At 53.7% G+C, this 56,167-nt stretch carries 56 protein-coding genes and 2 tRNA genes (2 of these 58 only partly in view); 23 read left to right on the top strand and 35 right to left on the bottom strand.

The window, feature by feature from the left end; all coding sequences use genetic code 11:
* The 4 genes from AB4K05_RS17710 to AB4K05_RS17695 form a co-directional block, all read left to right on the top strand.
* Positions 1-446, top strand: the final stretch of a protein-coding gene (locus tag AB4K05_RS17710) for a DUF2955 domain-containing protein (protein ID WP_368481251.1). It extends 616 nt beyond the left edge of the window; only the last 446 of its 1,062 coding nucleotides appear in the window; its start codon lies off the left edge, out of view; it ends in the stop codon at positions 444-446.
* Between the two features lie 79 nt (positions 447-525).
* Positions 526-2,196 carry a hypothetical protein gene (locus AB4K05_RS17705; protein ID WP_368481250.1) on the top strand — a complete coding sequence of 557 codons (1,671 nt, stop codon included), beginning with the start codon at positions 526-528 and terminating at the stop codon, positions 2,194-2,196.
* A gap of 238 nt (positions 2,197-2,434) precedes the next feature.
* Complete coding sequence (locus tag AB4K05_RS17700) at positions 2,435-4,786, top strand: hypothetical protein (protein ID WP_368481249.1); 2,352 nt, start codon at positions 2,435-2,437, stop codon at positions 4,784-4,786.
* Positions 4,783-5,862, top strand: a complete 1,080-nt coding sequence (locus tag AB4K05_RS17695; RefSeq protein WP_368481248.1) for a glycoside hydrolase family 105 protein — start codon at positions 4,783-4,785, stop codon at positions 5,860-5,862. Before AB4K05_RS17700 ends, AB4K05_RS17695 begins: the two co-directional genes overlap by 4 nt.
* A gap of 151 nt (positions 5,863-6,013) precedes the next feature.
* Here the strand turns inward: AB4K05_RS17695 and AB4K05_RS17690 are convergent, their stop codons facing one another.
* The 5 genes from AB4K05_RS17690 to AB4K05_RS17670 all read right to left on the bottom strand — a co-directional run bounded on the left by AB4K05_RS17690 (position 6,014) and on the right by AB4K05_RS17670 (position 8,967).
* The gene (locus AB4K05_RS17690) at positions 6,014-6,262 is read right to left on the bottom strand and encodes a DUF3343 domain-containing protein (RefSeq protein ID WP_368481247.1); all 249 of its coding nucleotides are present in this window, start codon (positions 6,260-6,262) and stop codon (positions 6,014-6,016) included.
* Positions 6,259-7,020, bottom strand: a complete 762-nt coding sequence (yjiL, locus tag AB4K05_RS17685; protein WP_368481246.1) for a putative 2-hydroxyacyl-CoA dehydratase activator YjiL — start codon at positions 7,018-7,020, stop codon at positions 6,259-6,261. Before yjiL ends, AB4K05_RS17690 begins: the two co-directional genes overlap by 4 nt.
* An 8-nt stretch (positions 7,021-7,028) precedes the next feature.
* On the bottom strand, positions 7,029-8,180 hold the full coding sequence (locus AB4K05_RS17680; RefSeq protein WP_368481245.1) for a double-cubane-cluster-containing anaerobic reductase: 1,152 nt from the start codon (positions 8,178-8,180) through the stop codon (positions 7,029-7,031).
* A gap of 77 nt (positions 8,181-8,257) precedes the next feature.
* Positions 8,258-8,728: a GNAT family N-acetyltransferase gene (locus AB4K05_RS17675; protein WP_368481244.1), complete on the bottom strand. Its 471-nt coding sequence runs from the start codon at positions 8,726-8,728 to the stop codon at positions 8,258-8,260.
* Complete coding sequence (locus AB4K05_RS17670) at positions 8,725-8,967, bottom strand: DUF2164 domain-containing protein (protein WP_368481243.1); 243 nt, start codon at positions 8,965-8,967, stop codon at positions 8,725-8,727. Before AB4K05_RS17670 ends, AB4K05_RS17675 begins: the two co-directional genes overlap by 4 nt.
* 204 nt (positions 8,968-9,171) lie before the next feature.
* Between AB4K05_RS17670 and AB4K05_RS17665 the strand changes: the two genes are divergently transcribed.
* Entirely contained in the window at positions 9,172-10,104 is a 933-nt protein-coding gene (locus AB4K05_RS17665) for a TauD/TfdA dioxygenase family protein (protein ID WP_368481242.1), read from the top strand.
* A 66-nt stretch (positions 10,105-10,170) separates the two neighbouring features.
* On the opposite strand, the gene AB4K05_RS17660 is transcribed toward AB4K05_RS17665, so the two are convergent.
* Positions 10,171-11,583 carry a PLP-dependent aminotransferase family protein gene (locus tag AB4K05_RS17660; RefSeq protein WP_368481241.1) on the bottom strand — a complete coding sequence of 471 codons (1,413 nt, stop codon included), beginning with the start codon at positions 11,581-11,583 and terminating at the stop codon, positions 10,171-10,173.
* A gap of 177 nt (positions 11,584-11,760) precedes the next feature.
* Here AB4K05_RS17660 and AB4K05_RS17655 point away from each other — a divergent pair, with 177 nt between their 5' ends.
* A complete protein-coding gene (locus AB4K05_RS17655) occupies positions 11,761-11,925 on the top strand; it encodes a DUF1127 domain-containing protein (RefSeq protein WP_368481268.1) in 165 nt (54 codons plus the stop codon).
* A gap of 41 nt (positions 11,926-11,966) precedes the next feature.
* Here AB4K05_RS17655 and AB4K05_RS17650 read toward each other — a convergent pair whose 3' ends face one another.
* Positions 11,967-12,608, bottom strand: coding sequence for a LysE family translocator (locus tag AB4K05_RS17650; RefSeq protein WP_368481240.1), 642 nt, complete (start codon positions 12,606-12,608; stop codon positions 11,967-11,969).
* 47 nt (positions 12,609-12,655) lie between these two features.
* Positions 12,656-13,399 carry an AraC family transcriptional regulator gene (locus AB4K05_RS17645; RefSeq protein ID WP_368481239.1) on the bottom strand — a complete coding sequence of 248 codons (744 nt, stop codon included), beginning with the start codon at positions 13,397-13,399 and terminating at the stop codon, positions 12,656-12,658.
* A gap of 223 nt (positions 13,400-13,622) precedes the next feature.
* On the opposite strand from AB4K05_RS17645, the gene AB4K05_RS17640 reads away from it, so the two are divergent.
* Together AB4K05_RS17640 and AB4K05_RS17635 are read left to right on the top strand one after the other, a co-directional pair.
* A complete protein-coding gene (locus AB4K05_RS17640; RefSeq protein WP_368481238.1) occupies positions 13,623-16,163 on the top strand; it encodes a penicillin G acylase in 2,541 nt (846 codons plus the stop codon).
* A gap of 133 nt (positions 16,164-16,296) precedes the next feature.
* Positions 16,297-17,667: an NAD-dependent succinate-semialdehyde dehydrogenase gene (locus AB4K05_RS17635; protein WP_368481237.1), complete on the top strand. Its 1,371-nt coding sequence runs from the start codon at positions 16,297-16,299 to the stop codon at positions 17,665-17,667.
* A 55-nt stretch (positions 17,668-17,722) separates the two neighbouring features.
* Here the strand turns inward: AB4K05_RS17635 and AB4K05_RS17630 are convergent, their stop codons facing one another.
* From AB4K05_RS17630 to btsT, 4 genes are all read right to left on the bottom strand, one after another.
* Entirely contained in the window at positions 17,723-18,268 is a 546-nt protein-coding gene (locus AB4K05_RS17630) for a YfaZ family outer membrane protein (protein ID WP_368481236.1), read from the bottom strand.
* A gap of 353 nt (positions 18,269-18,621) precedes the next feature.
* Positions 18,622-19,575, bottom strand: a complete 954-nt coding sequence (yjiA, locus tag AB4K05_RS17625; RefSeq protein WP_368481235.1) for a GTPase — start codon at positions 19,573-19,575, stop codon at positions 18,622-18,624.
* Positions 19,576-19,587: 12 nt separating this feature from the next.
* A complete protein-coding gene (locus tag AB4K05_RS17620) occupies positions 19,588-19,791 on the bottom strand; it encodes a YbdD/YjiX family protein (RefSeq protein WP_368481234.1) in 204 nt (67 codons plus the stop codon).
* A gap of 110 nt (positions 19,792-19,901) precedes the next feature.
* On the bottom strand, positions 19,902-22,052 hold the full coding sequence (gene btsT, locus AB4K05_RS17615; protein ID WP_368481233.1) for a pyruvate/proton symporter BtsT: 2,151 nt from the start codon (positions 22,050-22,052) through the stop codon (positions 19,902-19,904).
* 294 nt (positions 22,053-22,346) lie between these two features.
* Between btsT and AB4K05_RS17610 the strand changes: the two genes are divergently transcribed.
* Positions 22,347-23,363 (top strand): Ldh family oxidoreductase, encoded by a 1,017-nt coding sequence (locus AB4K05_RS17610; RefSeq protein WP_368481232.1) that lies wholly within the window; start codon positions 22,347-22,349, stop codon positions 23,361-23,363.
* A gap of 267 nt (positions 23,364-23,630) precedes the next feature.
* Positions 23,631-25,295, top strand: coding sequence for a methyl-accepting chemotaxis protein (gene tsr, locus AB4K05_RS17605; protein WP_368481231.1), 1,665 nt, complete (start codon positions 23,631-23,633; stop codon positions 25,293-25,295).
* Positions 25,296-25,321: 26 nt separating this feature from the next.
* Here the strand turns inward: tsr and AB4K05_RS17600 are convergent, their stop codons facing one another.
* The 15 genes from AB4K05_RS17600 to AB4K05_RS17530 all read right to left on the bottom strand — a co-directional run bounded on the left by AB4K05_RS17600 (position 25,322) and on the right by AB4K05_RS17530 (position 38,931).
* The gene (locus tag AB4K05_RS17600) at positions 25,322-25,837 is read right to left on the bottom strand and encodes a GNAT family N-acetyltransferase (RefSeq protein ID WP_368481230.1); all 516 of its coding nucleotides are present in this window, start codon (positions 25,835-25,837) and stop codon (positions 25,322-25,324) included.
* Between the two features lie 32 nt (positions 25,838-25,869).
* A complete protein-coding gene (locus AB4K05_RS17595; protein ID WP_368481229.1) occupies positions 25,870-26,346 on the bottom strand; it encodes a FidL-like protein in 477 nt (158 codons plus the stop codon).
* Between the two features lie 3 nt (positions 26,347-26,349).
* On the bottom strand, positions 26,350-27,144 hold the full coding sequence (locus tag AB4K05_RS17590) for a transcriptional regulator (protein ID WP_368481228.1): 795 nt from the start codon (positions 27,142-27,144) through the stop codon (positions 26,350-26,352).
* A 110-nt stretch (positions 27,145-27,254) separates the two neighbouring features.
* Positions 27,255-28,217, bottom strand: a complete 963-nt coding sequence (locus AB4K05_RS17585; protein ID WP_368481227.1) for a spore coat U domain-containing protein — start codon at positions 28,215-28,217, stop codon at positions 27,255-27,257.
* On the bottom strand, positions 28,208-30,424 hold the full coding sequence (locus AB4K05_RS17580; protein WP_368481226.1) for a fimbria/pilus outer membrane usher protein: 2,217 nt from the start codon (positions 30,422-30,424) through the stop codon (positions 28,208-28,210). Before AB4K05_RS17580 ends, AB4K05_RS17585 begins: the two co-directional genes overlap by 10 nt.
* Positions 30,408-31,163, bottom strand: coding sequence for a molecular chaperone (locus AB4K05_RS17575; RefSeq protein WP_368481225.1), 756 nt, complete (start codon positions 31,161-31,163; stop codon positions 30,408-30,410). Before AB4K05_RS17575 ends, AB4K05_RS17580 begins: the two co-directional genes overlap by 17 nt.
* A 1-nt stretch (position 31,164) precedes the next feature.
* Positions 31,165-31,659, bottom strand: coding sequence for a spore coat U domain-containing protein (locus tag AB4K05_RS17570; protein WP_368481224.1), 495 nt, complete (start codon positions 31,657-31,659; stop codon positions 31,165-31,167).
* A gap of 218 nt (positions 31,660-31,877) precedes the next feature.
* Positions 31,878-32,420, bottom strand: coding sequence for a helix-turn-helix transcriptional regulator (locus AB4K05_RS17565; protein ID WP_368481223.1), 543 nt, complete (start codon positions 32,418-32,420; stop codon positions 31,878-31,880).
* 2 nt (positions 32,421-32,422) lie between these two features.
* A complete protein-coding gene (locus AB4K05_RS17560) occupies positions 32,423-33,058 on the bottom strand; it encodes an EAL domain-containing protein (protein WP_368481222.1) in 636 nt (211 codons plus the stop codon).
* A 187-nt stretch (positions 33,059-33,245) separates the two neighbouring features.
* The gene (gene opgB / locus AB4K05_RS17555; protein WP_368481221.1) at positions 33,246-35,540 is read right to left on the bottom strand and encodes a phosphatidylglycerol--membrane-oligosaccharide glycerophosphotransferase; all 2,295 of its coding nucleotides are present in this window, start codon (positions 35,538-35,540) and stop codon (positions 33,246-33,248) included.
* A gap of 197 nt (positions 35,541-35,737) precedes the next feature.
* A complete protein-coding gene (locus AB4K05_RS17550; protein WP_368481220.1) occupies positions 35,738-36,226 on the bottom strand; it encodes a DUF2501 domain-containing protein in 489 nt (162 codons plus the stop codon).
* Positions 36,227-36,294: 68 nt separating this feature from the next.
* On the bottom strand, positions 36,295-37,032 hold the full coding sequence (dnaC, locus tag AB4K05_RS17545; protein ID WP_368481219.1) for a DNA replication protein DnaC: 738 nt from the start codon (positions 37,030-37,032) through the stop codon (positions 36,295-36,297).
* Between the two features lie 2 nt (positions 37,033-37,034).
* Positions 37,035-37,574, bottom strand: coding sequence for a primosomal protein DnaT (gene dnaT / locus AB4K05_RS17540; RefSeq protein ID WP_368481218.1), 540 nt, complete (start codon positions 37,572-37,574; stop codon positions 37,035-37,037).
* 116 nt (positions 37,575-37,690) lie between these two features.
* On the bottom strand, positions 37,691-38,164 hold the full coding sequence (locus AB4K05_RS17535) for a threonine/serine exporter (RefSeq protein ID WP_368481217.1): 474 nt from the start codon (positions 38,162-38,164) through the stop codon (positions 37,691-37,693).
* Positions 38,155-38,931 (bottom strand): threonine/serine exporter ThrE family protein, encoded by a 777-nt coding sequence (locus tag AB4K05_RS17530; RefSeq protein ID WP_368481216.1) that lies wholly within the window; start codon positions 38,929-38,931, stop codon positions 38,155-38,157. Before AB4K05_RS17530 ends, AB4K05_RS17535 begins: the two co-directional genes overlap by 10 nt.
* Before the next feature lie 278 nt (positions 38,932-39,209).
* Here AB4K05_RS17530 and pobA point away from each other — a divergent pair, with 278 nt between their 5' ends.
* From pobA to bglJ, 4 genes are all read left to right on the top strand, one after another.
* On the top strand, positions 39,210-40,394 hold the full coding sequence (gene pobA, locus AB4K05_RS17525) for a 4-hydroxybenzoate 3-monooxygenase (RefSeq protein ID WP_368481215.1): 1,185 nt from the start codon (positions 39,210-39,212) through the stop codon (positions 40,392-40,394).
* A 3-nt stretch (positions 40,395-40,397) separates the two neighbouring features.
* Positions 40,398-41,285 (top strand): helix-turn-helix domain-containing protein, encoded by an 888-nt coding sequence (locus tag AB4K05_RS17520; RefSeq protein ID WP_368481214.1) that lies wholly within the window; start codon positions 40,398-40,400, stop codon positions 41,283-41,285.
* Between the two features lie 274 nt (positions 41,286-41,559).
* Positions 41,560-42,279, top strand: coding sequence for a LuxR C-terminal-related transcriptional regulator (locus AB4K05_RS17515; protein WP_368481213.1), 720 nt, complete (start codon positions 41,560-41,562; stop codon positions 42,277-42,279).
* Complete coding sequence (bglJ, locus tag AB4K05_RS17510) at positions 42,243-42,923, top strand: DNA-binding transcriptional activator BglJ (protein ID WP_368481212.1); 681 nt, start codon at positions 42,243-42,245, stop codon at positions 42,921-42,923. The genes AB4K05_RS17515 and bglJ overlap by 37 nt, the downstream gene beginning before the upstream one ends.
* A gap of 10 nt (positions 42,924-42,933) precedes the next feature.
* Here the strand turns inward: bglJ and AB4K05_RS17505 are convergent, their stop codons facing one another.
* Entirely contained in the window at positions 42,934-43,392 is a 459-nt protein-coding gene (locus tag AB4K05_RS17505; RefSeq protein ID WP_368481211.1) for a YbaK/EbsC family protein, read from the bottom strand.
* 337 nt (positions 43,393-43,729) lie between these two features.
* Here AB4K05_RS17505 and AB4K05_RS17500 point away from each other — a divergent pair, with 337 nt between their 5' ends.
* Entirely contained in the window at positions 43,730-45,076 is a 1,347-nt protein-coding gene (locus AB4K05_RS17500; RefSeq protein WP_368481210.1) for a PTS sugar transporter subunit IIC, read from the top strand.
* A gap of 35 nt (positions 45,077-45,111) precedes the next feature.
* Here the strand turns inward: AB4K05_RS17500 and fhuF are convergent, their stop codons facing one another.
* Together fhuF and AB4K05_RS17490 are read right to left on the bottom strand one after the other, a co-directional pair.
* On the bottom strand, positions 45,112-45,900 hold the full coding sequence (gene fhuF / locus AB4K05_RS17495) for a siderophore-iron reductase FhuF (RefSeq protein WP_368481209.1): 789 nt from the start codon (positions 45,898-45,900) through the stop codon (positions 45,112-45,114).
* 96 nt (positions 45,901-45,996) lie between these two features.
* Positions 45,997-47,061 carry a GGDEF domain-containing protein gene (locus tag AB4K05_RS17490; protein WP_368481208.1) on the bottom strand — a complete coding sequence of 355 codons (1,065 nt, stop codon included), beginning with the start codon at positions 47,059-47,061 and terminating at the stop codon, positions 45,997-45,999.
* 228 nt (positions 47,062-47,289) lie between these two features.
* On the opposite strand from AB4K05_RS17490, the gene AB4K05_RS17485 reads away from it, so the two are divergent.
* Entirely contained in the window at positions 47,290-47,529 is a 240-nt protein-coding gene (locus AB4K05_RS17485) for a DUF1435 domain-containing protein (protein ID WP_368481207.1), read from the top strand.
* A 36-nt stretch (positions 47,530-47,565) separates the two neighbouring features.
* Here the strand turns inward: AB4K05_RS17485 and AB4K05_RS17480 are convergent.
* The 3 genes from AB4K05_RS17480 to rsmC form a co-directional block, all read right to left on the bottom strand.
* Positions 47,566-47,651: transfer RNA gene (locus AB4K05_RS17480), tRNA-Leu, on the bottom strand.
* A 27-nt stretch (positions 47,652-47,678) separates the two neighbouring features.
* Positions 47,679-47,765, bottom strand: a tRNA-Leu gene (locus tag AB4K05_RS17475).
* Positions 47,766-47,984: 219 nt separating this feature from the next.
* Positions 47,985-49,016: a 16S rRNA (guanine(1207)-N(2))-methyltransferase RsmC gene (gene rsmC / locus AB4K05_RS17470; protein WP_368481206.1), complete on the bottom strand. Its 1,032-nt coding sequence runs from the start codon at positions 49,014-49,016 to the stop codon at positions 47,985-47,987.
* A 196-nt stretch (positions 49,017-49,212) separates the two neighbouring features.
* Here rsmC and AB4K05_RS17465 point away from each other — a divergent pair, with 196 nt between their 5' ends.
* The 7 genes from AB4K05_RS17465 to AB4K05_RS17435 all read left to right on the top strand — a co-directional run bounded on the left by AB4K05_RS17465 (position 49,213) and on the right by AB4K05_RS17435 (position 55,102).
* The gene (locus tag AB4K05_RS17465; RefSeq protein WP_368481205.1) at positions 49,213-49,626 is read left to right on the top strand and encodes a DNA polymerase III subunit psi; all 414 of its coding nucleotides are present in this window, start codon (positions 49,213-49,215) and stop codon (positions 49,624-49,626) included.
* Positions 49,595-50,041, top strand: coding sequence for a ribosomal protein S18-alanine N-acetyltransferase (gene rimI, locus AB4K05_RS17460; protein WP_368481204.1), 447 nt, complete (start codon positions 49,595-49,597; stop codon positions 50,039-50,041). Before AB4K05_RS17465 ends, rimI begins: the two co-directional genes overlap by 32 nt.
* Positions 50,042-50,058: 17 nt before the next feature.
* Positions 50,059-50,736: a pyrimidine 5'-nucleotidase gene (gene yjjG / locus AB4K05_RS17455; protein ID WP_368481267.1), complete on the top strand. Its 678-nt coding sequence runs from the start codon at positions 50,059-50,061 to the stop codon at positions 50,734-50,736.
* A gap of 92 nt (positions 50,737-50,828) precedes the next feature.
* Complete coding sequence (gene prfC / locus AB4K05_RS17450; protein ID WP_368481203.1) at positions 50,829-52,418, top strand: peptide chain release factor 3; 1,590 nt, start codon at positions 50,829-50,831, stop codon at positions 52,416-52,418.
* A 198-nt stretch (positions 52,419-52,616) separates the two neighbouring features.
* Entirely contained in the window at positions 52,617-52,778 is a 162-nt protein-coding gene (locus tag AB4K05_RS17445) for a DUF1328 family protein (RefSeq protein ID WP_234508140.1), read from the top strand.
* A 119-nt stretch (positions 52,779-52,897) separates the two neighbouring features.
* Positions 52,898-53,677, top strand: coding sequence for a TatD family hydrolase (locus tag AB4K05_RS17440; protein ID WP_368481266.1), 780 nt, complete (start codon positions 52,898-52,900; stop codon positions 53,675-53,677).
* A 147-nt stretch (positions 53,678-53,824) separates the two neighbouring features.
* Complete coding sequence (locus AB4K05_RS17435; protein WP_368481202.1) at positions 53,825-55,102, top strand: NupC/NupG family nucleoside CNT transporter; 1,278 nt, start codon at positions 53,825-53,827, stop codon at positions 55,100-55,102.
* Here the strand turns inward: AB4K05_RS17435 and AB4K05_RS17430 are convergent.
* Positions 55,097-55,960 (bottom strand): YjjW family glycine radical enzyme activase, encoded by an 864-nt coding sequence (locus AB4K05_RS17430; protein ID WP_368481201.1) that lies wholly within the window; start codon positions 55,958-55,960, stop codon positions 55,097-55,099. The genes AB4K05_RS17435 and AB4K05_RS17430 overlap by 6 nt on opposite strands.
* Positions 55,932-56,167, bottom strand: partial view of a YjjI family glycine radical enzyme gene (locus AB4K05_RS17425; RefSeq protein WP_368481200.1) — the final stretch only. Its footprint extends 1,315 nt past the window's final position; only the last 236 of its 1,551 coding nucleotides appear in the window; its start codon lies off the right edge, out of view; its stop codon occupies positions 55,932-55,934. Before AB4K05_RS17425 ends, AB4K05_RS17430 begins: the two co-directional genes overlap by 29 nt.

The raw sequence follows: 56,167 nt of genomic DNA, 5'->3' as shown, positions 1-56,167 counted from the left end.
AGGTCAGCGATCTAAGCGATTCACTTTCAGCGTTAATGGCGGGGATCTTGATCCTCTTCCCGATGCATTATCGCGGCGCGGTGATGAGCTCGATCTGGCGCGTGGCGGGCGTGGTGCTGGCCTGCTTGTATATTTTGGTGGTGCAGTTGATCCTCTACGATCACAGCAGTCATATGTTGCTGATGATGCCGCTGATTGGCCTCGGACTGGCGTTCAGCGCCCGGCTCCATGTGATGGAAAAGGTCGGGGCGGGCGTGGGCTTCGCCAGTATTACTACCATCGGCATCATGTTTGGCCAGAACCTTCAGCCGGATGGCGACCTGGTGTTTAGCGATCTTTATCGTGCAACCTCGGTGACGGTTTCGCTGCTGGCGACGCTGACGATGGTCTTTATCCTGCATCGGTTACTTAACTGTTTTGCCCCAACGCGATTTATTGTGAAGTAGCGCACTTCACAACGCTGATGGTTCTCCCACATCTGTGCTTACAATAGCCGCTCGCCGGAGTGGCTTGAGGGAAAACACGATGTGGAAGACGCGCGCGCTGGAGCTGAATAACCAAGAGTTCTGGAACTGGGACAAAGCCTGTGAGCTGGTGCAATGGGCCGTTCGCCATGATTTTGATACCGTGGTGGTCGGCCAAGTCGATCTGTTCGATAAGCTGGTTTCCCCCAAAGGCTACACTCCGCACCAGTATAACGATCGCCTCTCCAGCCAGCAGCGCGCCCGCTGCGTCTACCTCAATCGTCTAGCCGGATACTGCCAGAAACTGGGGTTGAAGTTTTACCTGCAGGCGAAAGAGCTTAGCTTCCCGGCAGACCTGCTGGCAGCGCATCCGCAGCTGATTGATAAAGACGGCAGCATTCGTTTTGATGTCGAATTTTGGTGTCAGTATGTGGCGGATAAACTCACCTTACTGTGCCAGCAAATCCCGGCGATTAGCGGCCTGCTGGTGGCGCTTTCCAATACCGATGGCCTGCTGCCCATCTCCCGGCCCAACTGGGAGTTGACCGGGCAAGATGACCCATCTCCCCATATCGATCCCCGCAGCCTGTCACGCTACAGCCAATGTTTCAGCGCGATGGCGCGCGCGGTGATGCGGGAAAATAAGCACTTAGTACTGCGCGCTTTCCCGGCGGGAAACCATGATATCAGCAACGTGATGGAGGCTATTCGCACGCTGCCGGCGTGCGTATCGGTCTCTATCAAGCTGACCCCTGAACGTTTCTGGCCAACCTTTCCGAATAACCCCGCGCTGGTGGATGTCGTTGATCGCGACGTTTGGGTAGAGCTTGATTTAGTAGGAGAAGAGGTGGGCTGGGGCGTGCTGCCGTTTCCGCGCATCGACGAACTCCAAGGACGATTGCTATGGTGCCGGGGCAATCCCGCGATTACCGGCGCGGTGTGCAAAACCAGCTGGGAGGGGGTCGACAACCACTGGGTGATGGGCACGCTCAGCGAATGTAACCTCGTGGCCTGTAGCCAGATTCTGGCGCGAGCAAACGAACATCTCACCCACGCGGCGCTGCTCACCCACTGGCTGGATGAGTGCTATGGCTGGCGTCCTGATGAAGTGATTTTCGATGAGTTTCAGCAGCTTTTGGGGCAGGCGGGTCAGGTGCTGTATCAGGCGATTTATGTGCGCGACCATGTTTTCCATCGCCACAGCCAAGTGCCGGAAAGCTACGGCCAAGCGGTGTGGAGCCTGTACGGGCAGCTCAATCGCAACCACTGGTTGCCTGGTTCTGAACGCGATATCTTTTTCAGCGCCAGTGACGTGGAGATTTCCGGCCGAAACTTGTCGCTGATTGCCGAAGAAAAAGACCGTGCATATCAGGCGGCGGTAACGTTGCGCGAACAGGCGCTGGCGTTTGCCGAACGCGCGGCATTTCCTTTCTCACTGCATCGCCGCTGGCAGGAAGAGTGGCAAGGATTTGCGCTCTACTGCCTGCTGTTCCGACACGCACAAAAAGCCTTCTTCACGCTTCATTTTGCCCGTCTGGTGGAAAATAGCTGGAGCATGCGCGAGATTTGCCAAGTCAATATTCAGGAGCTGTATCGCTGCGCCTCGGAGATGGAGAGCTTCTGCGCTCAGCATGCACAGGCCTCGCCGGGGCTGCATGTGCTGTTCGATCCCACGCGAGTGCGCATGTTAGCGGATAGTCTGAGCAACGAGCTGACTCTGCTGAAAGGGTAAAATGTGATCGTTGTCACTATCGAGTGCGGCGCTTAAAGCGGGAAACGTGAGTTTTCCCGCTACGGACGGTGAAGGTGCTTTTTTAAGTGTGACACCGATCATGTTTTACCTTCAACCCCGCCGCAGATTGTGAATGACCGGGCAGTTCCGCAAAACCGTACTTCTTGGCAAGTAGCGTCTCTCCCCGCCTTTCTCAGAAAATACCGTCATACACATAGCGGTAATTGAGGACATTCACATGAGGCTGGTAGCGGGCGAAGCGCTGACGCGTTTTACGGTTTCGGCGCCACATAATGAGCGGTTTGCCGAATTTTTCACGGGTGAGACGTTGAACGAGGCGATGGATTATTCATTCGCCAACGGCCAAGGCCCAACGCAGGACGCCTTTTGTCGGCACATATTCCGCCACGACTTTGCCCAGCGCAATATCGTTCCGGCATGCGCCTTGCCGGGAGCATCGGTGACCTACACCGGAGCGAGCGATACCGTGACCTTTTCCGGCGTTTATCCCGTGGCGACCCACTGTCAGCGCTGGCTGCGCGTGAATCTGCACGCTGAAAAAGCTGGCCGGTACCCGTTTCAGATAGCGACCTGTGGCGGCGTCCGCATCTGGTGCGAGGGCGAACAGGTCGCCTGCTTTACGCCATTTACCCGCAATGCGCTGCAAACCCTGTCTATTGAAATAGCCCTCAATTCTGGCGACAACGCCCTGCTAATTCATCTTGATGAGCTGTTTGAACGCGACACGATCTTTGCTTTTCGCATGATTTACCTCGCCGATGAACCGCTGACGGTCACGCTGCCTGGCGTCAATAACGACGATGTTGATGCCTTACAGACCTTAATGAATTCACTGCCAGGCACCGCCGTCGCACGCCATTCACGGCTTGAATTGCCGTGCCTTGCCGATATCCGCCTGATGCTGCGCGGCGCGGTCTACAGCCTAGGAAATGACTGCATCGCCACCTGCGCGCTGGATTTCGGTGCGCTGATGACCGGTGAATATGGGCTTATCCTCCCGCTACCCACTGAAATCGGTACCGGTCATTATCGCGTCGAGCTTACCGCCACAATCGGCGGCGTGACCATGAGCCGCAGTCTGAGCGTTACCGTCCTGAATGAAGAGGTTTTGCCCGGCGGCGAAGGCACACTGGAGACGCGTAAACATGAGGCGCTTAGCTATATCGCCAAGCACGGCGTGCCGCGCACTGGACGCCTGTTGGCAATGCTGCACGTTGGTGAAAGCGGCCCGCAGGCGCAGGAGCTGCTGATAAGCACCCTTGGGCGCATCAGCGCCCGCCAAGATTGTTCGGACTTCTCGATGGTGCCGCTGCTGTGGATTTGGCATGACTTTCACGGCGAGCACTTCCCTGCGCCGCTGTGGAAACGCGTGCGTTCTGCCATCGTCGGCTACCGCTACTGGTATGACGAACTGGGCAACGATGTGATGTGGTTTTGGAGTGAAAATCACGCGCTGTGTTTCCACACGGCTCAGTATCTCGCCGGGCAGATGTTCCCGGATGAACGGTTCATCGCTTCCGGTCGTCGGGGTAGTGAACAGAAGTCGATTGCCTCCCAGCGCCTGTGCGCTTGGTTTGATGCCGTTGAACAACAGGGGTTTGTGGAGTGGAATTCCGCACCGTATTACCCGGTGGACTATATCGGCCTGTTTGCGCTCTACCAACTGGCTGATGACGCCACGCTGCGCCAGCGTGCTCGCCATCTGATTGACCGGCTGATGCAGACCAGCGCGCTGCACTATCAGTCAGGGATGGCGGCGGGCACCATGGGCCGGGTGTATGAAAAAGAGCTGCTTGCCAGCCAACTGAGTGAACTCTGTGCATTTGGCCACGTGGCTTGGGGAGGCGGGCGCCTCAACCGCAAATGTGCTTCACTGCCGTTCTTTTGTCTAAGTGACTACACACCGCCCACCGAGTCAGCGCGCTATGCTCGCCTGACCCACGGCGCGCTCTCCGCACACTACCGATGCGGCGGCGGCAAGATCGTGGTTTGGAAACAGCCGACGGTGAGCCTCGCGAGCTGTGTCGATCACCACCCCGGCGAACGTGGACACCAGCAACACCTGATTGACGTCCAGTTTGCCACCCGCCCGGATGCGCGTCTGTGGCTAAACCATCCCGGCGACGTGCAACCGGGCAGCGAAGCGCGTCCCTCATTCTGGGCGGGCAACGGCGTGCTACCGCAGGTGAAACAGAAAAATAACCGGGCGCTGGTGCGCTGGCGGCTGGATGCCGATGAACCGATCGGCTGGACGCACCTGCATCTGGTTCGCGAAGCTTTTGACGACGTGGAGCCGTTGGCGCGGGGCTTTGCGGTACGTGCCGGTAAGGGTTTTGCTGCCGTGCTTTGCTCGCAGCCATTGAGCGTCGCGGGCGATGAAGTCCGCGCCGAAGGGTGCAATGTGACTTGGTGGCTGGAAGTGGGGGAAGGGGATGATGCTGCGTTTCGTGCCTTCTGTCAGCGTATGGCGACGACCCAGGACGACGAGTGGGCGGATGACGAAATCGCCGCCTTCCCGATGCTTGCGGGCAACGACATTCAGATAACGCTATCAGGAGACGAGCAATGAACAATGCAGCATTAAACGGCCTACTCGAACGGGTCGTTCAGGGCTTCTGCCGCCTGAAAAATATGGGTGAACTTGAGACCAGCGGCACGGAAGGCTTTGCTATCCACTTTGAAGAGTGGGAATGGGAGGTCGGCGTCGGCCTGTACGGATTCTGGCAGTATGCGCGCCAAAAAGGGGATACGGATCTGCAGCGCTCGATCCTCAACTGGTATGAAGATCAGTTGGCGAAAGGGCTGCCAGCGATCCAGATCAACACCACCGCGCCGATGATCACCCTCGCGCTGGTGGCGGGACACACCGGTCGTGAGGATCTGCTGAAGGTGGTGAACGACTGGGCCGACGACTTGCTGCGCACCTTGCCGAAGACGGAGGAGGGCGGCTTCCAGCATGTGGTGAAAGAGCAGCCGAACACCGGCCACCTGTGGGACGACACCTTGTTTATGACCTGCCTGTTCCTCGGTACGGCGGGCGTGGTGCTTAAGCGCAAAGATCTGATCGACGAAGCGTCGTACCAGTTTCTGCTGCACACTCGCTACCTGTGCGAACCGGCCAGCGGCCTGTGGTATCACGGCTGGACGTTTGTCGGCAAACACCACTTCTCCGAAGCCTTCTGGGCGCGCGGCAACGCGTGGATCACCGTGGCGATCCCGGAATTTATCGCTCTGCTGGGCGACGGTCTTGACGCCAGCGTGAAGCGCTATTTGTCGGTGGTGGTGGCACGCCAGGTGAACACGCTGTGCGAGCTCCAGGCCGACAACGGCATGTGGCACACGCTGCTCGACGATCCGCTGTCACCGCAGGAATCCTCGGCGACCGCCGGGATCGCCTACGGTATGCTGCGCGGCGTCAGGATGGGGATCTTAGACGAGAAGGTGGCGGATCACGCGCTGCGCGCTTGGTCTGCGCTGAACGACAGGATTGACGAAAACGGGATCGTGCTGGAAGCCTCTAAGGGAACGATGGTCGGCCCGGATCTGCAATATTACTGCGATATCGCCATGGCGCCTGTACCGTATGCCCAAGCGCTGATGATGCTACTGTTGCTGGAGTTGCTGCAGGATAAGTGGTGCCGCTAATTGCCTGGCACAATGGGTCCCCTCTCCCCTGTGGGGAGAGGGCTAGGGTGAGGGGGCTGGTAGGATGCCCAGTTTCTGTCAGCTACCGTGAACTAACCCTCACCCCAACCCTCTCCCTTAAAAAGGGAGAGGGGGCACATCTCAGTCGTTATCAGTTGTCTGTGAACGTATGCAACAACTCAAACCCCTCGCCGCAGCGGTAAATGCTCTCCGTTGCGCCGGGGATAACCCAGCGTAACTCGCCGTCTTCCTCGCAATGCAAATAAATGCACAGCCCGCAGCCGCCGCGAAGCTGGCGCGGAATATCTGCCACCCGGAAGGACACCTCTGCGGCTTGCAGTGCTTTACGGGTTCGCACCACGCCCAGCGTGGAGTGGAACAAAAACAGATACTCTGTCATTTTTTCGCCCGTTGCCCAATCATCGCCGCGCCAATTGCCCCGGCGAACTGCGCGTCCGGATGTGTATGCACAGGCATCTTCACGTGTTCTGACAGCATCCGCCCAAACGCCGCGCAGTGGCTAACGCCGCCGGTAAACAGCAGCGGCCCCTGTGCCGACAATCTGCCGATAAAATTGGCGCTGCGTCGCGCCATCGCATTCACTATCCCGGCCAGAATTGCCTCCGGCGGCACGCCTGCGGAGCGCAGACTAATCACTTCTGATTCCGCAAACACCGTGCACATGCTGGTGATGGCATGCGGCTCTACGCCTTTGGTGAGGGCATCGAGCTGCTCGACGCTGGCCCCCAGCGTGCACGATATCACTTCCAGAAAACGCCCGGTTCCCGCCGCGCACTTGTCGTTCATCAGGAAGTCGGTGAGATTGCCGTCTTCATCCAGTTGGATCACCTTGCTGTCCTGACCGCCGATATCAATCACCGTGCGCGTTTCCGGTAGCAACAGCCGCGCACCGCGCCCATGGCAGGAGATTTCCGTCACCTGCTTGTCGGCAAAATCAACCAACTGGCGGCCGTAGCCGGTGAGCGTCAAAAACGGTCGCACCTCCAACCCGGCGCGCAGCGTTTCCCACGCCTCAACAATCGCATCGGCGGGACGAAACGGCGTGGGGGCAAGGAAGCGGCGGCGAATCACGCCGTCTTCCAGCAAAATGCCTTTGGTCGCCGTAGAGCCTGAATCAATACCTATCGAAAACGTCACAAGCGCTCCTACAGCATTTCAATAAACGCCGCGACGCGGGTGCTGAGCTGGCCGATATCGGCGGTCGAGTAGTCGGTCTCGATGGCAATATAGGGAATGTTGTGCTGCTGGCGAACGTGACGCTTAATCGCCATCGATTCAACGGCATAGGTGTGGCAGGCCTGCAAAATCACGTCGACAACGCCGTCGGCCTGATACTCTTCGACCATCTGGCTAAGTAGCGTTAGGCGCTGGTCGTTGGGTGAGATGCATGAGCAGCCGATGGCGAGGTATTTATCGGTCAGCGCGTCGTAGACGTCGCCGTCTTCGTCTACGCAGCGCTCGGTGGCCTTCGCGCCGGTACAGTTTTCATAGCCCACCACCCAGCCGCCGTTATCTTCAATCGCTTTCACCACTTTCTCCGCCGCGCCGCCGATTGGGCAGCCGGTGATCAGAATACGCGGGCGGGCGTCCAGCCGTTTGCCGTTTTCCCACTCCTGATGCACGCGCTCGGCCATGCCATTTAGCTCATCAATCAGCGCCTCTTTATCGAAGCGGAAGGTCGCGCCGTATACCACTTTTAGAATATCGCTGCCGCTTAATGTGGGAGGATTCAACTGCCCGACGCGGTAGAAATTAGCCAACGCCCGGCGCTCGCGGTTTTTGAGGGCAATTGCGTCGCGCAGCGATGCTTCGGTAATTTGCGTGCCAAAACGCTCTTCAACCGCCTGTTGAAGACGCAGGATTTCCGCCTTCCACAGCGCGCGGGACGCGGCGTCGGCGGCGCTGTTTGGTAGTTGCATGATGTGTACCGGCTTAAATTCGGCCATGTACTCGTACATTTTCTTTTTGCCGTCGCAGGTAGTTTCACCGACCACCAGATCGGAGAAGTAGAAGTAGGGGCATTTGTCGGTCTTGCCGAAGCCGTAGCTGCTTTTGATAAGTGGACACAGGTTACGCGGCAGGTCTTTTTCCGCTTCCTCAATAGTTTCATCGGAGGTGGAGCACAGTGAGACAACCACCGCGCCCGCCGCCATCGGGATTTCCTGCGGCATAAAGGTGCAGTAGGTGCCGACCAGCGGCGTACCTTGCTCTTTGAGATCCATCACAGTGAGAAAGCCTTTCTGGCGGGCTTCGGAGAACTGATCGAAAATGGCGGGTAGATCGGTGATAAGCGACATGATTTTCCTTCCCCGTAACACGGGAGACGATAAAATGAGTCGCCATTATAACCACAATTAATTCATGGTTTTGTTGATCATGCCCTCAGCTCGCGACTGTAAACGCGGGAAGATTCGCCCCACGGATGATAGCCCAGCCCGTTATAGGTGAAGCCTGATTTTTCGTAAAAACCTTCCAGGTCGGTGCACAGATGCAGTTGCGTAAAACCCAGCTCTTGCGTGTGTCGCGCGATATGCTCAATCAACCGCCGCGCCAGCCCCTGATGACGGTATTCTGGTTCCACATAGAGGGCGCACAGCCACGGGTACAGCTCACCGCGGCTGATAAAATCGTTAGTAATCAACCCGGCGCAACCAATGATGCGATCGCCGTCCTGCATCCAATACCACTGCGGCAGTGGATTCCTGGCCCCCGGCGTATGGCGCAGCGCATCGTCGTAAACCATCATCGATGCTTCAGATGCCCACTGCTGTTGAAAATAGGCAATCACCGCCTCCATGCGTTCGGGGGCGTCGCGCAGTGAGTAGATAGCATATTGCTGAGTCATAGAATTTTCTTCACATCCATCTCTTCTTGAATGCGATCGCTCCATGCCAAATGGGTGCGCATCGCCTCCTCAATACCGGCGTTGTAAAAAGCCGGGCCGAGTTTATCGATAATAAAATCGACAAAAAATTCGGCGTCGAACTGTTCCAGTTCCAGCTCAAAATGCTCCGAACAATAATCGCTTAATTGGTCGCGCAGTCTTTCGCGCTCGGCGGGGGTGAGGCTAATTTCCGTGGTCATAGAGACTCCTGTCAGCAAAGAAACGGTAGGCCTGATATGGCGCAGCCGCCATCAGGCACAACGGTGCACATCGCCGGATGGCGGCTGCGCCATATCCGGCCTACATAATCCCATTCGGCAGCTATCAATATCACAAACTCGACTTTGTGACCTGGTGGAATATTTCTATATTCGGGTTTCTGACTCTTTTTACGGGGTGCCAATATGACTGCTGATACCGATTTTCCATTATTAAATATTCGCCGCGTGGCGGGTAATATCGGCGCGGAGATCCGTGATATCCGTCTTTCCGCAGACCTGGATGCTGATACCTTCGCCCAGCTCGATGCGGCGCTGGTGAAATATAAGGTGCTGTTCTTCCGCCAGCAGCAGCACCTAACCGACGCCGAACATCAGGCCTTCGGCGCGCGCTTTGGCAAGATTGTCGCTCACCCGACCGTTCCCTCCCCGGAAGGTACCCGGTTGTTCGAACTCGACGCCTCGAAAGGCGGCGGCCGCGCCGACTCCTGGCACACCGACGTCACCTTCGTTGACGCCTTCCCGAAAATTTCCATCCTGCGCGGCGTCACCATCCCGGAATACGGCGGCGACACCGTGTGGGCCAACACCGCCCGCGCCTATGAACAGTTGCCGGAGACGCTTAAGCGCTTCGTCGACACCCTGCACGCGGTGCACAGCAACGACTACGACTACGGCGCTGAACGCGTCGTGGTGGAAACGCAGCGCCTGGCGCATCATCAGAAGGTGTTCGTCTCCTCGGTATGGGAAGCCGAGCACCCGGTGGTCCACGTTCACCCGGTCAGCGGCGAACGCGCGCTGCTGCTGGGGCACTTCGTCAAACGGCTGGTGGGCTTCAGCTCGCGCGAATCCGCGCAATTATTCGAGCTGCTGCAAAACCGCATCACCCGCCTCGACAACACCGTGCGCTGGCAATGGCAGCAGGGAGACGTGGCGATCTGGGACAACCGCAGCACCCAGCACTACGCGGTCAACGACTACGGCACCCAGCCGCGCGTGGTGCGCCGGGTAACGGTGGAAGGGGAGATTGCGGTGGGGGTGGATGGCAGCAAGAGCCGCACGGTGTCAAAACCGCAGGATGCGGCGAATGGGGAAGGGGCGGTGAGCGCGGCGTCGTGAATGTGGATTGTAGGCCGGGTAAGCGGCAGCGCTACCCGGCATTGGAAAAGAACGCGATATCAACGCCTACTCCATCGCCACCTTCACCGCCTCCCCCAGCCGCACCATCACCTCCCGATGTTTCTCAATCGGCGGCAGCGCACAGTTGATCCGCAAGCAGTTCCGGTATTTCCCCGACGCGGAAAACAGCGATCCCGGCGCGACCTGGATCTTCATCCGGCATAGCTGCTTGGCGACGCAGACCATATCCACCTGCTCGGGCAGCTCCACCCACAGCATAAAGCCGCCTTTGGGGCGGGTAACACAGATCCCGCAGGGGAAAAACTCGCGCAGCCAGCAGGTGTAGATCTCCATGTTGCGCTGGTAGATCTGGCGCATGCGGCGTACGTGGCGGTGGTAGTGGCCTTCGCGAATAAAGTTAGAGGCCGCCAGTTGGGTCGATGGGACGTTGGTGCCGTTGGCGGCGTACTTCATTTGCAGCAGCTTGTCGTAGTAGCGGCCTGGTGCAATCCAGCCGATGCGCAGGCCGGGGGCGATGGTTTTGGTAAACGAGCTGCAGAGCATGACGCGGCCATCGATATCCCACGAGTGAATGGTGCGCGGGCGCGGATAGTCGGTCGCCAGTTCGCCGTAAATATCATCTTCAAAAATCACGATATCGTAGCGCTGTGCGAGGCTTAGCACCGCGCGCTTGCGGGCGTCGGGCATGATAAAACCCTGCGGGTTGTTGCAGTTAGGGACGAGGATCACCCCTTTGATCGGCCACTGATCCAGCGCCAGCTCCAAGGCTTCGACGCTGATCCCGGTGTTGGGATCGGTGGGGATCTCGATGGCCTTAAGCCCTAATCCGCGCAATAGCTGCATAGTGCCGTAGTAGGTGGGTGATTCGACAGCAATAATATCGCCGGGCTGGCATACCGACAGCAGCGCTAGCGACAGCGCGCTGTGGCAGCCGCTGGTGATGATCAGGGAGTCGGCGGTCACCACCGATCCGGCGTCGAGCATCAGGCGAGCTATTTGTTCGCGCAGCTCCCGGCGGCCGGCCAGCTCATCGTAGCTCAGCACGTCGATAATATTGTGCTGTATGACGCGGCTCAACTCGCGCCACAGCGGTTTTATGCTCGGTTGGGTGACATCGGGCGAGCCGCCGCCAAAGGGGATTATCGATTTGTCATTGCGGGCGTCGAGCATGTCCAGCACCTGGTCCCACTGGGTTATCTCCACCGGACGCTGCACCGGGCGTGACATGTGTGGCACCGGTGGCTGGATTTTTTGTGGGGCGACAAAATAGCCGGAACGCGGTTGCGGGGTGATCAGTTGGCGCTGTTCCAGCGTTTGATAGGCCTGCTGGACGGTGCTGATGCTGACGCCGTGCTCTTGGCTCAAACTGCGCACCGAAGGCAGCTTCTCGCCGTGACGATACAGCCCTTGTTCAATACGCTCGGCCAGCAGATTGGCCAGATGTTGGTAACGCGTCATGCTGTATCCTCATTTGTCACCATACAGATTAAAAAACCGGTACAGATCACTCGATAAAACCCTATGCAGATATCGTTTTAGCGAATCTGTATGTTAAATAAAAGTGTTTTTTGAATCTGTATTGCAAGGCGGGAAATGCGTGAAGATAAAGCCTCTGACAAGGTGAGGAGGCAGAGGATGGAATTTCACGAGAACCGGGCAAGACAGCCGTTTATCGGCTTTATTTTACTGTGGCGTTTTTTGAAAAAATGGTGGGTTTTGCAGAAAACACGCCGCATTTTGCAGCGAATGAGCGACGAACAGTTAAAAGATGTCGGGCTGCGTCGGGATGAAGTGGGTTAACAATACGGGCGATGTGCCAAAGTACATCGCCCGTTGCTGTTTTAGCTGTGTATAAACTGCCACAGAATCCAGCCGCCAAAGCCAATCAGAATGCCACCGGCGACGCGCTCAATTTTCCAGATAAGATGACCCAAACGCCGCTGAACCTGCGGAAGGGCAATCAGTATTACCAGTAGAAGATCCCAAAACAGCACCACACAGGTCATCCAGATCCCACTGACGGCCTGCTGGATTAAAGTGACATTCGGCCCCAGCAGCGCGGTCATCAGCGCTAAATAAAACAGCGCGTTTTTCGGATTCAGCAGCGATGAACCTAAGCCCAGCAAGATCTGTTTGCCTAATGATGGCCGCGCCGCTCTTGTTAAGTGCCACTCCGGTAGCGCCGCGCGACTGCGCAGGAGATGGCTGCCAATCCATAGCAAGAAGGCGGCGCCCAACAGTTCAACGAGGCTGAAAAGTAGTGTCGTTTGCCGCAGCCAATCCGAGCCAATAATCACCAGCAGAATATACAGGCCGTTGCCCGCCGCGATGCCGAGGCATAGGCCGACGCTGCCACGCAGACGATAGCTCAGCGCATAGCTCACCAGTAAAAAGAAGTCCGGCCCGGGACTTAGCAGCGCCATGAAATGCGCTAGCGCCAGTGCGGGAAACGCCGGGGGAAATAACGTAGCGACCTGTTCCATAGCGACCTCAATCAAAAAGTTGAGGCCAGCTTATGCCTGCTTGCGCGCTACTTATTGTCGAATATTGATCGCCCCTGTGCGTATTGACGCGGTGTGGATGCCGTATAGCTGACGAAGGTTTTATGGAAATGGCTCTGATCGGCAAAGCCGGTCTGGTAGGCCACGTCGGCAATCTCATCCCCGGCGCGTAGGCGCGCTTTGGCATATTCCACGCGAGCGTTGTTGAGGAAGCTGCTCGGTGTCAGGCCGGTATCCTGTCTGAAGGTGCGAATTAAGGTCTCTTTGCGCAGTGAGAATCGCTCGGCGAATTGGTCAAGAGATGGCGGACAAACGGGATCGGCAAGCATCGCCTGCTGTAATTGTTGGCTGGTTGATCGCAGAGTAGGCACTGCATTAGTACCTAGGGAGAGGGAAGATAAAAGTGCGGACAGCGACGTCGGTGACATCTGCTCAATGACCGTGAGATAGAGACCAAACAGCGCGTCGCTGCGCACGACCTGATGAGCCAGGGGCAAGTCGGTGTCGATATAGAGCATGTGGTAGCTGCGCGGTATTCCGCTGACGGGATTGCAGCTGTGCGGCATGTGCGCGGGGACAACGATCAGATCGCCTACCGATAAATGATATTCCTGCCCGTCACACCGACAGCGCGTTTCGCCTTCCATAATCGCCCCTATCGATAGCTGGGCGTGGCTGTGGCGCTTATACGCCTGCGTGCTCTGCCAAGTGCTACGCAGTTCCAGACCCGGTTGGCGGGTGAAGGTTTGAGCAATATCACGCGGTGTTGTCATTGGTGGGTCCCGGTGGTTTTTGATTTTTATACCACAGGCGCGGGAGAAATGAGCAGGCAGCATAAATTGCAAGTGATACGTTTTAGATCACATTAAAGAATTTAATGTATCAATTATTTGATATAAGACTCACAGTTCACGCTGAAAGCATCCTCTTCAAATAGATAAAGATAGCTCTGTTGCTAGTATCAACTCGCTAATCATACACCTGCAAGAGGATACAATGAAAAATAGAAATCGTATGATCGTGAACTGTGTTGTCGCTTCCCTGATGTGCTCCTGGAGCCTGTCCGCGCTGGCGGACGGTGCCCAAAGTGAAGTTAAAATTGTTCGCGATAAATACGGCATGCCGCATATTTATGCCGACGATACCTATCGTCTGTTTTACGGCTATGGCTACGTGGTGGCGCAGGATCGTCTGTTCCAAATGGAGATGGCGCGCCGCAGCACTCAGGGAACGGTCTCTGAAGTTCTCGGCAAAACATTCGTAAAATTTGATAAGGATATTCGTCAGAACTACTGGCCGGACTCCATCCGCGCGCAGGTTGCCGCGCTGTCCGCTGAGGATAAATCAATCCTGCAAGGCTATGCCGACGGCATGAACGCGTGGATCGATAAGGTGAATGCCAATCCTGATACGCTGTTGCCAAAACAGTTCACCACTTTTGGCTTTGCCCCTAAGCACTGGCAGCCGTTTGATGTGGCAATGATTTTTGTCGGCACGTTGGCGAACCGTTTTTCTGACAGCACCAGCGAAATTGACAACCTGGCGCTGCTAACGGCGCTCAAAGATAAATACGGCACGCAGCAGGGCATGGCAGTATTTAACCAGCTGAAATGGTTGGTTAACCCTTCCGCACCAACCACGATTTCCGCGCAGGAAAGTCGCTACCCGGTTAAGTTCGATCTTAAAAACACGCAAACGGCCGCATTGCTGCCGCGCTACGACCTGCCCGCGCCGATGCTCGACAGGCCGGCCAAAGGGGCGGACGGTGCGCTGCTGGCGCTGACGGCGGGGCAAAACCGCGAAACCATCGCTGCGCAATTTGCACAAAGCGGTGCCAACGGTTTGGCGGGCTATCCGACAACCAGCAATATCTGGGTGATTGGCAAAAGCAAAGCACAGGATGCGAAGGCCATTATGGTCAATGGGCCGCAGTTCGGTTGGTACGCCCCGTCGTATACCTACGGTATCGGTTTGCACGGCGCGGGTTATGACGTGACCGGTAATACGCCGTTTGCTTATCCGGGACTGTTATTTGGCCACAATGGCGCGATTTCATGGGGATCTACCGCCGGTTTCGGCGACGATGTCGATATCTATGCCGAAAAGCTGTCGGATAAAAAACCGGGCTATTACCTCCATAACGGCCAGTGGGTGAAGATGCTCAGCCGAGAAGAAACCATCATAGTGAAAGATGGGCAACCGGAGACCTTTACCGTCTGGCGCACCGTTCACGGCAACGTGATGAAAACCGATCCTGCGACCCAAACGGCCTATGCCAAAGCGCGTGCGTGGGATGGCAAAGAGGTGGCGTCGATGCTGGCGTGGACCCATCAGATGAAGGCCAAAAACTGGCAGGAGTGGACGCAGCAGGCGGCTAAACAGGCGCTGACCATCAACTGGTACTATGCCGATGTGAACGGCAATATTGGCTATGTGCATACCGGCGTTTACCCTGATCGCCGGGCCGGTCACGATCCACGCCTGCCGGTGCCAGGCACCGGAGAATGGGACTGGAAAGGGTTGTTATCGTTCGACTTGAATCCGAAAGTCTACAATCCTCAGTCAGGCTACATTGCGAACTGGAACAACTCGCCGCAGAAGGATTATCCCGCCTCCGATCTGTTTGCTTTCCTGTGGGGAGGGGCGGACAGGGTGACGGAGATCGATAAGATCCTCGACGCTCAGCCGCGCTTTACCGCTGATGAGGCTTGGGATGTTATCCACAAAACTAGCCGTCAGGATCTGAATTTACGGCTATTTTTACCGGCGTTGCAGGAGGCGACAAATGGCTTAGCGGAAAACGATCCGCGGCGTCAGATGGTGATGAAGCTGGCGTCTTGGGACGGCACAAACCTGCTTAATGAGGATGGCAAAACCTATCAGCAGCCGGGGTCCGCTATCCTTAACGCCTGGCTGACCAGCATGCTCAAGCGTACGGTGGTAGCGGCGGTACCAGCGCCGTTTAGCAAGTGGTATAGCGCCAGCGGCTATGAAACCACCCAAGACGGGCCAACTGGCTCGCTCAATATCAGCGTGGGAACCAAAATTCTGTATGAGGCCTTACAGGGCGATAAGTCACCGATTCCACAGGCCGTCGACCTGTTTGCCGGTAAGCCAAAACAGGAGGTGATTCTGGCGGCGCTGGACGACGCTTGGCAGACGCTATCGAAACGCTATGGCAACGAGGTAAGCGGCTGGAAAACACCGGCAATGGCGCTGACGTTCCGGGCAAATAACTTCTTCGGTGTCCCGCAGGCGGCGGCAGATGAGGCGCGCCATCAGGCGGAGTATCAAAACCGTGGCACGGAAAATGACATGATCGTCTTCTCGCCAACGTCGGGTAACAGCCCGGTGCTGGCTTGGGATGTGGTGGCACCGGGGCAAAGCGGATTTATTGCCCCGGACGGCACGGTGGATAAGCATTATGACGATCAGTTAAAAATGTACGAGAGCTTTGGTCGCAAGCCGCTGTGGTTAACGCCGCAGGAGGTAGACGCGAACAAAGAGTCTCAGGAAGTGCTGCAGGTGCCGCGGTAACATTCCGATGCTCCCCGTGGCTTAGGACGGGGGGCCTCGGTTCAGAAAGCTCCGTTTATACCCAACTTTACGCCCGTAACCAGTCATCTTGACTACCCTTAATACCCTAAGCGGTAAAAAAAGGAGACTCAAGATGGCTTACCAGACAGTTAATCCTGCCACTAACCAACTGATCAAAGAATATCCCTCTCATACCGATGCAGAGGTGGAGGCGGCGCTGAAGACGGCCGATGCGCTCTACCACTCCTCCTGGGCTAAAGGCGACATCGACCAGCGCCTGCCGGTGCTGCACAAATTGGCCGATTTGATCGATTCACGCGTAGAGGATCTGGCGAAGATTGCCAGCCAAGAGATGGGCAAGCTCATCGAGCAGAGCCGTGGTGAAGTTAAGCTGTGTGCGCAGATCGCCCGCTATTACGCCGATAACGCGAAGCAATTTCTGGCTCCGGTGAAGTATAAAACTGAGCTCGGTGAAGCGTGGGTTGAGCATCATCCCATCGGCGTGCTGATGGCGGTGGAGCCGTGGAACTTCCCTTACTATCAGCTCATGCGCGTGCTGGCACCGAACTTGGCGGCGGGTAACCCGGTCATGGCCAAGCATGCCAGCATTGTGCCGCACTGTGCGGAGGCCTTTGCGCATCTGGTTCGTGAAGCTGGCGCGCCGGAAGGGGCGTGGACCAATCTGTATATTTCCCAGGATCAGGTGGCGAAGATCATCGCCGACGATCGCGTGCAGGGCGCAGCGCTGACCGGCTCGGAAAAAGCCGGTAGCGTGGTTGCTGCTCAGGCGGCGAAGCACATCAAAAAATCGACCCTAGAACTGGGCGGTAACGACGTGTTTGTGGTGCTGGATGATGCCAACCTCGAGAAAGCAGTGAAAATTGGCGTCAATGCCCGCCTAAACAACGCCGGGCAGGTATGTACTGCGGCAAAACGTTTTGTGTTGCATGAGAAAATTGCCGATGCCTTCCTGAGCAAGTTTACCGAGGCGTTTAAGCAGGCAAAAATTGGCGACCCGCTGGATGAGCGCACCACGCTTGGCCCGCTGTCGTCAAAAGACGCGCTGGAAACGCTGACCAAACAGGTTGACGAGGCGGTGAAACACGGTGCGAAGCTGCACCTTGGCGGTAAGCCCGCCCAGCGCGACGGGTGCTTCTTCGAGCCGACGATCCTGACCGATATTTCCCGCGATAACCCGGCCTATTTTACTGAGTTCTTCGGCCCGGTAGCGCAGGTGTACGTGGTGAAAAACGACGATGAAGCGGTGGCCCTCGCCAACGACTCCCACTATGGCCTGGGTGGGGCTATCTTTAGCCAGAACATTGAACGTGCGAAGAAAATGGCGTCGCGCATTGAGACCGGGATGGTGTACATCAACTGGCTCACCGATACCGCGGCTGAACTGCCGTTTGGCGGCGTGAAGCGTTCCGGCTACGGACGCGAGCTGTCGGATCTGGGGATTAAAGAGTTTGTGAACCAGAAGCTGGTGGTTGTTCGTCAGTAATGGCAGCCATAAAAAAACCTGCCGCTGGCAGGTTTTTTTTGGGAAACGGATAGCGTTAGAAGCTTACGCCGCCGCCCACGTAAGCACCGTCAATCAGCGTGTGGCCTGGGCGGCCATCTTTGCCGTCGACGCTAACGTGGCGGTAGCCCACTTTCAGCGTAACCGGTTTAATTGGCGTCCAGCTTACGCCGCCGTTGGCTTCAACGTAGTTTTTCACGCTGTTGTTCAGGCCATTTGGTGCGACATAGCCTTCACCAAATACGTTAATGCTGTCGGTTACCGCGACGTTAACGCCGCCACCGAATGGGAATGCCACACCGTTATCGCCTTTTTTCGGCCCCAGGTAGATGGCTTTCGCTCCAGCATTTAGCATTACTGGGCCAACTTCGAGGTTATAACCTGCACCAACGCCGCCGGTTTGGGTGCCATCATCGGTATTTTTGAGCCAGTTACCTTCGGCATACACACCGGATGTGGATTTACCCATTTCGACATTCAGGTTGGTGAAGTTTTTACCCTGCTCAATGCTGCCTCCCATGGCCAGTGCAGAGCCCGATACGGCGGTCAGAGCGGTAAGGAGAAGGACATTAAGCTTTTTCATGGTGTATACCTCGTCATCAGAATTAATCTGCGGACACCTTAACAATCAATTTTTAAGGCTGCAAATGTGACGAAAATCTATTTTTTATGCTGATGTTGTTAACGTTACTGTCTTATGGTGTTGTTGTTTTGTGTGTTAATTTGGGCGTCAATCATTAACATTTTTACGTTTAGCGCTTGTTTAAGGTTTTGCTAAACGGACATTGAACGGAGTGGAGGGAATTGGTTGGAATTGAATTAATAAACTTTCTAATAGTTTCCAAAAAGATGTCAATTGTCACACCTGACAATGTAAATTTACATTTCTACGCGTTTTATTACCCCCTCCGAACGGAGAGGGTTACGTCGAGGCTGCTATTTACGAAGCCCCGCAAACGCCGCGCGGATCTCATCTTCCGGCAGTTGAATGCCGATAAAGACCATCGTGCTGTGCGGCGGCTCATCAAGCCACGGTCTGTCCCAGTCGGCGCTGTACAGGCGCTGTACGCCCTGGAACAGTAGACGATTAGGCTCGCCATCGATCCACAGCATGCCCTTGTAGCGCAGCAGCTTGTCGGCAAAATCCAGCAGCAGGTTTTCCATCACCCGGGAAACGTCGCTGATATCGACCGGATAATCCAGCTCAACCACGATAGATGACACATCGTTTTGCTTGTCAGCCATAAAGTGGAAGCGCGGCTTGGCGGTGACGTTCTCTTCGAGCATAAAGCCGTTGGTGTTAAAGAGCTGTGAGAGGTCGATATCGCCGTGGATGACGGTGTAGATCGGCGCTCGGGCGTTAATGCGTGTCAGACGCTCGCGCAGTTTTTCGGTATCGCCCGCGACGTCGGTTTTGGTCAGCAGAATGCGGTCGGCGTAGCCGACTTGAGATTGGGCGATGGTGAACTGGTTCATCTGCGCATCGGCGTGTACCGCATCAACCAGCGCAATCACGCCGTCTAACAGATAGCGTTCGCAGAGAATTTCGTGAGAGAAAAAGGTTTGAATAATCGGGCCGGGGTCGGCCATGCCGGTGCATTCAATCACCAGACGGTCAAAGCTGATAGCACCTTTATCGAGACTGTCGAGCAGGTCGAGCAGCGCGTCTTCTAACTCATTAGAGCGGGTGCAGCAGATGCAGCCGTTGGTGAGCGTTTTGATCTGGGTGGCGCGGTCGCCAATCAGCTGATCGTCAACGGAGACCTCGCCGAATTCGTTTTCGATGACGGCAATTTTAAATCCGTGCTGTTCGTTGAGAATGTGGCGCAGCAGGGTCGTTTTGCCCGCGCCGAGGAAACCGGTAAGTAGGGTAACTGCAATCGGTGCCATTTTTGCTCCTTATTAGCAGCAGCGCATGCCGCCTTTTCCATCGCCGCCGTAGCGTGCCTGCTGGCGTTCGCGGAAGAATTCTTCATAGGTCATGTACGGTTTATCCGGATGCGTGGCCTGCATGTGCAAAACGTAGTTGTCGTAGTCCGGAATGCCAATCAGCATTTTTGCCGCCTGACCGAGGTATTTTTTTGCCTGACCTAAGTTACCAAACATTGTCTCATCCCGATAATAGATAAAGCCGGATGGCGGCTAGCGCCTTATCCGGCCTACATATTGCACATTTTGTAGGCCGGATAAGCGTAGCGCCATCCGGCAATCACGGCTTAATGATGTGAAGAGGTCTTCACGCCACCTTCCGGTACCGGCACGTAAGGTGTTTCTTTGTCGGTACGTTTGTCGCTATTGCGCACCTGCATCCAGGTTTTGAAGCCGTAGAAGATGATGCTGTATACCACCACCAGGAACAGAATACTCAGACCGGCGTTGGTGTAGTTGTTGACGACGATGTGGTTCATGTTGGCAACCTGCTGTGCGGTCAGCTCACCGCCGGCAGCAATCTTCTCTTTGTACTGGCTGGCCATGTAGAAGAAGCCTTCCATCTGCGGGTTGGTGCTGAACAGTTTCTGGCCCAGCGCCCAGGTGGTGCAGATGAGCAGCCATACCGCTGGGATAGTGGTTACCCAGATGTATTTGGAGCGCTTCATCTTAATCAGCACAACGGTGCCAAGAACCAGCGCCACGGCAGCCAGCATCTGGTTAGAAATACCGAACAGCGGCCACAGGCTCTTCACGCCGCCCAGCGGGTCAACGACGCCTTGATACAGCAGATAGCCCCACAGACCGACACAGCCCGCGGTGGCGACGACACCTGCCACCAGAGAGTCGGTTTTCTTGAGGAACGGCACGAAGTTACCGAGCAAATCCTGCAGCATAAAGCGGCCAGCACGGGTACCAGCGTCCAGCGCGGTGAGGATAAACAGTGCTTCAAACAGAATCCCGAAGTGGTACCAGAAGCCCATATCAGCCATTGGCATCACCTTGTGGAACACGTGAGCGATACCGACTGCCAGAGTTGGTGCACCGCCTGCGCGGTTCAACACGGAAGGTTCACCGATGTCTTTCGCGGTTTGCAGGATCTGCTCAGGCGAAATCACGAAGCCCCAGGAGCTGACGGTTGCGGCGGCATGAACCGTCACATCTTTCAACTGCGCAGCAATCAGCGCCGCGTTCTCGCCGCCCATCTCATGCAGGTTTGGCATAGTAATGCCCAGACCCGCAGGTGGGGTGTTCATGGCGAAGTAGAGGCCAGGTTCAATGATAGACGCGGCAACCAGTGCCATGATGGCGACGAAGGATTCCATCAGCATGGCGCCATAACCAATCAGACGCGCATCGTTTTCGTTAGCCAGCAGCTTCGGCGTGGTGCCGGAGGAGATCAGCGCGTGGAAACCGGATACCGCACCACAGGCGATGGTGATGAACAAGAACGGGAACATCGCGCCTTTCCACAGCGGGCCGGTACCGTCGATGTACTGTGTAACCGCAGGCATTTTCAGGTCTGGATTGAGGATCACAATACCCAATGCTAGGCCGACGATGACGCCGATTTTCAGGAAGGTGGCGAGGTAGTCGCGCGGGGCCAGAATCAGCCAAACCGGCAGCAGCGCGGAGATAAAGGCATAGCCAATCAGCGCGAAGGTAATGGTGGTGTCTTTAAAGGTCAGCGCTGGGCCCCAATACGGGTCGTGAGCAATGACGCCGCCGAAGTAGATAGAGGCAACCAGCAGGATGATACCAATCACCGACACTTCACCGACGCGACCTGGGCGAATAAAGCGCATATAGATGCCCATGAACAGCGCAATCGGTACGGTCGAGCAGACGGTGAACACGCCCCACGGGCTTTCTGCCAGCGCTTTTACAACGATCAGCGCCAGCACGGCTAGGATGATTATCATAATCAGGAAGCAGCCAAACAGCGCGATAGAGCCCGGCACGCGGCCCATCTCTTCTTTGACCATTTCGCCCAGAGACGAACCGTTACGGCGCGTGGAGATAAACAGCACCATAAAGTCCTGTACCGCACCCGCCAGTACAACGCCTGCCAGCAGCCACAGGGTACCTGGCAGGTAGCCCATCTGCGCGGCAAGTACCGGCCCAACCAGCGGACCGGCACCGGCAATGGCGGCAAAGTGGTGGCCAAACAGAACGTAGCGGTTGGTTGGCACGTAGTTCAGGCCATCGTTATTAATCACCGCCGGCGTGGCGCGCGTCGGGTCAAGCTTCATCACCTTCTGGGCGATGTACAGGCTGTAGTAGCGATAAGCCACTAAATAAACGGAGACCGACGCCACGACGATCCACAGGGCACTCACGTGCTCACCGCGGCGCAGGGCGACGACTGAGAGGCAAAACGCACCGATGATTCCGAGAATCACCCAGGGTATGTGCTTGAATAGCTTTTTCGTATCCATAGTAAAACCTGGTTTTTATAGGATGAATATTCAGCCGAAGCTGCCGTTGTTTTGAGTTTGGTTTTGAGGAGGTATTGACCGTTATGCTGATGACTAGCTTGCCAGACTTACGCGGGTGTAAAGTTGAGTAAGTGAGTGAGTGGTTAAAAGCGAGGGCTAAGCGGTCAAAGATACGAATGAGTGGTTTCTGCGCTTGCGGACTAAGAGTAAAAATGTGATGTATATCACTATGTTGGCGTGATTAAAAATTTCGCATCCGTCTACTCTATAGACCTGACAATCTGGAGAATAAAAATGACAACGGTAAACATCGCACTGAATGACGCCTACAACTTGGCCTTCGAGGTCCTGCGTTCAAATGGTTTTTCACAACCCCACGCCGACGCCATTGCACGCAACGTCACGGCGGGTGAACGTGATGGCTGTGCCTCACACGGACTCTGGCGACTGCTGGGAATTGTTGAGACTTTACGTAAGGGTAAAGTGTCGGCAGACGCCGAGCCGGTCATCGTCGATCAGGCTCCAGCCATTGTAAAAGCGGATGCGCAGGGGGCGTACTCGCTGTGTGCTTACGAGCAGGCGCTGCCGCTGCTGATTGAAAAAGCCCGTCACTGCGGCATTGCGGCGCTGGCGATTAACCACTGCGTCCACTTTTCTGCGCTGTTCGCCGACGTTGAGCCGCTGACCGATGTTGGCCTGGTAGGCTACGCCTGCACCCCAAGCCATGCGTGGGTTGCACCTGCGGGCGGTACTCAGCCGCTGTTTGGTACTAACCCTATCGCCTTTGGCTGGCCGCGTGGCGATAAACATCCGTTTATTTTTGATATGGCAACCAGCGCGGCAGCGCGTGGTGAAATTCAGCTGCATCAGCGGGCGGGCAAATCGATTCCGCAAGGGTGGGGCATTGATAGCGACGGTCAGCCAACCACCGATCCGCAGGCAGTGCTGGATGGGGCGATGCTAACCTTTGGTGGGCATAAAGGTTCTGCGCTGGCGGCAATGGTTGAACTGTTCGCCGGGCCGCTGATTGGTGATATGACCAGCGCTGAGTCATTGGCGTGGGATAACGGTGCCGGTGGCCTGCCGTACGGCGGCGAGTTGATTCTGGCGCTGGACCCGCAGCGTTTCCTGGGGGCAGAGGCTGCTGAGCATCTAACGCGTGCCGAGACGCTGTTTGGCGGCATGCAGGCGCAGGGCGCGAGACTGCCGGGCGAGCGTCGTTATCTAGCGCGTGTGCAGAGTGAAGAGCAGGGGCTGGAAGTTTCTCGTAGCCTATACGATGAAATTTGCGCCCTTGCTGAGGGTGTGTAGGCCGGATAAGGCAACGCCGCCATCCGGCAATGTGTGCGGTGGTGCCTGATGGCGCTACGCTTATCAGGCCTACGGGGTGTTCTGATGATGTGTAGGCCGGATAAGGCAACGCCGCTATCCGGCAATGTGCGCGGTTGCGCCTGATGGCGCTTTGTTTATCAGGCCTACGGAATATCCTGAAACCATGGTGCATTAATAGGCATAATTTCTATAAAGTTTTTCTTTTCCGCGCCGAAAATTTGTTATTCGTCTAAAGGAAAGAGAAACATGTTAAACCGTCTTAAAATCGTCACCAGCCTCGTGTTGGTATTGGTGTTGTTTGGCCTGTTGCAACTGGCATCAGGCGGCCTGTTCTTTAACTCGTTAAAGCATGACAAAGAGAACTTCACCATTTTACAAACCGTGCGTCAGCAGCAGTCAGGGCTGAACGGTAGCTGGGTTGCCCTGCTGCAAACGCGCAACACCTTAAACCGCGCCGGGATCCGCTACATGATGGATCAGAACAATATTGGCAGCGGTTCTACGGTGGCGGAACTGATGCAGATTGCCAGCAAATCTCTGGTGGATGCGGAGAAACGCTGGACTGAGTATCAGGCGATGCCGCGTGACCCGCGTCAAAGCGAAGCGGCGGCGTTGGAAATTCAGCGTAACTACGATATCTACCACGGGGCGTTAGCAGAGCTGATTCAACTGCTGGGCGCGGGCAAGATCAATGAATTCTTCGATCAGCCGACCCAAGGCTATCAGGACGGTTTTGAGAAAGCCTACGTCAACTACTTGCAACAGAACGACGGCCTGTACGATCTGGCAGTGAAAGACAGCAATGCGTCTTACACCCAGGCGATGTGGATCCTGTTTGCGGTGCTGGTTGCCGTGCTGGCAGTCATCATCTCCGTTTGGCTTGGCGTTCGCAAAACGCTTATCTCACCACTGAATCGTTTAATCGACAGTATTCGCCATATTGCCGGTGGCGATCTGGTGAAGCGTATCGATGTTGAGAGCCATAACGAAATGGGCGAATTGGCTCACTCTCTGCGCCATATGCAGGGCGAGCTGGCGCGTACCGTGGGTGAAGTGCGTCAGGGAGCCGATGCGATTTACAGCGGTGCCAGCGAAATTGCCATGGGCAATAACGATCTCTCTTCTCGTACCGAACAGCAGGCCGCTTCTTTAGAAGAGACTGCGGCCAGCATGGAAGAGCTGACGGCGACCGTGAAGCAGAACGCTGAAAACGCACGTCAGGCGAGCCATCTGGCGCTGAGCGCGTCGGAGACGGCGCAGAAGGGCGGCAAAGTGGTGGATAACGTGGTGCAGACTATGCGCGACATCACCGCCAGTTCGCAGAAAATCGCCGACATTATTAGCGTGATTGATGGCATTGCCTTCCAGACTAACATTCTGGCGCTGAACGCGGCGGTTGAAGCGGCGCGCGCGGGCGAGCAGGGACGTGGTTTTGCGGTCGTAGCGGGTGAAGTGCGTAACTTGGCGCAGCGCAGCGCCCAAGCCGCTCGTGAAATTAAGAGCCTTATCGAAGACTCAGTAAACCGCGTTGACCTCGGTTCTACGCTGGTGGAAAGCGCCGGTGAAACCATGGATGAGATCGTTAATGCGGTGACCCGCGTGACCGATATCATGGGCGAAATCGCCTCGGCGTCCGATGAACAAAGCCGTGGTATCGACCAGGTTGGGCTGGCGGTTGCCGAGATGGATCGAGTGACCCAGCAGAACGCCTCGCTGGTGGAAGAGTCCGCCGCCGCCGCTGCCGCGCTGGAAGAGCAGGCCAGCCGCCTGACTCAATCGGTCGCGGTGTTCCGTATTCAGCAAGCACAGGCCGCAGCGGCTCGTGAGTCTGCGGGTTCGGTTGCGTCTGCGCCAACCACGCTGCGTAAAGCGGCAGCGACCAATACTTCGGAGAACTGGGAAACCTTCTAAAGGCGTACGCGCCTTTGTTTAGTGAGTTATTCCAGCGTCAGGCGCATGGCACAGCGTGATTCATACGCGAGGCCATGCGCCGTTTCTTCGGTACGTTTATGCCGAATTTCGGCGCTCGACGTAGCCTCTGACAGAATTTCAAACCCCATTCGTGCATACCATGGCGCATTCCACGGCACGTCCCGAAATGTGGTCAGCGTTAATGCCGTAAAGCCTTTCTGACGCGCCTGCTCTGCCACGTAGATGAGCAAACGACGGCCTAGACCTTGCCCCTGCCATGCAATATGCAGTGAGATCTCAACAATAAAGAGCGACGTTCCTTGGGCTTCTGCCACGACAAAGCCGATAGGGTCATCATCGGACAGCGCCAGCCAGCTCAGTTCATCGTGTGAATATTGTTGATGCTGTTCACAGGTGATAACCGACCCGCTGGCAAGCCAAGCTAACTCGGGGAGCGGCAAAAAACGCTGACTGGCAGCACGTTCAATGGCCGGCAAGGCGGCGCAATCTGCCGCGGCGGTGGGACGAAATAAGAGTGTCATGAGGTGAGTATACCTGATGTTAGCCGACGGCTTTAGCCCGTACAGACCAGAATTGGGGAGTAGAAGTTACCGATTATTACTGCCCGGTCGGGCAACCTGCGGATGTTCAATAGCCGTTTTTGGCCTGAGGATACACCCTTAACGTATTTGTCGAACACCTCTGCCGGCACATTGTCATGGCCAAATTTTTCCACCTGAGTGATGCTCATCTCATAGAACGTTTCGTGAACATACTTCCAGTGAAAACTCTCCTGACGTGAGACTTCCCAGTGCTGGCCGCCATTTACCACCTCGCCGTTCATATTAAAATAACCGGTGCCGTCGGGGGTGAAGTGCATCACTACCATGCCTTCAAAGGTGAAGTGATTATCCTGAAGGCTTTCTTTGTACGTCAAACTCCCCTGGCAGGTGAGCGACAGCTGCGTGCTGTGTCGAAACCACAGTACGGTGCCCAGGATAAGCAGCAGATTAAGAGCGATGACCGCCAATAATGTCTTTTTCTGTTTCACTCTCTACCACTCATAAAAGTACAGCGTCTGGCAGGCGCTGGCCTGACCGCGGAATTGGGAACACTGTGCGAGCACCAGGCGACCTTGGTCGCCGTAAAGCACAGGGTCTTGGATATGGACATAGAAATTGGAGTGTGGGAGGCAGTTAAATGCCCCTTCATCCTTAATCTGACGGACCAGCTTTTTCGCGCGCTCCCTGAAGACATCGGCCAGCGGGGATAGGGTATAGACCGGACAACTTTCAATGGTGTCGAGCGGATACAGTTCAGTCTGCTGGCTGTGATTTTTCCAAACGAATGCCGTCAGGCAACAACCGATAACGATAAGAGTCAGTGCGCTATAGAGCCAGTTGAGTCTTCGACGGGCGGCTTTGCGGCTGGCGCTTTCGCCAAGATGAGCATTAGCGTTGGGAACCGTTTCTTCGATGACTGTGGAAGAGGGTGCTGAAGGCGCGGGGGCGTCTAGCGGCACGATTGAAATATCGCCGCTAAGCATAAAGCCCACTTTGGGCACGGTGACAATAAATATGTGTTCAGGCGCCAGAGCAGCAAACATTTTACGCAAAATGCTGATGTACTGATTCAATGAGTTACTTGAACCACGCAGGCCGCGATCGTCCCAAACCTGCTGGAGAAACGTTTCCCGTTCAACCACGATACCGTGATGCGCAATCAGCAGGTTCAGGATGGTTTGCGCTGTGCAGGTCAGCATCTGACTTTCTGATTCAGCGGCATTGCATAATGTTATCGAGCCATCCTCGTTGTCATAAACAAGGAGACCTGCGAGCTGATATTTCATGACTTCTCTGGCTGTCCGGGTTGAGTGATAAGGGGCTAGCAAAAGCATTGAGGGGAATGTTACCGTTAATTGTTATCGGTAACATTGATCCAAAGTGCGCAATAATCAGATTAATAAGTGAGCGTTATAACCACGTTGTCGTTGAAGACGCCGGTACCCGAAAGGGTCTGCGGTGGGACGGTGCCGTATACAGTGAAATCCGCTATGGCGCCATCGTGATGCGTGACGTCCAGCGTGTTGCTACCCGACTGCTCACCCCAGGCGAGGCTGGCAGATGCATCTTGCCAGAGAGCATAACGCAGGCACTGTAGCTGGTCATTACACAGCTGTCGATTGCCTCCCAATGCGTGCTCGCCCATGCTAATCCCCAATGAATAGCTCGTGCCCACGGGGCAGCGTGAGCGGATGGTGGCGGTTGAACGGAGCTGGGAGGTCAGCGAAGTGCTGTCGACGGTGCCAAAATTGAGGGCCGTTACGCTCTGGATAAAACAGCTGTCTGATAGCGTTGCGCTGGCGTGAGAAGAGTTATCGCTGGCCTCACCCTCGTATGTGCCATCTTGGCAGCTTGCCAGCGTGTCTTTACGCGACGAGCTGTTCCACGTCAGCTTCAGCCCTAGGGTGTAGTTGAAATAGCTGCGTACCGGGAGGTTATTTTGCCCGGAGGGGATGGTTGCCGAAAGCGGAAAATTGCCTCCGCTGACCTGATTGCTGTCAACGGTCATGGCGGTTTGCAGTGCGCGTCCCGAAGCCTGCGAGGTGAGCTCTAGGGTGTTATCCAACGTGCTAAAAAGACGAAATAGCATGGTGTACTGTTTCCTTTCTTCATCGCCATTGGACGTCATCTTAAAGGGTGATGTTTCAAGGCTGCTCAGGCAGACATTGAAATAGCGCGTTTCGCCATAATCGGCGTAGCAGCTAAATTTTACCCCCGATTGTGTGGTGCTGGTGCTGCCCGTGACCAGAGTACCAAACGAAGCCGATACTCCCTGAGTTATCCAGCAACTGGCGGCATGGCCGGCGGTTGTGGCGGCGAGCAGGATGAACAAGACCGCCAGACGTATTCTTAGTGGCACAATAAACTTCCCAGATTGGATGTTGTTGTCGAGCGCGCTGCAAAGGGCAGGGCCACAGAGCAGGTGCCGGAAGGCAGGCGAATGCTGATTAAGCCGGGCATCGGAGGATTTTCCAGCCAGATAAAACCGTCGCGCCCGACAATCGATTCACCGCCGGGGAAGCTAATAGGGCTGCCAACGGGCAACGGACGGTGTTGCTCATCAAATACTTGGGCGGTGACCAACTGCGATTGGTGTACCTGAAAATCGACCTTAACGGCTTCTGTCTTGCCTGGATTGGCGTACATCTCGGTGAGCGGTGTCACGATGTCCGGGGGGAGATTCAGCGGATCGAGCGAAATTTTCGCGTTGTGATAACGGGGCAAATCGGTCAGCAGCAGGTAACCGTTTTTATCCGTTTTACCGGCGGGACGGTTTTCGATAGCGATGGGAACATCGCTTATGCCGTTTGTGGAAACGAGGGCGATCCCTTGGCGATTGTAGCGTAAGGCATAGGCCTGTTTATCCAGCAACATGAAGGAGCCTTCTGCGCTAAGATAGCGGCTATCGCTGGTGTTGTCGCGATCGAGGCCGATGTGCCATTCACCGTTTTCATTCAGATAGCCGACGTCTGCGTGTTCTTGACGGGTGCTGCCACTGTTCTGGCTCACCTGCCATGACCAGCCGCCCTGTTGATAATCCGGCTGATGGCGATAGTCCAAGCGCGTGGATTGTCGCCCCAGTTGGAGAGACAGCGAATCTTTCCGGCCTAATGGTATGGAGAACATGAGCTGGATGGTCTTATCGCCGGTGCTGAGCGTATGGGTAAAGCCCAAAGTGGCGGAGCTCTGGTTTTTGAACGATTTTGACCAACTGGCATTGAGGTAACGGGCGCTATCTTGACGCACCCAACCGATGCCCAGCGTTCCCCAATTTGCGAGCGTTTGGCTTAGCCATACGGTGTCGTTGCGTTGGATGGGCAGGCTACCGCTCAGGCGGGCGATATCCGACCATGCCGCGTTACTGCGGCTGGTGGACGCAGAAAATCCCAGTCCCTGTGAGTTCCATTGATAGCCCACGCCCCACTTCACGCCGTCGCCCTGCGCGCTTTGGCTGGTAGCCAGATGGTTGCTGAAAATGCCGGCACGAGGGGAGGGAAGCCAGTCGCTAGCGATGCCCGCATTCTGTATTTTTTGGTGCTGTTCGGTGTGCGCGCTGACGGTCAGATTGTTATTCAGCCCATAGCGCCAGCCCGCATCAAGCAGGGGAGAGGCGGCATAGTCGTTAGAATGTTCGGCATAATTTTGCCGAAGCCAGCCAATATCCAGCGAGCTGCTGCTGAGTCCTTCTGCCAGCATCTGCGGCGCGCCGTACAAATCGAGGGTCACTTCTCGGCGCTGGCCGTTGATATCAGTGATGACCACTTGCGCCTGCCCGCTGCCTGAGAAGGTCGGGAGAGTATTCAGCACGTAGCTGCCCGGCGTCACCTGCTGGTGGCTTTGCTGTAATCCGTCAACGTATAAATCGACCGTCGAGGGGAGAACCACGCTGTCGCTGAATTGCGTTCGGGGCGCGGAATTGAGCTGAGGGTCAAGCTGAAAGTTGCGTGCCAAATGGAGGCCGCCGAAACGAACCTGACGGCTCCAGCTCACGCCGGTCGTGATGTTGTCGCCAACGGCGACGCTGGCTAACCATTCAGGGGAGTCATATTGCCAAGTGGTCATTAACCGGGTGTGGCTCACGCGTTCTTCGCTCTGTCCGCTTTGATACTGGCTTTTCAGGCTGCTGCTGAGCTGCCCCGGCAGCCAGCCTGAGGTTTGCAGCTGACTTTGGACGCTGCTCTGTTTTTGCGTAGCGGTCTCACTGGAATAGAGGGAATAATCGAGCGTGAGGTTTCCCATCGCCTGCGCTTGCATAAGGGGGCGATTGGCGTGGGGGGGCTGAGCTTCTAGCTGCTGTGTTCGCGTCAGCGACGCTTCAGGCAGCGTTAATGACATCTGCTGTTGCAGACTATCGTAATTGACCTGAATATCTTTTTGCTTGGTGAGATTAATCCACGGCGCATGATCCTTTTGCGGGGCGATGCCCAGCTTCGCCGCATCTTCACCGGCTATCCATAGCCCATCGTCAGCCACGCGGATCTTCCATAAACCGTCATGAGGATACTGATTAACGGTGATGGCGATATATTGTGTATTTTCCTCTGGAGGCTCAGCGCGAAGCGTCATTGACACTAACCACAGCAGCAGGATGCATATTGAGCTGACTGGCTTGGGTATGTTCATTCAGATATGCACGCAAGGAAGTGATCGAACGGTGGCTTTTACGTTTAAACGGCAGAACGTAACGCTGTCCTGCGAGAACATATCCAGCAAGTCCTGAAAGGGTTTCTGCTATCTGTCCATTGGCGGCAATTGCCTGGACGGCGCTCATCCGAACGTGTGTTTTGCCGCTGTTCTGGCACCAGATATCGGCATCTTGCTGCGTGCAGTTAAGCTGCGATTCTTCGTTTTCGCTGCGGCCGGCCTCGGCGGCGATAAACATCGGAATGGAGTAGCGCAGGAGAAAATGGACCCCGTTACGTTCGGTGTCGTTATGCGAAGCGTCGGGCAGTTCGTCAATGATAAGCCGGTAGCTTTGCTCTTGCTGATGAGCCACAGGGTTAGCGATGATCACGCGCACCAGCTGCTGTTGACCGGGTTTTAATGCGGTGACGGCGGGGCTACTGACTACATTATTGGTGGGCGTCAGGACATCTTTGCCCGCCGATTGCGACCAATCATAAATACGAACCTGTGCGTGGATGTCTTTAGTGCCGCTATTCGTCAGATACAGTGCGACCGCCCGCTGGGAAGCCGAGACATTCAGCATCACCGGGGCGACCTGCAGGGTGGCACACATGGCGTAACGGGTGAAGATGAGCAGCAAAGCCAACCAGCACAGCGTAAAAATGGAGAGCCGACGCATCCTAATACACCAAATTCAGGGTCACGTTGTCGCTGTACAAACCTGCTTTCGCCTTAGTCAGCGCTCCCGCTTTGATGACACCATAAATGGTTTCTGACTGCGCCTCACCGGTGCCGGTGCCCTCAATACCACCGCTGGCGTTAACCGGCGTGGCCTGGCTTTCATCGGCATAGAGTTTGTAGGCGATGGTCTGCGCGCCGGTGGTGCTGTCTTCTGGTTTTAACCAGAAAGTGCCATCGGTTTCACTGTCGCTACTGGCGGCTGAAAGGGTATACGGCGTGCCGTTGGTGCACAGCACGCTGAGCTGCGCCGTGGCATTAATTTCACTGCTTTCATCCGAGCCGTGACTGGCAAAGTTCAGATCATTAGCCTGCAGCGTGCAGGACTTAAGCACCTCTAGGGTGACATGCATTGTTGCCGTTGCTGAGCCATCCGCCTGTGCAGCGGAATATAATGTCGATAAGAAACAGAAAATGATGATATTCACCCTTTTCATAACGAACTCCAATTATGTCATTAGTGCATAAGTTGAATGGACTGAATGGCGCAGATGGTAAAATCGACATGGTCACAAAGGATATGTTTATTCGCGAAATCTAAGCCTATTCCTAAGAATGTAATGGAAATGTTTACGATGCGTTTCTTATCTAAAACATCCAGGATAGAATCGTGTAATATTTAAATTCACATATGCAATGGTTCGCTTATTAATAGTTAATAACGCGAACAGTTTTCTATTGTGCTCATTTTTCGATGCAAACCAGCTAGCGTATTACAGTCGAATTTAACCATCGCGTTTCTGCGATGGGTGTAAATAGTTTTAGGCGATTTGTTCAGCATGCTCGCAATGGTGTTAATGGAATAACCCATAATTATCAATAAGCAGATGTGGATTTCCGAATGGGTCAGAGGCACGTTTTTCTGCCGCCGACGCTGGAATTCCGGGCATTTCAGGCTAGTGGACAGTTGCCTTAACGACAGCTTGTCGCTAAGCACGCAGACGCGTTCTGGCGGCAGAAATTGTTGTACCTCTTCCGTCCGATAGTGTTCGGTGATCACCAACCATTTTGTCCCGCTATTATCAGCGGTGATTTTTTCACGCAGTTTGAAAATGCTGTTTTCTTTATTTTCGTTAAACCACTGAATATCAGGGTAGGGATTAACCATAAACTGGACGGAATTTTTTAATCCCACCCAGAGAAAGTAGTTTTTGCTCAACACGATCAGCTGATAATTTGACGAAGAGTAAATTGCCATGGTTACTTATTCCACAGATAACCCTGACCATAATTAGCATGAGAATCGCAGGCTAATTGATAATCAGTGGGTGTTTCGATGCCTTCTACCAGCACTTCATCGGCAATTTTTTTGCAGCGTTGGGTGAGTCTGATAAAGGGGTCTTTACGGGCGCGACCGGCCCAAAAGGCATGTTTATCGATTTTTGCGCCCGAAAATCGATAGTTCTGCGCAACGAGACAAGGCAGGATGTCGTGATGAACATCATCGGCCCAGACGGCAATGCCCATGCCTCTGAGTGAGTCGATACGAGAGCGCAACTGCAGGCTTTCTGCTGGGGTGAGCAGTGACAACTGATCCAGGTCGGTTAGCTCAACAGCAATACGGTCTGGAGTGTGGGCTTCTTCGCTGAGCCGTTGCAAAAAATCAGCGCTCAGGATGACGTCCGCGCTGGCATTCAGGTAATACTTTCCGGAGGCCGGCGTCGCCATAACGTGGTTCAGCTGGGCAAAGAAGAGTGAGAGTCTGGTCTCTAAACTCATCGCACTGAAAAAAATCTCAAGATCGACATCTGAAGGCGCCGTCGAGAGTACCTCCCAAGCGACAATATCTTCATTATGTAGAGTGCGGATAGATTCGAATTTATAACCAGTGAGCATGATTTCCGGCAGTATTTACCAATAATTGAGTGTTGGTAAATTCTAGGTAATCATATTTTATTGGGATATTTATAAATACATATCGATATTATATAGTGTTTGGCGCTGGTTTTAATTGCTTATAAAGGTTTTTATATTTACGTAAGATGTCCAGAGGCTGTGCGCGACCTCTGGACACTAGCAGGGATCACCCTTCGGCAGCGACCACTTTGATTTCGACCATCCCAATTCCTAGCTGGCGCGGTGAGTGGCCGAGGATGTTGCCGTCATTGGTTGACTGCGGGTCGGGTGGCACAATCACCAGCGTGTTGGCGTCAGAGGGATTATCAAAGTGCAGCGTGGTGGTGGTGACGTCGTTGGTGAGCGTCAGCATTTGCTCATTTTTGCCTACCCGTACCGGGATGGGCTTATTGGCATTTGGGCCATAGGCTTTGGCCGTGATCACCAGATCAAAGCGCTTCGGCAGCGGGTGCTGATATTCAATTTTGACCTGTTCGCCGAGTTGAGCGTTGGACCAGCGTCCCCAAGACTCCGGACGTGAGATCCCGCTAAAGCTTTTAACCTCTTCAGGCGCACCTGCAACGTTGAAGATAAAGCTGTCTGCTTTATAGCGAATATCGTTATCGACAATTTTCAGCGAGTCAACGTTGCCTTTGTAGCGCACCATGTCGATAACCGTGTCTTTAAACTCGGTCTTGCCATTCCACATCGCTTTATCCACCTGCTGCACTTTCTGCTCACCGCCGAGCTGGCCCTGTGAGACGCACCAGTTAGTGGACAGCGACAGCTCAGGGGACCACAGCTGAGCCATCTTATAGCAGCGGTCAATCCAGACGAAGTTGTCACGCGGGGCGAAATCTGCCAACTGGAAGCGCAACGGCGCGGAGTACTCGCTTTCTGGCAGCGGTTCAACGCGGTTATCTGAAACGCGGAGCAGCAGCGGAAGACGGAAATGGCTGCCGGAGAACGCGATCATGTTTTTCTGGCTATCGACGGAGAAGCTTTTAATTTCTTTCGGGAAATTCCACAAACGGATGACGTCGGGCTTCCAGGCCAGCACTTTTTCTTTCATGTTGAGGAACACTTCGGAAAGCGATTGTCCCGACAGACTGCTGCGTCCAAGACCGATAAAGTTATCGCCGCCAAGCAGATCCAGCACCGTGGCTCCGTTATCCATGGTGTTGCGCTTCACCGCTAGTAAATCCTGCTCGTCGGGTTTGTCGCCGCGCAGAATGAAGAACAGATTGCTGCGATCCTGCTTGCTCAATTCATCCCATGCGGTATTTTTCATCGCCAAGTGATCGGAGGAAACCACGATAATGGTATTTTTAAACCACGGAGAAGCTTTTATCTTATTGATAAATTCAGCAATATTCTCTTGGCTGCAGGCTACCGCGCTGAACGACTGATTGGCTTTGCCGTTGATGTCATAGCGTTTGCGGTTGCAGCTGCGCGAGATAAAACCGTCCGGATGGTGAGTGTCGACGGTTAGGGTAAACAGCGAGAAACGTTTGCCTTCGCGAGAGAGGGTTTCAAATTTCTTCCACGCTTCATCAAGCACCGTGTCATCGTAGTAACCCCAGTCGTTTTTATATCCAGGGTCGGCGACGGTTGTTTTCAACTCTTCGGCACCGTATAGGTAGTCAAAGCCATGTGATTTCAAGAACACGTCTTTACCAGCAAAGCGCAGGTTGGCACCTTGGACGAAATAGTTTTCGTAACCGGAGTTTTTCAGGATATCGCCCAGACAGATATTCTGCGGGAAGAAGCTGGAGAGTGACGCAGAAGCGTTGCCTTCAAACGGCGCGAAGAGCGGGATACCGCACTGGGACGCCACCATCCCGGCAATCGTGTAGTCGGTGCCAGGCAGCTGTGCGGTGTGGCTAAAGTCCAGCCCTTCGTTTTTCAGTGCGCCCAGTTCCGGCGCGAGGTTTGGGAATGCCTGTTCGTCGAAATAGGTGCGTTCGAGGCTCTCGCCGTAGATATAGACCAGGTTGAGTTTCGGGTTGGGGATCGTTTTCGACGGCTCTTTATAATAGGCCGCGAAGTCTGGATCGCCGTCGCGCGATTGTGATTTAACCAACTCGCTAATCTGACGAAATGCCGGGCTGGCATCCACAGAACCGACCGCCAGAATGAGCGCCAGCAGGCTGTAGCCAAAATGATGAGGATGATGGCGACGACGACGTAGCAGCCAGCCTAAGCCGCTAAATACGGCGATAAGCGCAGCAACAATGCCGAGTCCTGGGAGAATATATTTACCCACGCCTGCGCCCGTCAGGCTGTTGGTCAGAGTGTAAAGCACCGCATCGTTGATACCGTCGCCGGTAAAGTAGTCACTTGCGTACAGCGTAATATTCAGGACCACAAAGAGGCCCAGTACAGTTAAGGTGGAAGCAAACCACCATTTATTACGCCCCGCCTTCCATGCATAAATAGCGATAGAAGCTAGGAATAGCACAAGGGATAACAACTCAGACACTACACGTCCTCAACAGCGCCAGGTGTGCTGGCTGAACAGAAAGTAACTTCACAATGTAATTGTGTCGTCATCTGTCTGCAATTTTAACGTGGTGAAAGTGTGTTGTTGTTCAGAATTGGTTTAGAAATAACCGATTTTTATGCTGAATAGTAATTGTGATGAATGGGTCGTGAGTGCCCATTCATCACGAAAATGCATTAGGAGAGGAAGCTTACGCCCTGTTTTAACACCAGGTCGCAGGCTTTGGTTTTGACTTTTTTGCCCAACTCGGTGTTACCCAAGCTGTCGAGATCCAACTTTTGGCCGTCTTTGGCATTCAGTAAACCTTCAATACCGTCCATATAGCCGGTATCTTTTTTCTGCTCGGTCGGAGTGCTAAGGCCCAGTTTATCCAACACTTGGTTTTTCACGTTATCGACGTCGGTAACGGAAGCCAGCTTCTGTTTTGCACAGTATTGCATGATCCCGGCGGCGTTGTTCATGGAGCTTGCGCTCAGTGACTGGCTGCCGCCGTTGAGCAGGCTGGTTAAGGATGACAGTGAAGAACCGCCGCTCTGCGTGCTGCTGCCACCGCTAAGCTGAGTCGCTGCGCTGCTCAGGTCCTGTAACGATACCGCTCCGGCTGCGGTAGAGACAAATGCACTAGCAATGATTACGCGGCAAAGTACTGATTTTACTGATTTCATGGTGAGACTCGTGTGTGCAAGTAAAAGTTAACCTAATGAGTATACGCCTCTCATTCACTGGATTTATCTTAATACTCTTTGCCAGTGACCCGGTTGCGATAACTTTCCCAGTTAAAATTGACCCATAGGCTGTTGCCAAGACGCATACGGTCCATGACACGCTCCCCCAACATCTTGTTCATTTCGTCCAGAGTATTGTTGGTCAGCATCCCCGTAGGCCGTTTAGAAGAAGAACGGCGATCGACAATTTGGTTAATGATCACCTTTTCATAGCGTGATTCGGTCTGCATACCGATCTCATCGATAACCAGCAGGTCCACATTGCTGAGATCGTTCAACAACTGTTCTTCACTGGTTTCCCGGTTACCGAAGGTCTCTTTCATTGCCGACATGATATCGGCGACGGTGATGATCAGTACTGATTTGCCGCGCAGCAGTAGCTCGTTGCAGATAGCTGCCGCCAGATGGTTTTTACCGGTGCCCGGTTTTCCGGAAAAGATAAAGCTGGCGATGTTGCCGTCGAATTCATCGACGTACTGTCGCGCTTTCGCCAGCGCGTTCATCTGGCCTTCGTTTTCGACGCGGTAGTTATCAAACGAGCAGTTCTGATGCAGCGGGCGAATGCCGGAGCGGTTGAAGGTGCGCTGCATCTTCATGGCGCGGTTTTCCCGCGCCAGCGCGGCGGCACGGATCTCGCCCTGTTCTTTTTGCCAGGCCAGCAGTTCTTCACCGGTTTTAAACGCCGGTTTGATATGTGCCGGCATCATCTTCTGCAAGCGTTTCATTAATTCGCCAACGTCTTTCATGATCAACCTCTGAAGCCCGGTGGAATACGATTCTCAGGTTCGCTTATCGCATTAATATCGCGGCGCGTCTGGTTGCTGCCGTTTGCTCGGCCCATTTGAATACTGCGCGCCAATTTCTGCTGCCATTGAACGTGATGGAACACTTTTCCTTCCGCCTGCCAGTATGTGACGAATGACGCCAGTTCTTCCGGCGTGACGGGCTCGCTGAGCGCAATGCCCCACAGTGCGGAAAGGCGCAGGAATTCAGCATCCGGCTGCCAACCCGCGTACATGGCGAATTTCCCCATCGGCACGGCGATAGGCGTCGCGGCGGGTTCTTCAAAAAACTGTGCGTCCAGCGTCACGTCGCTGCCGGGGCGGGATAGTTTCTCTTCCAGCGCCAGCAGCTGTGCCAGCCGTTCTTGCGTAATGGCATAGAACGCAGGCTTATTATTGGCAAACACCGCGAGCGCGCCGCCCTGGGCTTGCGCAAGAATAGCAATGGGATCGGCGGTGAATGCGTCAATACCAATCACATTAGGCGTTAAAATTCGCGAAGACATAACACTATCTCAATACAGAAAAACAACGGGAAGGGTGCGGGAAATCCACACGAATACCGCACATAGTAGCACAAGCTTAAAGAAGGGCGGCACTCTGCGCGTGCCGCCCTTCTTTTCTATACGCGTGGGCGCTTGCGGTACAGCCACAGTCCCGGAATCGACAGGCCGATGGAGAGTGCGCCAACGATAGATGACGCTTTGAGGAAGTTGCTCAGCAGGGTGATCATCATCTCTTCGCTATAGCCGAAATGGCTGATCTTTACCGCCGAGATCATTGCCGTATACGCGGAGATCCCTGGGAACATCGGGATCACTGCCGCCACGGTGAATATCTTTGGATGCGCAAGATACCAGCGCGACCACTGAATACCGATGCTGCCAACCAGCATTGCTGCAAGGAAAGTGGCCCATTCAATATTGAAGCCTGCGGTCATCATGATAAAGCGCGAAGCATGGCCAATCGCGCCGAGAAGCGCACACCACAGCAAAGCACGTTGCGGAACATTAAAGACCATCGCAAAGCCAACGGCAGGAATCGCTGATAGCACCATGTCCTGCGCCAGCATCAGCAGAAAATTGATTACACCCATCCGCGTAGCCCCCATAACGTCATCGCCATGACCACCCCAACGCAGGTGGCCAGTGTCAACAGGCTGGCGATGGCCCAGCGGGCAAGCCCGGTATTGATATGCCCTTTGAACATGTCGGCGACCGAGTTAATGAGTGGGAAGCCGGGGACCAACAGCAGGACGCTGGCTGCCATGGCTACGGTCGAGGTTTGCTGAAATGTTGGGAGCTGCAGCATGAGCCCGGAGACCGTGGTTGCCACAAAGGCGGTCAGACCGAAGTTAATCTGCGGGTGCATAGAGCGGTGGGTGAGAACCTGGCGAATGTACATGGCTACACTACTGGCACAGAGGGTGACAAACGCGCCGTCCCAGCCGCCGTTGTTGAGTTTGCAAAAACAGGCGCATGACAATCCGACCATGATAACAACCAGCCAGCGCGGGTAGCGCAGAGGTTTAATCAGGGCAAAGCGTTTCGCGACGTCTTTATGATCGAGCAGTTTGTGTTCGGCCATAATCACGATGTGCTGCACCTCGGTGACCACGTGCATGTTGATACCGCGATCGCTATTTTTGCGGGTAGAGGTAAGGCAAAGCCCATCTTTGATGGTTGTCAGTACAATTGCGTTTGAAGAGATTGCACTTTCGACACTGTCCATCCCCAGTGCGAGACCCAGCCGGGTTGAGAGTTCCTCAACAAGGGCGCTTTCCGCGCCATGCTGCAATAGAAAAAGGCCGCACTGAATACAGAGCCGGGTAATGACTCGTTGTTCTGACTGATCGACTTGCATAATCACCCTAGATCAAAAGCGTCTGCGTAATGACCTACTTTTACCCGAAGAGCGCGCAAGGGCTATCCGGTCAGGATCAAACAATGTGCAAAAATTCGTCGGTATTTGTCTGCAGTCAAAGAGTTGATGTCGCCCACACTTTTATAAAACTGTTCGAAAGTGCAATTTTTGAACAGATTATGGCCTTCTTTTTCCTGTCTGACTTATCAAAAATGCATTCTGAAACTTTATGTGCACACAAATTAAACAAATAATTAACCAGAATGCGAGGTCATCCTATGAACACGCAAGTCGCCATTATCGGTGCCGGGCCTTCGGGGCTGCTGCTCGGGCAGCTGCTGCACAATGCCGGGATTAAAACGGTCATACTTGAGCGCCAGACGCCGGAGTATGTACTGGGACGCATCCGCGCCGGCATCCTCGAAAACGGTACCGTGGAGCTGCTGCGTAAGGCGGGAGTTTCTCGCCGGATGGACGCTGAAGGATTGATTCACCATGGTGTTGAATTTCTGTTTGCCGACCGGCGTATCCCGGTGCCGCTTAGTGAACTGACGCAGGGAAAAAGCGTGATGGTATACGGGCAAACGGAGGTCACGCGTGACCTGATGGAAGCACGAGAATCCAGCGGCGCATCGACGATTTATGGCGTTGAGCAGGTTGAGCTTCATGATCTCAAAAGTGATAAGCCGTATGTCACCTTCGTTAAAAACGGGGAGCAGTGCAAAATCGAGTGCGATTTTGTCGCCGGGTGCGATGGATTCCATGGCGTTTCTCGGCAGAGCATTCCGCGCGAAATCCTGCGTGAATACGAAAGCATCTGGCCTTTTGGCTGGCTGGGGCTGTTGTCGGATACGCCGCCGGTTAATCCTGAGCTGATTTATGCGCACCATGAGCGCGGATTTGTTTTGTGTAGTCAGCGCTCACTAACAAGGAGCCGTTACTATTTGCAGGTGCCGCTTAGCGACAAGGTTGAACAGTGGACGGATGAACGCTTCTGGAATGAGCTGAAATGCCGCCTGCCGGATGAGTTAAGTCAAAAGTTAGTGACTGGTCACTCACTTGAGAAGAGCATCGCGCCGCTGCGCAGCTATGTAGTTGAACCGATGCAGTTCGGTCGCATGTTCCTCGTCGGCGATGCGGCGCATATTGTGCCGCCAACCGGTGCGAAAGGACTGAACTTAGCGGTCTCGGATGTCAATTATCTGTGGCGCATATTGCAGCAGTACTACCACAACGGACGCGCGGACCTGCTAAGCCAGTATTCACAACTTGCGCTCAATCGCGTGTGGAAAGGTGAACGATTTAGCTGGTTCATGACCCATCTGTTACATGATTTCCAGGACAAGAGTGCGTTTGACAGGAAAATGCAGGAGGCGGATCGCCAGTACTATCTTGGGTCGCGTGCGGGCATGACGACGATTGCGGAAAACTATGTTGGGTTGCCATATGAAAGGGTGGAATAAAGTATGAAGAGAGCTGCAGGCGAGGTGCGGCCGGTAGATATTGTGCCGGTCTTTAAGCTCTATGGCGAACATATGGGCTGGCCGACACCTGAGCTCTTGCATTGTGAATCAATTCTTCAGCGTAGCAGTTTGTATGAGTGGCACATCCGGGTGCATCAGCATGCTGAGCTGGTGCAGCTGCTGTACTTGCACAAGGGCCAGGCGGAGATCGAGGTTGAGGGAGAGCGGCGGGTGGTCACTGAAGCCAGCATTCAGGTCGTGCCCTCGCTATGCGTGCATGGTTTTCGCTTCTCGCCGGGCACTCAGGGATATGTCCTCTCGTTAGCGCTTCCGCTAGTGAGCCGTCTGGAAACGCAGTTTGGCCGACCATTGGATATTCTCAGCCGTGCTAACTGTATTCCGGTGAAACGGTCAAATCGGCATATTAAGACCTTATTTTCGACCTTACTCAATGAATATACGGAAGATAATGATGCGCGAGAAATGATGCTCTACTCATTGCTGAGCGCACTGCTGGTGTGGATGAATCGGCAAGGCACGCAGGCTGTCGTGGCGGAGGATAGGGGAGAGCGTAAACGCGTCGTACTGCGCCAGTTTGCGCGCTTAATTGAAAGTCACTACCGCGAGCATCTTTCGTTGGCGGAGTATGCGCAAAAATTGGGTGTATCGACAACGCATTTGAACTGTTTGTGCCGAGAGTACCATGGTTCGAGTGCGTTAGGTGTGCTGCACCAACGTCTGCTTCTTGAGGCGAAGAGAAGTTTGCAGTACACCAGTATGACAGTGACTCAAATATCTGATTACTTAGGGTTTAGTGATGTGACCTATTTCTCTCGTTTTTTCCGAAAGAAAGAAGGAATGACCCCGAAAGAATTCAAGGTGGAAATATAACAAGGCAATTAATATACGGCACGTAAATTTTATTTTAACTTAATGCGTGGTTAAGATTTCCTAAGTTACAGCCTGTGAATTGACATGCCATACTTATTTAGTTATTCCTGCCAATGACTCCTTATGTGGCGTTATTTGTTGGCCTATAGGCATAGCGCTGCAATATCTAATTTAATGGAATGTAAGTGGATGGATCCATTTCCTATTGATGTTATCTTGGTATTGAAAGATTTTATATTCAGGAAATGAATCTTCGAATGGATACGGAGGTTTTATGGCGTTAGAATTCTGCAAGTTCGCTGTAATCATCAGCAAAGTACCGGTAATGCAGTCCGGGCTTAGTACTATCATGGGGACGCATTTCCCTGATTATGAACTCAATTTCTGCCAATCCTTGGAAGAGTTAACGCTGCTTCAACTTCGACGTACTGATATTGTTATTGTCGATTTTTCAGGGGAGATAAGGCAACCCCGAGCCCTTTGCGAGCAATACTATACGTTATTATCCCAATATCGTGATATCCATTGGGTATTTATGATTGGCCGGCAATATTATTCATTGGCCATTGAATTTCTCATGCGCCCGGAAAGCACGTTGCTTTCTGATGCCGATCCCATCGAACGTGTGATTCAAGCTATTCAGCAGAATGGTGTGAGCACGGAAAATATTAGCCAAACGCTGCTATCATTACAAAATAATGATGATGAAACCGATACCAGTCGGTTAATTATGCTGACGCTTTCAGAACGTAAAGTACTGCGCCTGTTAGCAAAGGGCTGGGGGATTAACCAAATCGCTACGCTGCTGAAAAAAAGCAATAAAACAATTAGCGCGCAGAAAAATAGTGCGATGCGCCGTCTTTCATTACGCAGTAATGCGGAAATGTACGCTTGGATCAACAGCAATCAGGGAATGAAAGAACTCAATCTCTACTCAGCCTATGGAGAACAAGCAGAATGGAAAAGCACGTTAGGAATCAGTGCATTGCTGTAATTGAGGGCTGCACTATGACGGCGGTTGGGCTGCGTCATTTACTGACGTGTGCTCAAGAAGAGTCCCGTTCTTTTCACTATTTCCGAAGTATCGCCGATTTTAAACTGGCGTTGCAGCAGACTGCCTTTGATGCGGTGATATGTTGCCTATCAGGCACGCGGGAAGTCCGTATCGAATGTCTTTTTACGATGGGGAAAATCGCGTGCCGTTACCCAGACATGACGCGGATTATTCTGGCAAACGATGAGGCTGAAGTCGCACTCATCAAACACCTATCGCCAACCTATATTCATGGCGTGTTGAGTAAATCGATCATTCTGTCCGATCTACAGCGCAGCATGCTGGAGCTTTTGAGTGAGGCTGCATTGGGGAATAAATGCACTGAGGCTTCCTCTATTCAAATAGAATGTCGTTCCCTCAGCCCAACGGAGAGCATGATCTTACGCTATATGACCTATGGCTATTCGTTGATGGAGATTTCTCAACGGCTCGGAAGAAGCATCAAAACTATCCGTGCGCATAAATTCAATGCAATGACTAAGCTTGGCGTAAGCTCTGATGCAGGGCTTCTGAGTGCAGCTGATTTACTGGTTTCCTTACCCGACCGTAACAATGATTTTAGACGCTCGCTAAGCTTGGCCTAACAAATTTTGTTTACTGGCAGACATCAACCCATTCTGCTGAAGTTAGGCTGGCTATTCTCTGTGGCGAAATCCGAACCGCACTGTGGATGGAGCCCGCAGCTGGCAGGACTTCTTCATATTGCTGTAGCGAAATATCGCAATAAACTTCTAATGGATTTTCGAGACCGAACGGGCAAACGCCGCCAACGGGGTGCCCGGTGAGCACGACGACTTCATCGCTGCTCAGCATGCGAGCCTTCGCGCCAAAGGTCTCTTTTAACTTTTTATTGTCCAGCCGTGCATCGCCTTTGGCGACGACTAGTATGGTTTTATCTTTGATCTTTAACGATAGCGTCTTTGCTATTTGTCCTGGCTCAACCTGGTGCGCGGCGGCGGCTAATGCAACCGTCGCTGTGCTTTGTTCAAGCTCGATAATCTGAATGTCTGGGGCGTGCTCGGCAAAAAATTCTTGTACAGACTGTAGGCTCATCGTTCCCTCCTGATTTTTCGGCGAGTCACTTTGTCATAAAGCGAATTCGGTTGTAAATATTGCGATGAAGTTGTGCAAAAATTGTTTGATTTCTGGATCTCCTTCACAATCAATGCAACCGGTTACTGTAACCGGTTGCTGTTATTCGTTCGGCGATTGATACTGCGGGGGTAACTTCCTTTGTATCTATAATAAGAGCCGTGTATGAACTGTATTCAAATGAACATCAATGCGGGCCACACATCCGCGCGTCATGGTAGTTCATCGTATGCCCAGTTATGCGTCGGCAAAATCGTTGTTGCTGTGCTTACGTCTCAAGCCTGTCAGGAGGGCTGCTATGTCTGCTAATCACGCTGCATTTAATTTAATATTTCGTTTTGTAGAAAACTATATAAGTCCCGTTGCAGGACGAATTTCATCTCAGCGCCACGTCATGGCTATCCGTGACGGTTTTATCTCCGCGATGCCTTTTATGATCGTCGGCTCGTTTTTGCTGGTGTTTGCCTATCCTCCGTTCTCACCGGATACCACCTGGGGCTTTGCCCGCGCGTGGTTGGATTTAGCGAAGGAGTTTGAAGGTCGTATTCTGACGCCGTTTGATATGACGATGGGCATTATGTCTATCTATATCTGTGCGGCAATATCGTACAACCTCGGTAAACACTACGAAAAAACTAACCAGCTTGACCCGTTCATGTGCTCGATGCTGTCCATCATGGCATTTTTGCTGGTTGCTGCACCGAAAACCAGCGGCCATCTGCCAGTCGATAGCCTTGGGGGAACCGGGATCTTTACTGCGATTCTGGTTGCGGTGTACTGCGTTGAAATGATGCGTTTTCTGAAAATCCGCAACATCGGTATCCGGCTGCCGGATCAGGTGCCGCCGATGATCAAAAACTCATTCGATCTGCTGATTCCAGTATTGGTTGTGGTGCTGACGCTGTATCCACTGAGCCTGTTTATTCAGAGCCAGTTCGATATGCTGATCCCACAGGCCATCATGTCAGTCTTTAAACCGCTGGTTTCTGCCGCTGACTCCTTACCGGCCATTCTGCTGGCGGTGCTGATTGGCCACCTGCTGTGGTTTGCGGGCATCCACGGCGCAGCAATTGTTTCCGGTATGCTGCAGATGTTCTGGCTGACCAACCTTGGACTGAACCAGACAGCACTGGCGCAGGGCGCTCCACTGCCACATATCTTTATGGAAGCCTTCTGGACCTTCTTTATTGTGGTGGGCGGTTCAGGTGCCACGATGGGGCTGGTGTTCTGCTATCTGCGTAGCCGTTCGGCGCATTTGCGTTCTATCGGTCGTTTGAGCGTAGTCCCGAGCCTGTTTAACATTAACGAACCGGTGATCTTTGGTACGCCAATCGTTATGAACCCCGTGTTCTTTATTCCGTTCCTGTTGGCTCCAATGGTGAATGCCGTGCTGGCTTGGGCGGCAATGAAGCTGGATCTGATTGGTCGCGTTATTTCGGTGGTACCGTGGACGGCGCCAGCACCAATTGGCGGCGCATGGGCATTAGGCTGGGACTTCCGTGCGGCAATTCTGGTCGTAATACTGGCCTGTGTATCCGCGATTATTTACTACCCGTTCTTCAAGGTATATGAAAAACAACTGCTTGAGCAGGAAGAAGAAGAAGCGCAGCGTGTGGCGTCAGAAGAGAGCCAGCAGGTTGCATAAGTCGTAAGAGATCGGCGGGGCGAATGCCCCGCTAATCATTTAAGCGTGCAGTCGCCGCATTGTTGGACGTCTGGCAAACGGTAGCGTTGGCAGCAGGTGCGGCGAACCAAGCGCCCCTCGCGCAGTACGACGGTGCGCCAAAGAGGGTTATCTAAACCATTGGCCAGCGTTTGGGTAAAGAAACAACGTTGGCGCAGTAGGCTCACCTGTTCTTCCCCGAGCAGGGCAATCATTTCTCCGAGATACCAATTAATTAAATAACCGGTATTACTCCAAATAAGCTTCCCGTTAATTTCATCCGTCGCTTCCAGCGCGGTGATGACCGGCATCAGCGTCTGCGTCACGATGCTATCCATACGCTCGACGATTGGCTTCTGGCTGGCGCGGAGGTCATGGTGCACGTCGACCCAGAAGCACGCCGCACGGCCGGTTTCGTGAAACTCAACGCGGAAATGGTCAGGGGAGAGATTGATGGCCGAATCTTCAGTCAACAATGCGAGCATTAATGGTGGTACAAGCAGACCGATGTACCACTGTGCCCAGAGCGAAATCAGCGGTTTATTTTCCCGCGGCTGCATGGGCTGGTTACGGTAGATATGGTCGGAGTATATCGCTAGCAGAGAGCTGAGTTCTGTCGGTTTTGACCACTCAGCTAACGTTTTGGCGCGATCGGGAGCGGTTTCATTCAGGCGGAAAAGCTCCAGCATATGCGGACGCTGTTCGGCAATCTTGGCCCGCACCGATTCCGCAAACGCATTTTCCCTCGTGGGAAGCGATGCGCGCCAGATCAGGTCATCTGCAATAGGTGCGGAGCGGTAAGCCATAGAAAAACACAAATCTAAATGATAATTATTAGTAATCGTAACCATGGATAAAACCAAGCGCAAGCGGTTTATCGACCGCGCTTGGTTTTTGTGAGCTTAGATGGCGGGAATCTGATCGCTGGTCAGGATATTATTACGTCCCATGTTTTTCGCTTCATACAGCGCCTTATCGGCCATCGCCATTGCGGCATTGATGTCTGTATCTTTTAACGGCGCGACACCTATGCTAACGGTCACGTGGGTGGCGACGCTGGCATTAAACATATGTGGAATTTTGAGATCGTAAACGTGCTGGCGGATCCGCTCTGCCGCCTGCATCGCGGTGGGAATATCGCAATTGGGTAGCAATACCATAAACTCCTCGCCACCAAAGCGGGTCACAATGTCACGTGAGCGCACGGAATTACGGATAGCCGCAGAGACGCGCATTAGCGCCTGATCTCCCATCATATGGCCGTAGTGGTCGTTGTAGGCCTTGAAGTGGTCGATATCCAGTAGCAGCACTGAATGCTGCCCTGCGCCTAGCGCCAGCAGTGATTCTAGGCGGAACTGGAAACCACGGCGATTATAGAGTCCGGTAAGTGGATCGAGCATGCTCAAGCCATTTAACGTCTCTCGTTCTTCGAGCAACTTATACATTAATCCCTGAGCGAATTTATCGTTACGCTGTTGGATAACATATTGGATAGCAATGCCGATTAACGGAAGCGCAAAGCAATAGGCCATTCGCCACCATTGTTCTGTGCCGCTGGTTAGCAGACAAACAATAAATGTCGGCAATGAATGTAGGGTAAAAGCGACGATATTATTTGAAAATGCAATAGTCCCAACAAATAGCACACTGAATAATGCGACCAGTTGGAAATTGTCATTTGCGGAATGAAGAATCTGAGTTTTACTTAAAACATGCCAAGCCCACAAGCCGCCAAAAATTGCCGAAATTAGCGGTACATTCAAACGGATACGGGCATATCGCCAGTTCCATAGCAATAGAATGCCGCTGCCCACCGCAATCAGCGCTGCGGGCAGAGGGAAAATACTGACGTCATATATCGGGCTAAAGACGGATAGCGCCGACGAGACGAGGTTTAGAAACAAAAACAGCCGGAACGTGAGCTGATATTTTTGTGCGCGCAGCGTGCGCCATGATTGTACGGTCATTGTTAGAAGTTGTAGTCAGCCTTAAATAAATAAGTAAGTACATAAAAAACAAGAATAAAAGATGGTTCTAAACACGACTATTTTATTATTTGACATATTATTTTCGGTACAACGTATCACCATACAATATACATGTCATTAATGATTATGAAACCTTAGACTATAAGCTGACAAATAACAAAAAATAACATATGATATTGAGTATCATTATCATTTGCGGATTGGATCATGTTGCAAAGAACATTAGGCAGCGGCTGGGGCGTACTGCTTCCGGTTGTTGCACTTGCGATACTCATCGCGATGGGTTTGTCGGCTGACGTTTGGCGCGGGGTGATAGTCGTTGGCTTACTGCTTAGCGGGGCAATGATTTGGCATCGTCAACTGCGTCATTTCGTACTTCTGCCATCATGCATTGCATTGATAGGCGGCATGGTTCTGATAACGATGAATTTGAAGCTAATGGGATAATGCAGAGAAGGAAATGCAGGGAGAGAACGAGGAAACTGGTGCGAGGGGGGGGACTCGAACCCCCACATCCTAAGGACACTAACACCTGAAGCTAGCGCGTCTACCAATTCCGCCACCTTCGCACAGTGCGAGCGATATAACGTGGTTTATGGTGCGAGGGGGGGGACTTGAACCCCCACGTCCGTTAGGACACTAACACCTGAAGCTAGCGCGTCTACCAATTCCGCCACCATCGCATACCATCGATACTTAAAAAGTATCGTTACCACGGAGGCGCATTCTAGTGGTTTTACGCTGTGCGTCAATAGTTAATTGCGGGCGTTCGAGCGATCGTCGAAAAAAAAGACGTTTATGCGAGACGGCAGTTTTGTAGGCCGGATAAAGCGTTTACGCCGTCATCCGGCGCTACGCTTGACAATGCCGGATGGCGCTAGCGGTCATCCGGCCTACATGTATCAGGCTTTTTTCGCCTGGCGGGTCAGCACGGTGCGATAAACCTTGAAGCGACCGGTCTGGGCAAGCACTTCGTGGAAACCAAACATCTCATCCAAAATTGCCGGATACGGCAGGAAGGCGTTGGCCACGATACGCAGCTCGCCGCCGCTGTTCAGATGGCGAACCGCACCACGGATCAGCGTTTGTGCCGCGTCGAGGCTGGTTTGCAAGCCGTCATGGAAAGGCGGGTTGGAGATAATCATATCGAAACGTCCGCTAATCTCGGAGAAGACGTTACTCGCCAATACCTCACCTTCGATACCGTTAGCAGCAAGCGTCGCGCGGCTTGCTTCAACCGCTGCTGCATTTACATCGCACAGCGTTAAGCGGACCTTTGGAGAGTGGCTGGCAAGGGATACAGCGAGCACGCCCGCGCCACAACCAACATCCAGCACTTTACCTTTGGTATGCGGAGTGAGCGTGGAGAGCAGCAGTTTGCTACCGACGTCCAGACCATCACGGCTGAAGACGCCTGGCAGAGTTTTGATAGTCAGGTCGTCCTGAGCGTATTCGCTCCAGAATGATTCGGCATCAAAGGTCGGCTGTTTTTCTAGACGGCCGTGATAGAGGCCACAGCGACGTGCGCTGTCAATTTTGTTGAGCGGCGCGAATTCAGCCAGCATTTGTTCTGCGCTGCGCACACCGCTACGGTTTTCACCCACAACGAAAATATCTGTGCCCACCGGTAGCAGGGAAAGAATGTTCATCAGTTGGAACTGAGCTTCTGGCTTGTTCTTCGGCCAGTAGTAAATAAACGTATCGCTGTCCGCGACATCTTCCGCCTCGGCAACAAGGCTATAGCGGACGCAGTCGTTCATCTGGCGGCTCAGTACCTGCCAGTGGTGTAACTGCTGGGTATGCGCGCGGCTGGCCGCGGTTTCCAGACGAGCGGGCAGGTCATCCTGCAAATCGCCGGCAAAGAAAATACGGCTCTGTTCGAAATCATCACTGTGGCGCAGCAAGACTTCACTTGCCGGGGTAAAAGCAGACATGAATAGTTCCTCATTAAACTCAGGCGACGATTATACACATCATCCTTCAAGTTGCCTCTACGTTGACTGCACTCATTCACCTCCACGTGCTCCCTCCGGGGCCAGCGTTCAAATGATTTTGTGCATATAGAGTGTCATTGGCGCAGTTTCGATGAATTTGCTATATTTGCGCCCTTGATAGACAGGAGCGTTTCACATGACATCCCGGCGAGACTGGCAATTACAACAGTTGGGTATTACCCAGTGGTCACTGCACCGCCCCGGGGCGCTAAAGGGTGAGGTCGCTATTACGCTCCCGCCGCACGTTCGTTTAGTGATGGTCGGTGAAGCGCTACCCGCGCTGACTGAGCCATTAATAGGCGATATTTTACGTGCTTTATGTCTGACTCCTGACCAAGTTTTACCGCTGACGCCCGATCGTGTCGCCATGCTGCCTCAGGGCAGCCGTTGCCATCGCTGGCATCTTGGCAATCAGACATCGGCCACGCTGGAAGGCGTTGTACTTACGACGCCAACATTTAACGAACTGCAAGCTAGCGCGCCCGCGCGCGCCGCGCTTTGGCAACAAATTTGCGCCCATGAACACGATTTCTATCCTCAGCACGACTGATTTACCTCGCGCCTTTCACATCGAAAAACGCGCCCATGCGTTTCCTTGGAGTGAGCAAACATTTGCCAGCAATCAGGGCGAACGCTATCTGAATCTTCAGATGTCGGTCGATGACGAGATGGCAGCCTTTGCGATTACGCAAATCGTATTGGATGAAGCGACGCTATTTAATATTGCCGTCGATCCGGATTATCAGCGTCGCGGTCTGGGGCGCGAGTTGCTTGAACATCTCATCGATACATTAGAAGCGCGCGGCGTGGTGACGTTATGGCTTGAGGTTCGCGCATCAAACCAGGCGGCTATTGCCCTGTATGAGAGTTTAGGTTTTAACGAAGCGACCATTCGTCGCAATTATTACCCCACGGCGGAAGGCCGTGAGGATGCCATCATTATGGCACTGCCAATCAGTATGTAAGACAAGGTGAAAAGATGATGAAGTGGGACTGGATTTTCTTCGATGCCGACGAGACGCTGTTTACGTTTGACTCGTTTAGCGGCTTACAGCGGATGTTTCTCGACTACAGCGTGACCTTTACCGCGGAAGATTTTCAGGACTACCAGGCGGTCAATAAACCGCTGTGGGTGGATTACCAGAATGGCGCCATTACGTCACTCCAGCTTCAGCATCAACGTTTTACCGGTTGGGCAGAACGTTTGAACGTGCACCCGGGCGATTTGAACGATGCCTTTATGAATGCGATGGCCGAGATTTGCGCGCCGCTGCCGGGTGCAGAATCACTGTTAAATGCCCTAAAAGGCAAAGTGAAAATGGGCATTATTACTAACGGCTTTACGTCGTTGCAGCAAACGCGTCTCGAACGTACCGGTTTTAGTAATCACTTTGATTTGCTGATTATTTCTGAAGAAGTTGGTGTCGCAAAACCCGATCGGCAGATCTTTGATTATGCCCTTGAACAAGCCGGTCAACCGGACCGCTCCCGCGTGCTGATGGTGGGTGATACCGCTGAGTCAGATATTCGCGGTGGCATGAATGCCGGATGGGCAACCTGCTGGTTGAATGCGCACCAGCGTCCGCTGCCGGAAGGCATTAAGCCTGACTGGACCGTTACCTCATTGCCTGAACTGGAGCGACTCCTGTGTAAACAGTGATTGCCAGCCCCCTATTGATGGGTAAAATAGCCGCAATTTTCTCGTATTCAACATGCGTGGCGCATTGCCACGTTTACTAAGAAGAATGAATTATGACGTTGTCTCCTTATCTGCAAGAGGTGGCCAAACGCCGCACTTTTGCCATTATTTCTCACCCGGATGCCGGTAAAACGACAATCACTGAAAAGGTCCTGTTATTCGGACAGGCTATTCAGACCGCCGGGACGGTAAAAGGCCGTGGTTCCAACCAGCATGCAAAATCTGACTGGATGGAGATGGAAAAGCAGCGTGGTATTTCCATTACCACGTCGGTGATGCAGTTCCCGTACCGTAACAGCCTAGTCAACCTGCTCGACACCCCAGGGCACGAAGACTTCTCGGAAGATACCTACCGTACTCTGACGGCGGTGGACTGCTGCCTGATGGTTATCGATGCCGCAAAAGGTGTAGAAGACCGTACCCGCAAGCTGATGGAAGTTACCCGTCTGCGCGATACGCCAATTCTGACCTTCATGAACAAACTTGACCGTGACATCCGCGATCCGATGGAAGTACTGGATGAGGTTGAGCGCGAGCTGAAAATCGGCTGTGCGCCGATCACTTGGCCAATTGGCTGCGGCAAGCTGTTCAAAGGCGTTTATCATCTTTATAAAGATGAAACCTACCTGTATCAGACCGGTAAAGGCCACACCATTCAGGAAGTCCGTATCGTCAAAGGGTTGAACAACCCGGATCTCGATGTGGCGGTTGGTGAAGAGCTTGCACAGCAGTTGCGCGATGAGCTGGAGCTGGTGCAGGGTGCGTCCAACGAGTTCGATAAAGAGCTGTTCCTCGCGGGTGAAATTACGCCGGTCTTCTTCGGCACCGCGCTGGGCAACTTTGGCGTGGACCACATGCTGGACGGTTTGGTGGAGTGGGCGCCAGCGCCGATGCCGCGTAAAACCGATACCCGCTTAGTTGAAGCAGAAGATGAACGCTTCACCGGCTTTGTATTTAAAATTCAGGCCAACATGGACCCGAAACACCGCGACCGCGTCGCATTTATGCGCGTGGTGTCCGGCAAATATGAAAAAGGCATGAAGCTGCGCCAGGTCCGCATTGGCAAAGACGTGGTGATTTCCGACGCGCTGACCTTCATGGCGGGCGACCGTTCACACGTTGAAGAAGCTTATCCGGGCGACATCATCGGTCTGCACAACCACGGCACCATCCAGATTGGTGATACCTTCACCCAAGGCGAGATGATGAAGTTCACCGGTATTCCGAACTTCGCACCAGAACTGTTCCGCCGTATTCGCCTCAAAGATCCGTTGAAGCAAAAACAGCTGTTAAAAGGGCTGGTTCAACTGTCGGAAGAGGGCGCCGTGCAGGTCTTCCGTCCTATCGCTAACAACGATCTGATCGTTGGTGCGGTCGGTGTGCTGCAGTTTGACGTGGTCGTTGCGCGCCTGAAAAGCGAATACAACGTTGAAGCTATCTACGAATCCGTTAACGTCGCGACTGCCCGTTGGGTAGAAAGCAAAGACGTGAAAAAATTCGAAGAGTTTAAGCGTAAGAACGAAATTCAGTTGGCGCTAGATGGCGGCGATAACCTTACCTATATCGCCCCAACGATGGTTAACCTTAACCTGACTCAGGAACGTTATCCTGAAGTTGAGTTCCGTAAAACCCGCGAACACTAATCGCCCCTCAGAGCACGGCGCCCGCCGTGCTCTGTCCTTTCTTTTTTTGTCTTATCCCCAACAGATTGTTCTTAATTGTCCCCACTTATAACGCAGCGGCACGATTTTTGGCCTAGTCTCTTATCTGTAACATGAAGAAAACATGATGACTTGTTGGTTCTACAGCAGGGTCGGCACGTACGGATAAAGGAGAATCATATGTTTCGTTGGGGCATTATCTTTCTGGTTATCGCGTTGATTGCCGCCGCGTTGGGTTTCGGTGGTTTGGCGGGGGCAGCAGCAGGCGCGGCAAAAATTGTATTTGTCGTCGGTCTTATCCTGTTCTTGGTCAGCCTGTTTATGGGACGTAAGCGCCCGTAGCGACTTTTCCTCACAGCAACCACGTCTAAGTCAGCGCCTAAGCGCTGGCTTTTTTTATGTATTCCTCTGTGGCAGTGATTTACGATATCCCCATTCCGACCCCGACCGTCGAGGCGCGCGTGACCTACCGTTTTATCGATACCCACTGTCATTTCGATTTTCCCCCTTTCACCGATTATGAATCGGCAAGCCTTGAACAGGCCGCAGCGGCCGGGGTCGAAAAGATTATTGTTCCGGCGATCGAGGCCGCACGCTTTAGCCGTGTTCTCAGTCTTGCGGCGGATCACCAACCGCTGTACGCCGCCCTCGGCTTACATCCGATCGTGGTCGAACGCCATAGTGACCAGAGCCTTGAGCAACTGGAAGCCTTTCTGGCGGCAAAGCCGGAAAAGCTGGTTGCCGTGGGGGAAATTGGTCTTGATCTGTATCGAGAAAATCCGCAGTTTGAGCGCCAGCAGTACCTGCTGGATGCGCAATTGCAGCTGGCTAAACGCTACGAATTGCCGGTTATTCTGCATTCGCGGCGGACCCACGATAAGCTGGCGCTGCACCTGAAACGGCACAATTTGCCGCGAACCGGCGTGATCCATGGATTTTCAGGCAGCTTGCAGCAGGCTGAGCGCTTCGTGCAACTGGGCTATAAAATTGGCGTCGGTGGCACAATTTCTTATCCCCGCGCGAATAAAACCCGTGACGTGATGGCGCGTCTACCGCTAGATGCGTTAGTGCTGGAGACCGACGCACCCGATATGCCGTTGAATGGTTTCCAAGGCCAGCCGAACCGACCTGAGCGGATTGCGGATGTCTTTACGCACCTGTGTTCTTTACGAACGGAACCCCCGGAAGCGATAGCAGCCGCGTTGATCAATAATACGCGGGCACTCTTTACTGCGCTTTAGAGTGATGTGCATCCCATTATCGAATTTTATTATGTTACCGTTGCGTAAAACTTGTGACATTGAACAAAAAAGATAATTGCATACGGTTATAATCCACGCCGTTGGTTTGCCGTAATTATTATATTTTTCAATGCACAGGGACTATGTATGCAAATCCTCATGGGACTTATCGGTATGGTGGTGCTGCTCGCCATTGCCGTATTGCTTTCCAGTAATCGTAAAGCTATTAATCTCCGTACCGTTCTTGGCGCTTGGATTATCCAAGTCGGGATCGGCGCGCTAATCCTCTATGTACCTGCTGGACGTAAAGTTTTGCTGGCGATGTCGGAAGGGGTGGCTAACGTTATCGCCTATGGTAACGAAGGTATCGGCTTCCTGTTCGGCGGCTTGGTTTCCGATAAGATGTTTGAAGTCTTTGGTGGCGGTGGTTTCGTATTTGCACTGCGTGTACTGCCGGTTATCGTCTTCTTCTCCTCATTGATTGCCGTGCTTTATTATCTTGGCATCATGCAGTTTGTTATCCGCATTCTTGGCGGCGGCCTGCGTAAGGTGCTGAAAACGTCGCGTACGGAATCCCTTTCCGCGACGGCGAACATTTTCGTTGGTCAGACCGAAGCGCCGCTGGTGGTGCGTCCATACATCGCAACAATGACTCGTTCTGAGCTGTTTGCTGTGATGTGTGGTGGGCTGGCGTCGGTGGCGGGTTCAGTTCTGGCGGGCTATGCGCAAATGGGCGTGCCGCTGGAGTACCTGATTGCGGCGTCGTTTATGGCGGCTCCGGGTGGTTTGTTGTTTGCGAAAATCATTATTCCAGAAACGGAAACGCCGAATGACTCTCCTACGCTTGAACAGGAAACGCCGGATATCGATCGTCCGAGCAACGTGCTGGACGCTGCGGCATCCGGTGCAGCATCTGGGATGCAGCTGGCGCTGAACGTGGGTGCGATGCTGTTGGCGTTCATCGCGCTGATTGCGCTGCTGAACGGGATGCTTTCGGGGATTGGCGGTTGGTTTAACCACCCGGAACTGTCACTGCAGTTAATTCTGGGCTGGGTCTTCTCTCCGCTGGCGTGGGTGATTGGCGTGCCGTGGAGTGAAGCGACGGTAGCGGGCTCGTTTATCGGCCAGAAGCTGGTGATCAACGAATTCGTGGCCTACATGAACTTCGGTGAATACCTGAAGGCGGATGCCGAGGTTGCTGCGGCAGGGCTGCAGGTTATTTCAAACCAAACCAAAGCGATTATTTCCTTCGCGCTGTGCGGCTTTGCTAACCTGTCTTCTATTGCAATTCTGATAGGTGGCCTTGGCAGCATGGCACCAAAACGCCGTCCGGAAATTGCGCAGTTGGGCCTGAAAGCGGTGGCAGCCGGGACGCTCTCTAACCTGATGAGCGCCACGATTGCGGGTGTATTCCTTGCCCTATAAGTAAAGCGCTGGAGGGATAAGCCTCGTTATTCCTCCGGCCTGTAGCGCTAGGCTGACGGCTTCAATGTCCTGAGGCCCGGCGCTCCGCCACGTTTTCGCTTCCCCGTAAACACCATGATTGTGAAAAGCATTCAACCGTACCGGTACATCTCCTAGACTGACAATAAATTCACTCAACGCTACGGCGTGCTGCAGAAAATCCGTTTGCCCAGGGATCACCAGCAGCCGCAGTTCGCTTAGCATTCCCCGCTCGGCCAGCCATTTAATGCTTTGTTTGATACGTGCGTTGCCTTTCCCGGTCAGCGCAAGGTGTTTGTCGTTATCCCAAGACTTTAAATCCACCATCACTCCATCGCATACCGGACGTAGCTTCTCCCAGCCGGTAATCGGTAATTCACCGTTGCTATCAACCAGACAGGTCAAATGTGCGAGCTGTGGTGTCTCTTTTATGCGTTGGAAGAGCGTGCAGATAGACGGCAACTGGGTGGTGGCCTCACCGCCGCTGACGGTAATACCTTCGATAAATGGCGATACTTTGCTTATCTGTTGGATAAGCTGCTCTACGCTCATGCGCTGCGCCATCGGCGTGGCCTGCTGCGGACACAGATGCAGGCAGGTATCACATTGTTGGCAGTTATCCGTTTGCCACAGCACTTTACCCTCACTCAGGCTCAGTGCTTGATGTGGACAATGAGGGACGCACTCCCCGCAGTCGTTGCAGCGCCCCATCGTCCATGGGTTATGACAGTTCTTACAGCGCAAATTGCAGCCCTGTAAAAACAGGGCCAGGCGGCTGCCCGGCCCATCAACGCAGGAAAATGGGATGATTTTACTGACTAAAGCGCATCTGCTGTTCATGGCTCACGACGCGAGGTTGACGTTCGAGGATGCGCGTATTGCGCGCGGCTTCTTCACCCAGCCAGGTGGTATTGGTACGGGAACCTTCGGTGCGGTATTTCTCTAAATCGGACAGGCGCACCATATAGCCGGTGACGCGAACCAGATCGTTACCGCTGATGTTAGCGCTGAACTCGCGCATGCCGACCTTGAATGCACCGAGGCACA

The organism is Kluyvera sp. STS39-E (assembly GCF_040932435.1).
GTDB lineage: Bacteria > Pseudomonadota > Gammaproteobacteria > Enterobacterales > Enterobacteriaceae > Kluyvera.
This window is presented reverse-complemented; position numbering and strand designations above follow the sequence as displayed.

What these genes read in the sequence shown, in the direction of transcription:
- AB4K05_RS17705 (WP_368481250.1), top strand. Translation starts at nt 526, where the DNA reads ATGTGGAAGACGCGCGCGCTGGAGCTGAATAACCAAGAGTTCTGGAAC.
- AB4K05_RS17700 (WP_368481249.1), top strand. Translation starts at nt 2,435, where the DNA reads ATGAGGCTGGTAGCGGGCGAAGCGCTGACGCGTTTTACGGTTTCGGCG.
- AB4K05_RS17695 (WP_368481248.1), top strand. Translation starts at nt 4,783, where the DNA reads ATGAACAATGCAGCATTAAACGGCCTACTCGAACGGGTCGTTCAGGGC.
- AB4K05_RS17690 (WP_368481247.1), bottom strand. Translation starts at nt 6,262, where the DNA reads ATGACAGAGTATCTGTTTTTGTTCCACTCCACGCTGGGCGTGGTGCGA.
- AB4K05_RS17680 (WP_368481245.1), bottom strand. Translation starts at nt 8,180, where the DNA reads ATGTCGCTTATCACCGATCTACCCGCCATTTTCGATCAGTTCTCCGAA.
- AB4K05_RS17675 (WP_368481244.1), bottom strand. Translation starts at nt 8,728, where the DNA reads ATGACTCAGCAATATGCTATCTACTCACTGCGCGACGCCCCCGAACGC.
- AB4K05_RS17670 (WP_368481243.1), bottom strand. Translation starts at nt 8,967, where the DNA reads ATGACCACGGAAATTAGCCTCACCCCCGCCGAGCGCGAAAGACTGCGC.
- AB4K05_RS17665 (WP_368481242.1), top strand. Translation starts at nt 9,172, where the DNA reads ATGACTGCTGATACCGATTTTCCATTATTAAATATTCGCCGCGTGGCG.
- AB4K05_RS17660 (WP_368481241.1), bottom strand. Translation starts at nt 11,583, where the DNA reads ATGACGCGTTACCAACATCTGGCCAATCTGCTGGCCGAGCGTATTGAA.
- AB4K05_RS17655 (WP_368481268.1), top strand. Translation starts at nt 11,761, where the DNA reads ATGGAATTTCACGAGAACCGGGCAAGACAGCCGTTTATCGGCTTTATT.
- AB4K05_RS17650 (WP_368481240.1), bottom strand. Translation starts at nt 12,608, where the DNA reads ATGGAACAGGTCGCTACGTTATTTCCCCCGGCGTTTCCCGCACTGGCG.
- AB4K05_RS17645 (WP_368481239.1), bottom strand. Translation starts at nt 13,399, where the DNA reads ATGACAACACCGCGTGATATTGCTCAAACCTTCACCCGCCAACCGGGT.
- AB4K05_RS17640 (WP_368481238.1), top strand. Translation starts at nt 13,623, where the DNA reads ATGAAAAATAGAAATCGTATGATCGTGAACTGTGTTGTCGCTTCCCTG.
- AB4K05_RS17635 (WP_368481237.1), top strand. Translation starts at nt 16,297, where the DNA reads ATGGCTTACCAGACAGTTAATCCTGCCACTAACCAACTGATCAAAGAA.
- AB4K05_RS17630 (WP_368481236.1), bottom strand. Translation starts at nt 18,268, where the DNA reads ATGAAAAAGCTTAATGTCCTTCTCCTTACCGCTCTGACCGCCGTATCG.
- yjiA (WP_368481235.1), bottom strand. Translation starts at nt 19,575, where the DNA reads ATGGCACCGATTGCAGTTACCCTACTTACCGGTTTCCTCGGCGCGGGC.
- AB4K05_RS17620 (WP_368481234.1), bottom strand. Translation starts at nt 19,791, where the DNA reads ATGTTTGGTAACTTAGGTCAGGCAAAAAAATACCTCGGTCAGGCGGCA.
- btsT (WP_368481233.1), bottom strand. Translation starts at nt 22,052, where the DNA reads ATGGATACGAAAAAGCTATTCAAGCACATACCCTGGGTGATTCTCGGA.
- AB4K05_RS17610 (WP_368481232.1), top strand. Translation starts at nt 22,347, where the DNA reads ATGACAACGGTAAACATCGCACTGAATGACGCCTACAACTTGGCCTTC.
- tsr (WP_368481231.1), top strand. Translation starts at nt 23,631, where the DNA reads ATGTTAAACCGTCTTAAAATCGTCACCAGCCTCGTGTTGGTATTGGTG.
- AB4K05_RS17600 (WP_368481230.1), bottom strand. Translation starts at nt 25,837, where the DNA reads ATGACACTCTTATTTCGTCCCACCGCCGCGGCAGATTGCGCCGCCTTG.
- AB4K05_RS17590 (WP_368481228.1), bottom strand. Translation starts at nt 27,144, where the DNA reads ATGAAATATCAGCTCGCAGGTCTCCTTGTTTATGACAACGAGGATGGC.
- AB4K05_RS17580 (WP_368481226.1), bottom strand. Translation starts at nt 30,424, where the DNA reads ATGACGCTTCGCGCTGAGCCTCCAGAGGAAAATACACAATATATCGCC.
- AB4K05_RS17575 (WP_368481225.1), bottom strand. Translation starts at nt 31,163, where the DNA reads ATGCGTCGGCTCTCCATTTTTACGCTGTGCTGGTTGGCTTTGCTGCTC.
- AB4K05_RS17570 (WP_368481224.1), bottom strand. Translation starts at nt 31,659, where the DNA reads ATGAAAAGGGTGAATATCATCATTTTCTGTTTCTTATCGACATTATAT.
- AB4K05_RS17565 (WP_368481223.1), bottom strand. Translation starts at nt 32,420, where the DNA reads ATGGCAATTTACTCTTCGTCAAATTATCAGCTGATCGTGTTGAGCAAA.
- AB4K05_RS17560 (WP_368481222.1), bottom strand. Translation starts at nt 33,058, where the DNA reads ATGCTCACTGGTTATAAATTCGAATCTATCCGCACTCTACATAATGAA.
- AB4K05_RS17550 (WP_368481220.1), bottom strand. Translation starts at nt 36,226, where the DNA reads ATGAAATCAGTAAAATCAGTACTTTGCCGCGTAATCATTGCTAGTGCA.
- dnaC (WP_368481219.1), bottom strand. Translation starts at nt 37,032, where the DNA reads ATGAAAGACGTTGGCGAATTAATGAAACGCTTGCAGAAGATGATGCCG.
- dnaT (WP_368481218.1), bottom strand. Translation starts at nt 37,574, where the DNA reads ATGTCTTCGCGAATTTTAACGCCTAATGTGATTGGTATTGACGCATTC.
- AB4K05_RS17535 (WP_368481217.1), bottom strand. Translation starts at nt 38,164, where the DNA reads ATGGGTGTAATCAATTTTCTGCTGATGCTGGCGCAGGACATGGTGCTA.
- AB4K05_RS17530 (WP_368481216.1), bottom strand. Translation starts at nt 38,931, where the DNA reads ATGCAAGTCGATCAGTCAGAACAACGAGTCATTACCCGGCTCTGTATT.
- pobA (WP_368481215.1), top strand. Translation starts at nt 39,210, where the DNA reads ATGAACACGCAAGTCGCCATTATCGGTGCCGGGCCTTCGGGGCTGCTG.
- AB4K05_RS17520 (WP_368481214.1), top strand. Translation starts at nt 40,398, where the DNA reads ATGAAGAGAGCTGCAGGCGAGGTGCGGCCGGTAGATATTGTGCCGGTC.
- AB4K05_RS17515 (WP_368481213.1), top strand. Translation starts at nt 41,560, where the DNA reads ATGGCGTTAGAATTCTGCAAGTTCGCTGTAATCATCAGCAAAGTACCG.
- bglJ (WP_368481212.1), top strand. Translation starts at nt 42,243, where the DNA reads ATGGAAAAGCACGTTAGGAATCAGTGCATTGCTGTAATTGAGGGCTGC.
- AB4K05_RS17505 (WP_368481211.1), bottom strand. Translation starts at nt 43,392, where the DNA reads ATGAGCCTACAGTCTGTACAAGAATTTTTTGCCGAGCACGCCCCAGAC.
- AB4K05_RS17500 (WP_368481210.1), top strand. Translation starts at nt 43,730, where the DNA reads ATGTCTGCTAATCACGCTGCATTTAATTTAATATTTCGTTTTGTAGAA.
- fhuF (WP_368481209.1), bottom strand. Translation starts at nt 45,900, where the DNA reads ATGGCTTACCGCTCCGCACCTATTGCAGATGACCTGATCTGGCGCGCA.
- AB4K05_RS17490 (WP_368481208.1), bottom strand. Translation starts at nt 47,061, where the DNA reads ATGACCGTACAATCATGGCGCACGCTGCGCGCACAAAAATATCAGCTC.
- AB4K05_RS17485 (WP_368481207.1), top strand. Translation starts at nt 47,290, where the DNA reads ATGTTGCAAAGAACATTAGGCAGCGGCTGGGGCGTACTGCTTCCGGTT.
- rsmC (WP_368481206.1), bottom strand. Translation starts at nt 49,016, where the DNA reads ATGTCTGCTTTTACCCCGGCAAGTGAAGTCTTGCTGCGCCACAGTGAT.
- AB4K05_RS17465 (WP_368481205.1), top strand. Translation starts at nt 49,213, where the DNA reads ATGACATCCCGGCGAGACTGGCAATTACAACAGTTGGGTATTACCCAG.
- rimI (WP_368481204.1), top strand. Translation starts at nt 49,595, where the DNA reads ATGAACACGATTTCTATCCTCAGCACGACTGATTTACCTCGCGCCTTT.
- yjjG (WP_368481267.1), top strand. Translation starts at nt 50,059, where the DNA reads ATGAAGTGGGACTGGATTTTCTTCGATGCCGACGAGACGCTGTTTACG.
- prfC (WP_368481203.1), top strand. Translation starts at nt 50,829, where the DNA reads ATGACGTTGTCTCCTTATCTGCAAGAGGTGGCCAAACGCCGCACTTTT.
- AB4K05_RS17445 (WP_234508140.1), top strand. Translation starts at nt 52,617, where the DNA reads ATGTTTCGTTGGGGCATTATCTTTCTGGTTATCGCGTTGATTGCCGCC.
- AB4K05_RS17435 (WP_368481202.1), top strand. Translation starts at nt 53,825, where the DNA reads ATGCAAATCCTCATGGGACTTATCGGTATGGTGGTGCTGCTCGCCATT.
- AB4K05_RS17430 (WP_368481201.1), bottom strand. Translation starts at nt 55,960, where the DNA reads ATGAACAGCAGATGCGCTTTAGTCAGTAAAATCATCCCATTTTCCTGC.